Source organism: Bacillus sp. FSL R9-9530, from assembly GCF_038008145.1.
Classification (GTDB): domain Bacteria; phylum Bacillota; class Bacilli; order Bacillales; family Bacillaceae_G; genus Bacillus_A; species Bacillus_A mycoides.
Genome location: NZ_JBBOYO010000002.1, coordinates 57,672 through 115,342, shown reverse-complemented (window position 1 = coordinate 115,342; position 57,671 = coordinate 57,672). Strand labels below are relative to the sequence as shown.

The 57,671-nt window shown below is 33.3% G+C and carries 49 protein-coding genes and 13 pseudogenes (1 of these 62 only partly in view); 46 read left to right on the top strand and 16 right to left on the bottom strand.

Translation table 11 applies throughout. From position 1 onward, the window contains the following. Positions 1 to 51, top strand: a pseudogene (locus MKX66_RS30955) (hypothetical protein); its annotated part reaches 159 nt to the left of the window's first position; the annotation flags it as partial. A 196-nt stretch (positions 52 to 247) separates the two neighbouring features. Here the strand turns inward: MKX66_RS30955 and MKX66_RS28365 are convergent. After that, entirely contained in the window at positions 248 to 1,678 is a 1,431-nt protein-coding gene (locus MKX66_RS28365) for an IS4-like element ISBce2 family transposase (protein ID WP_341087807.1), read from the bottom strand. 220 nt (positions 1,679 to 1,898) lie between these two features. Further along, positions 1,899 to 3,329, bottom strand: coding sequence for an IS4 family transposase (locus tag MKX66_RS28360; RefSeq protein WP_341087805.1), 1,431 nt, complete (start codon positions 3,327 to 3,329; stop codon positions 1,899 to 1,901). 190 nt (positions 3,330 to 3,519) lie between these two features. On the opposite strand from MKX66_RS28360, the gene MKX66_RS28355 reads away from it, so the two are divergent. From MKX66_RS28355 to MKX66_RS28345, 3 genes are all read left to right on the top strand, one after another. Further along, a complete protein-coding gene (locus MKX66_RS28355; RefSeq protein ID WP_341087802.1) occupies positions 3,520 to 4,092 on the top strand; it encodes a DJ-1/PfpI family protein in 573 nt (190 codons plus the stop codon). Positions 4,093 to 4,276: 184 nt separating this feature from the next. Next, positions 4,277 to 4,465, top strand: a complete 189-nt coding sequence (gene hfq, locus MKX66_RS28350; RefSeq protein WP_002090661.1) for an RNA chaperone Hfq — start codon at positions 4,277 to 4,279, stop codon at positions 4,463 to 4,465. Between the two features lie 323 nt (positions 4,466 to 4,788). Continuing rightward, complete coding sequence (locus MKX66_RS28345) at positions 4,789 to 5,298, top strand: DUF4367 domain-containing protein (RefSeq protein WP_341087799.1); 510 nt, start codon at positions 4,789 to 4,791, stop codon at positions 5,296 to 5,298. 41 nt (positions 5,299 to 5,339) lie between these two features. Here the strand turns inward: MKX66_RS28345 and MKX66_RS28340 are convergent, their stop codons facing one another. Beyond that, entirely contained in the window at positions 5,340 to 5,744 is a 405-nt protein-coding gene (locus MKX66_RS28340; RefSeq protein WP_341088152.1) for a hypothetical protein, read from the bottom strand. Positions 5,745 to 6,823: 1,079 nt separating this feature from the next. On the opposite strand from MKX66_RS28340, the gene MKX66_RS28335 reads away from it, so the two are divergent. Together MKX66_RS28335 and MKX66_RS28330 are read left to right on the top strand one after the other, a co-directional pair. Further along, entirely contained in the window at positions 6,824 to 7,537 is a 714-nt protein-coding gene (locus MKX66_RS28335; protein WP_341087796.1) for a class I SAM-dependent methyltransferase, read from the top strand. 215 nt (positions 7,538 to 7,752) lie between these two features. Further along, a pseudogene (locus MKX66_RS28330) lies at positions 7,753 to 9,186 on the top strand (IS4 family transposase). Positions 9,187 to 9,378: 192 nt separating this feature from the next. Here MKX66_RS28330 and MKX66_RS28325 read toward each other — a convergent pair. Next, positions 9,379 to 9,543, bottom strand: coding sequence for an aspartyl-phosphate phosphatase Spo0E family protein (locus tag MKX66_RS28325; RefSeq protein WP_341087793.1), 165 nt, complete (start codon positions 9,541 to 9,543; stop codon positions 9,379 to 9,381). 880 nt (positions 9,544 to 10,423) lie between these two features. Between MKX66_RS28325 and MKX66_RS28320 the strand changes: the two genes are divergently transcribed. The 6 genes from MKX66_RS28320 to pucB all read left to right on the top strand — a co-directional run bounded on the left by MKX66_RS28320 (position 10,424) and on the right by pucB (position 16,465). Next, on the top strand, positions 10,424 to 10,951 hold the full coding sequence (locus tag MKX66_RS28320) for a GNAT family N-acetyltransferase (protein WP_341087791.1): 528 nt from the start codon (positions 10,424 to 10,426) through the stop codon (positions 10,949 to 10,951). A gap of 317 nt (positions 10,952 to 11,268) precedes the next feature. Next, positions 11,269 to 13,611, top strand: coding sequence for a xanthine dehydrogenase family protein molybdopterin-binding subunit (locus MKX66_RS28315; RefSeq protein ID WP_341087789.1), 2,343 nt, complete (start codon positions 11,269 to 11,271; stop codon positions 13,609 to 13,611). Then, a complete protein-coding gene (locus tag MKX66_RS28310; RefSeq protein ID WP_341087786.1) occupies positions 13,608 to 14,447 on the top strand; it encodes an FAD binding domain-containing protein in 840 nt (279 codons plus the stop codon). The genes MKX66_RS28315 and MKX66_RS28310 overlap by 4 nt, the downstream gene beginning before the upstream one ends. Then, on the top strand, positions 14,444 to 14,911 hold the full coding sequence (locus tag MKX66_RS28305) for a (2Fe-2S)-binding protein (RefSeq protein WP_098990534.1): 468 nt from the start codon (positions 14,444 to 14,446) through the stop codon (positions 14,909 to 14,911). The genes MKX66_RS28310 and MKX66_RS28305 overlap by 4 nt, the downstream gene beginning before the upstream one ends. Beyond that, positions 14,911 to 15,930, top strand: a complete 1,020-nt coding sequence (locus tag MKX66_RS28300) for an XdhC family protein (protein ID WP_341087784.1) — start codon at positions 14,911 to 14,913, stop codon at positions 15,928 to 15,930. The genes MKX66_RS28305 and MKX66_RS28300 overlap by 1 nt, the downstream gene beginning before the upstream one ends. Beyond that, on the top strand, positions 15,866 to 16,465 hold the full coding sequence (gene pucB / locus MKX66_RS28295) for a xanthine dehydrogenase accessory protein PucB (RefSeq protein WP_341087781.1): 600 nt from the start codon (positions 15,866 to 15,868) through the stop codon (positions 16,463 to 16,465). Before MKX66_RS28300 ends, pucB begins: the two co-directional genes overlap by 65 nt. 142 nt (positions 16,466 to 16,607) lie before the next feature. On the opposite strand, the gene MKX66_RS28290 is transcribed toward pucB, so the two are convergent. Beyond that, the gene (locus tag MKX66_RS28290) at positions 16,608 to 18,038 is read right to left on the bottom strand and encodes an IS4 family transposase (RefSeq protein WP_341087780.1); all 1,431 of its coding nucleotides are present in this window, start codon (positions 18,036 to 18,038) and stop codon (positions 16,608 to 16,610) included. A gap of 195 nt (positions 18,039 to 18,233) precedes the next feature. On the opposite strand from MKX66_RS28290, the pseudogene MKX66_RS28285 reads away from it, so the two are divergent. The 3 genes and pseudogenes from MKX66_RS28285 to MKX66_RS28275 all read left to right on the top strand — a co-directional run. Continuing rightward, a pseudogene (locus MKX66_RS28285) lies at positions 18,234 to 19,277 on the top strand (IS4-like element ISBce2 family transposase); the annotation flags it as partial. A gap of 519 nt (positions 19,278 to 19,796) precedes the next feature. Continuing rightward, the gene (gene ltrA / locus MKX66_RS28280; RefSeq protein ID WP_341085428.1) at positions 19,797 to 21,101 is read left to right on the top strand and encodes a group II intron reverse transcriptase/maturase; all 1,305 of its coding nucleotides are present in this window, start codon (positions 19,797 to 19,799) and stop codon (positions 21,099 to 21,101) included. Positions 21,102 to 21,247: 146 nt separating this feature from the next. Further along, positions 21,248 to 21,634: pseudogene (locus MKX66_RS28275) on the top strand (IS4 family transposase); the annotation flags it as partial. Positions 21,635 to 22,096: 462 nt separating this feature from the next. Here MKX66_RS28275 and MKX66_RS28270 read toward each other — a convergent pair. Next, a complete protein-coding gene (locus MKX66_RS28270; protein WP_326997608.1) occupies positions 22,097 to 22,627 on the bottom strand; it encodes a YsnF/AvaK domain-containing protein in 531 nt (176 codons plus the stop codon). 78 nt (positions 22,628 to 22,705) lie between these two features. After that, the gene (locus tag MKX66_RS28265) at positions 22,706 to 23,182 is read right to left on the bottom strand and encodes a YsnF/AvaK domain-containing protein (RefSeq protein ID WP_341087777.1); all 477 of its coding nucleotides are present in this window, start codon (positions 23,180 to 23,182) and stop codon (positions 22,706 to 22,708) included. Positions 23,183 to 23,709: 527 nt separating this feature from the next. Between MKX66_RS28265 and MKX66_RS28260 the strand changes: the two genes are divergently transcribed. Both MKX66_RS28260 and MKX66_RS28255 read left to right on the top strand, forming a co-directional pair. Then, entirely contained in the window at positions 23,710 to 24,936 is a 1,227-nt protein-coding gene (locus MKX66_RS28260; RefSeq protein ID WP_341087774.1) for a phospholipase D-like domain-containing protein, read from the top strand. A 15-nt stretch (positions 24,937 to 24,951) separates the two neighbouring features. Further along, positions 24,952 to 25,321 (top strand): annotated as a pseudogene (locus MKX66_RS28255) (DUF3967 domain-containing protein); the annotation flags it as partial. Between the two features lie 248 nt (positions 25,322 to 25,569). Here MKX66_RS28255 and MKX66_RS28250 read toward each other — a convergent pair. After that, a complete protein-coding gene (locus MKX66_RS28250; RefSeq protein ID WP_326997605.1) occupies positions 25,570 to 26,265 on the bottom strand; it encodes a CsxC family protein in 696 nt (231 codons plus the stop codon). A 289-nt stretch (positions 26,266 to 26,554) separates the two neighbouring features. Here MKX66_RS28250 and MKX66_RS28245 point away from each other — a divergent pair, with 289 nt between their 5' ends. The 6 genes from MKX66_RS28245 (at position 26,555) to MKX66_RS28220 (ending at position 30,538) form a co-directional block, all read left to right on the top strand. Then, positions 26,555 to 26,866 carry an ArsR/SmtB family transcription factor gene (locus tag MKX66_RS28245; RefSeq protein WP_028402147.1) on the top strand — a complete coding sequence of 104 codons (312 nt, stop codon included), beginning with the start codon at positions 26,555 to 26,557 and terminating at the stop codon, positions 26,864 to 26,866. 120 nt (positions 26,867 to 26,986) lie between these two features. Next, complete coding sequence (locus tag MKX66_RS28240; RefSeq protein ID WP_326997604.1) at positions 26,987 to 28,075, top strand: saccharopine dehydrogenase; 1,089 nt, start codon at positions 26,987 to 26,989, stop codon at positions 28,073 to 28,075. A gap of 462 nt (positions 28,076 to 28,537) precedes the next feature. Next, positions 28,538 to 28,789 (top strand): hypothetical protein, encoded by a 252-nt coding sequence (locus MKX66_RS28235; protein WP_326997603.1) that lies wholly within the window; start codon positions 28,538 to 28,540, stop codon positions 28,787 to 28,789. A 26-nt stretch (positions 28,790 to 28,815) separates the two neighbouring features. After that, positions 28,816 to 29,952: a homing endonuclease associated repeat-containing protein gene (locus tag MKX66_RS28230; protein ID WP_326997602.1), complete on the top strand. Its 1,137-nt coding sequence runs from the start codon at positions 28,816 to 28,818 to the stop codon at positions 29,950 to 29,952. Continuing rightward, positions 29,927 to 30,160 carry a hypothetical protein gene (locus MKX66_RS28225; RefSeq protein WP_002139648.1) on the top strand — a complete coding sequence of 78 codons (234 nt, stop codon included), beginning with the start codon at positions 29,927 to 29,929 and terminating at the stop codon, positions 30,158 to 30,160. Before MKX66_RS28230 ends, MKX66_RS28225 begins: the two co-directional genes overlap by 26 nt. 210 nt (positions 30,161 to 30,370) lie before the next feature. Further along, positions 30,371 to 30,538, top strand: coding sequence for a hypothetical protein (locus MKX66_RS28220; protein ID WP_002139645.1), 168 nt, complete (start codon positions 30,371 to 30,373; stop codon positions 30,536 to 30,538). Positions 30,539 to 30,597: 59 nt separating this feature from the next. On the opposite strand, the gene MKX66_RS28215 is transcribed toward MKX66_RS28220, so the two are convergent. Continuing rightward, positions 30,598 to 30,870 carry an HU family DNA-binding protein gene (locus MKX66_RS28215; protein WP_002139643.1) on the bottom strand — a complete coding sequence of 91 codons (273 nt, stop codon included), beginning with the start codon at positions 30,868 to 30,870 and terminating at the stop codon, positions 30,598 to 30,600. A gap of 563 nt (positions 30,871 to 31,433) precedes the next feature. Here MKX66_RS28215 and MKX66_RS28210 point away from each other — a divergent pair. Both MKX66_RS28210 and MKX66_RS28205 read left to right on the top strand, forming a co-directional pair. Further along, a complete protein-coding gene (locus MKX66_RS28210) occupies positions 31,434 to 32,153 on the top strand; it encodes a tRNA-dependent cyclodipeptide synthase (protein ID WP_326997600.1) in 720 nt (239 codons plus the stop codon). Positions 32,154 to 32,188: 35 nt separating this feature from the next. After that, on the top strand, positions 32,189 to 33,409 hold the full coding sequence (locus MKX66_RS28205) for a cytochrome P450, cyclodipeptide synthase-associated (protein ID WP_341087768.1): 1,221 nt from the start codon (positions 32,189 to 32,191) through the stop codon (positions 33,407 to 33,409). Between the two features lie 123 nt (positions 33,410 to 33,532). On the opposite strand, the gene MKX66_RS28200 is transcribed toward MKX66_RS28205, so the two are convergent. Next, a complete protein-coding gene (locus tag MKX66_RS28200) occupies positions 33,533 to 34,003 on the bottom strand; it encodes a MarR family transcriptional regulator (RefSeq protein ID WP_341087766.1) in 471 nt (156 codons plus the stop codon). Positions 34,004 to 34,300: 297 nt separating this feature from the next. Between MKX66_RS28200 and MKX66_RS28195 the strand changes: the two genes are divergently transcribed. From MKX66_RS28195 to MKX66_RS28175, 5 genes and pseudogenes are all read left to right on the top strand, one after another. Next, a complete protein-coding gene (locus tag MKX66_RS28195) occupies positions 34,301 to 34,777 on the top strand; it encodes a MarR family transcriptional regulator (RefSeq protein WP_326997597.1) in 477 nt (158 codons plus the stop codon). A gap of 57 nt (positions 34,778 to 34,834) precedes the next feature. Further along, positions 34,835 to 36,049, top strand: a complete 1,215-nt coding sequence (locus MKX66_RS28190; RefSeq protein WP_326997596.1) for an MFS transporter — start codon at positions 34,835 to 34,837, stop codon at positions 36,047 to 36,049. A gap of 408 nt (positions 36,050 to 36,457) precedes the next feature. Then, positions 36,458 to 37,165, top strand: coding sequence for an IS6 family transposase (locus MKX66_RS28185; RefSeq protein ID WP_326997595.1), 708 nt, complete (start codon positions 36,458 to 36,460; stop codon positions 37,163 to 37,165). A 63-nt stretch (positions 37,166 to 37,228) separates the two neighbouring features. Continuing rightward, a pseudogene (locus MKX66_RS28180) lies at positions 37,229 to 37,468 on the top strand (DNA repair protein); the annotation flags it as partial. Positions 37,469 to 37,554: 86 nt separating this feature from the next. After that, a pseudogene (locus tag MKX66_RS28175) lies at positions 37,555 to 37,815 on the top strand (YolD-like family protein); the annotation flags it as partial. Positions 37,816 to 37,939: 124 nt separating this feature from the next. Here MKX66_RS28175 and MKX66_RS28170 read toward each other — a convergent pair. Together MKX66_RS28170 and MKX66_RS28165 are read right to left on the bottom strand one after the other, a co-directional pair. Next, complete coding sequence (locus MKX66_RS28170) at positions 37,940 to 38,236, bottom strand: helix-turn-helix transcriptional regulator (protein WP_326997594.1); 297 nt, start codon at positions 38,234 to 38,236, stop codon at positions 37,940 to 37,942. Positions 38,237 to 38,448: 212 nt separating this feature from the next. Beyond that, positions 38,449 to 39,492, bottom strand: a complete 1,044-nt coding sequence (locus tag MKX66_RS28165; protein ID WP_341087762.1) for a tyrosine-type recombinase/integrase — start codon at positions 39,490 to 39,492, stop codon at positions 38,449 to 38,451. 230 nt (positions 39,493 to 39,722) lie between these two features. Here MKX66_RS28165 and MKX66_RS28160 point away from each other — a divergent pair, with 230 nt between their 5' ends. The 7 genes from MKX66_RS28160 (at position 39,723) to MKX66_RS28130 (ending at position 45,009) form a co-directional block, all read left to right on the top strand. Further along, positions 39,723 to 40,073 carry a transposase gene (locus MKX66_RS28160; RefSeq protein ID WP_341087760.1) on the top strand — a complete coding sequence of 117 codons (351 nt, stop codon included), beginning with the start codon at positions 39,723 to 39,725 and terminating at the stop codon, positions 40,071 to 40,073. A gap of 21 nt (positions 40,074 to 40,094) precedes the next feature. Beyond that, positions 40,095 to 40,607, top strand: coding sequence for a helix-turn-helix domain-containing protein (locus MKX66_RS28155; RefSeq protein ID WP_341087759.1), 513 nt, complete (start codon positions 40,095 to 40,097; stop codon positions 40,605 to 40,607). A gap of 671 nt (positions 40,608 to 41,278) precedes the next feature. Then, on the top strand, positions 41,279 to 41,434 hold the full coding sequence (locus MKX66_RS28150; RefSeq protein WP_000394776.1) for a hypothetical protein: 156 nt from the start codon (positions 41,279 to 41,281) through the stop codon (positions 41,432 to 41,434). Between the two features lie 670 nt (positions 41,435 to 42,104). After that, positions 42,105 to 42,536, top strand: a complete 432-nt coding sequence (locus tag MKX66_RS28145; protein WP_341087757.1) for a hypothetical protein — start codon at positions 42,105 to 42,107, stop codon at positions 42,534 to 42,536. Between the two features lie 221 nt (positions 42,537 to 42,757). Beyond that, positions 42,758 to 43,990: a WXG100 family type VII secretion target gene (locus MKX66_RS28140; protein ID WP_341087756.1), complete on the top strand. Its 1,233-nt coding sequence runs from the start codon at positions 42,758 to 42,760 to the stop codon at positions 43,988 to 43,990. A 14-nt stretch (positions 43,991 to 44,004) separates the two neighbouring features. Next, complete coding sequence (locus MKX66_RS28135) at positions 44,005 to 44,457, top strand: SMI1/KNR4 family protein (RefSeq protein WP_341087754.1); 453 nt, start codon at positions 44,005 to 44,007, stop codon at positions 44,455 to 44,457. Positions 44,458 to 44,709: 252 nt separating this feature from the next. After that, positions 44,710 to 45,009: an ArsR/SmtB family transcription factor gene (locus MKX66_RS28130; protein WP_002167233.1), complete on the top strand. Its 300-nt coding sequence runs from the start codon at positions 44,710 to 44,712 to the stop codon at positions 45,007 to 45,009. Positions 45,010 to 45,861: 852 nt separating this feature from the next. Here MKX66_RS28130 and MKX66_RS28125 read toward each other — a convergent pair. Then, positions 45,862 to 46,416, bottom strand: a complete 555-nt coding sequence (locus MKX66_RS28125) for a helix-turn-helix domain-containing protein (RefSeq protein WP_341087751.1) — start codon at positions 46,414 to 46,416, stop codon at positions 45,862 to 45,864. A gap of 197 nt (positions 46,417 to 46,613) precedes the next feature. Between MKX66_RS28125 and MKX66_RS28120 the strand changes: the two are divergent. The 6 genes and pseudogenes from MKX66_RS28120 to MKX66_RS28095 form a co-directional block, all read left to right on the top strand. Beyond that, a pseudogene (locus MKX66_RS28120) lies at positions 46,614 to 47,289 on the top strand (D-serine ammonia-lyase); the annotation flags it as partial. Between the two features lie 54 nt (positions 47,290 to 47,343). Continuing rightward, complete coding sequence (locus MKX66_RS28115; RefSeq protein WP_326997573.1) at positions 47,344 to 47,850, top strand: DUF3902 family protein; 507 nt, start codon at positions 47,344 to 47,346, stop codon at positions 47,848 to 47,850. Positions 47,851 to 47,923: 73 nt separating this feature from the next. Next, on the top strand, positions 47,924 to 48,745 hold the full coding sequence (locus MKX66_RS28110) for a peptidoglycan-N-acetylglucosamine deacetylase (protein ID WP_326997572.1): 822 nt from the start codon (positions 47,924 to 47,926) through the stop codon (positions 48,743 to 48,745). Positions 48,746 to 49,164: 419 nt separating this feature from the next. Continuing rightward, positions 49,165 to 50,874, top strand: a complete 1,710-nt coding sequence (locus MKX66_RS28105; protein WP_341087748.1) for a methyl-accepting chemotaxis protein — start codon at positions 49,165 to 49,167, stop codon at positions 50,872 to 50,874. Positions 50,875 to 51,301: 427 nt separating this feature from the next. Next, entirely contained in the window at positions 51,302 to 51,556 is a 255-nt protein-coding gene (locus MKX66_RS28100) for a SunI/YnzG family protein (protein WP_326997570.1), read from the top strand. Positions 51,557 to 52,250: 694 nt separating this feature from the next. Beyond that, positions 52,251 to 52,910, top strand: coding sequence for a CatB-related O-acetyltransferase (locus MKX66_RS28095; RefSeq protein ID WP_326997569.1), 660 nt, complete (start codon positions 52,251 to 52,253; stop codon positions 52,908 to 52,910). Positions 52,911 to 53,311: 401 nt separating this feature from the next. On the opposite strand, the pseudogene MKX66_RS28090 reads toward MKX66_RS28095, so the two are convergent. Next, positions 53,312 to 54,061: pseudogene (locus MKX66_RS28090) on the bottom strand (FtsW/RodA/SpoVE family cell cycle protein); the annotation flags it as partial. On the opposite strand from MKX66_RS28090, the pseudogene MKX66_RS28085 reads away from it, so the two are divergent. The 3 pseudogenes from MKX66_RS28085 to MKX66_RS28075 form a co-directional block, all read left to right on the top strand. Next, a pseudogene (locus MKX66_RS28085) lies at positions 54,055 to 54,666 on the top strand (magnesium transporter); the annotation flags it as partial. The pseudogenes MKX66_RS28090 and MKX66_RS28085 sit on opposite strands and share 7 nt — an antisense overlap. A 160-nt stretch (positions 54,667 to 54,826) precedes the next feature. Beyond that, positions 54,827 to 55,859: pseudogene (locus tag MKX66_RS28080) on the top strand (phosphodiester glycosidase family protein). Continuing rightward, a pseudogene (locus MKX66_RS28075) lies at positions 55,849 to 56,027 on the top strand (YxeA family protein); the annotation flags it as partial. The pseudogenes MKX66_RS28080 and MKX66_RS28075, both read left to right, overlap by 11 nt. A 193-nt stretch (positions 56,028 to 56,220) precedes the next feature. On the opposite strand, the pseudogene MKX66_RS28070 reads toward MKX66_RS28075, so the two are convergent. Further along, a pseudogene (locus MKX66_RS28070) lies at positions 56,221 to 56,425 on the bottom strand (tyrosine recombinase XerS); the annotation flags it as partial. 187 nt (positions 56,426 to 56,612) lie between these two features. After that, entirely contained in the window at positions 56,613 to 57,170 is a 558-nt protein-coding gene (locus tag MKX66_RS28065; RefSeq protein WP_341087746.1) for a histidine phosphatase family protein, read from the bottom strand. Positions 57,171 to 57,671: the final 501 nt, after the last annotated feature.

Sequence of the window (57,671 nt, the reverse complement as noted above, 5' to 3'; positions counted from 1 at the left end):
AAGCTAAGAAAAGTAAATACCCCCAGAACGAAATTTTGTGCTAATTTGTAGCAAAAAAGCTCATTTTTTTGTTTTGGGGTAATTCTGAATTCTTAACTTGATGGGCATGGGGTAGCACCACACATCCATCAACTTAACGTATATTTTTATACAAAATGCGGTCTTTCCACGTAGTTTTTTATTATCTTTTATAGATGTTATAAAAGTAGGCACATCAAATAAACCCTGAGGGGTTTCAAATTTTTCGCTATGCTACCTGATGGGCAGAAGTGGTATACTCATACACAACACCTAAAATATCAAAGACTGTTTTTTTCTCATATCTGTGAGATTTTCGTCCGTTTCGCTGTAGGAGGTTAAACAGACGAAGGAGAATCTTTGATAATTCTTGGGTGTTTTTATGTAGTGCTTGATGAAAAAGTAAGAAATAATCTTTAATTATGTACATCGCTTTATATTCACTTAGTTCTTTCTGTTTCTTACGTAACAGGAGTTCTCTCATTTTAAACATAGTAGAAGAACATAATAGGATACTAATGAGTTGTCCATAAAGGTGGCATTCTAATCGCTCTTGTTTAATAGATTTACAACGATGAATTCGAAACCAAGATTTCCATATTTTAAATAACAGCTCAATTTGCCAACGCAGTGAATATAAATCATAGATTTTCTCTTTCGGTACCCATTCCGTAGGAATGTTTGTCATATATACCGTAATTCCTTGTAAAAGTTTCGTACGCTCTGTATATGTAATCCCTTTTTTCTTTTCACGAATAGCTCGATCATGTAGACGTTTCTGTTTTTGCTCCTCTGTACATCTATAAACCACAATGCGAGTGGGTAGTTTGTCTTTGCTCCCTACATATACATCATGTAATTCATACACTTGGCCAGGTTGTAATTGGTTCATGATGTCTTCCAAATGAATTTGTATATATACCGGTCTCAATTGAGCAGGTTTTGTTTTAAATACCACTGTTTCGAATTCTTTTCTATATATTTTAGTTGGTAATTTAAGACGCGATAAATAATACCCTTCCTTATCTTGGATCGATTTAAAGTCTTGTAAACGAAAATACCCTAAGTCACGAATATATAGTTCATTCTTTTGTGTCATGTCCATTCGAGTCGCCCCATATGCCTGATCACTTCGTTTTCCTGGTTCAATTTTCACATCAGAAAACTCTCCATTCAACAAGTCATACTCTAATTGAATTTTCACACCAGCTGTATGACTACAGCCTCCGGCACCAGGATAAGTAGCTGCGAATCGATCTGGAACTTGAAAGGTTGTAGAATCAAGGATGCGAATCCGCTCAAAGTAAGCAGAAAGAGAATGAGAAATTGTAGATGATCCTCCAATTTTAGCTTGTAGAAGTGTAGTAAATACATTTCGAAAGAAGGCTACAGAAGCCGAGTTAAATCGTCGATTCAGTCCCTCAGGACTTAATAAAATTCCTGTTGAAGTTTCTAATTGACTACAAAGTTGAGTAAGAGAGGTTGTAGCGATTTGTTGATTTAACCATACACACAAAGATAAAAAATGGTGCCCATGGCACTTACGTTTTCGTTTCATTCCACCTGCTTCTATAGCTAATTGATTAAGTGTAGCGGGAGACATATATCGATATAACTCTTCGGCAAATAAAGACAGCTCTTGTTTTTGATGCATATTCATAAAAAGCACGTCACCCTTTCTCATTAACATAAGAAAATAGTAACGTGCTTTTAAGTTTAAGAATAGTCTAAATCCTTAAGTTGATGGATGTGGGGTAGCACCACATGCCCATCAAGTTAACCAAGTAATTTACTAGGTAAGAAATAATCCTTGTTTCAAAACTAGCAAGTGATAAAAAAGTAGGCATGCTAAATAAGTCTATTAAAACGCGATCTTTTCGCTAGGCAGCTTGTCTATGCTTCACCGTCGTTTTATACACAATCCCTAGAATATCAAAGACGGTCATCTTCTTATGTCTATGACATTTACGACCGTTCTTTTTGAGCAGTTGATAAAGGCGATGCAGAATTTTTAAAAGTTCTTCTGTGCCAACAGCTATTGCTTGAAACAGTGACGGAAAGTAATCTTTAATCATATAAATCGCTTTGTATTCACTCAGTTCCTGCTTTTTCTTCTCAAGCAGAAACTGGCGCATTTGAAACATCGTAGAAGAACAGAGGAGAATGCCTATGGGCTGTCCATATAAATGGCACTCTAGGCGTTCTCTTTTTATATTTTGACACTCATCAATTTCAAAGAATGACTTCCACGTTTTAAACAAAATTTCAATCTGCCAACGAAGTGAATATAATGAATGCACGTAGTTCGTCGGTACTTCTTCTAGTGATGTATTCGTGATATATACATTCATGCCCATTAAACGTTTACTTTTATCCTTCATGACAATGCCTTTCTTCTTTTCACGTATCGCTTGGTTTTTCAGACGTGTTTGCGTTTGATCATCGGTTAAACGATGGATAATGACACGTGCTGGAAGTTTTTGATTTTGACCAATGTATGCCTCGGGGATTTCCATCGTTTCACCGGGGATTAGATCAGACATCATTTGTGTCATATCAAGCTGGATGTATTCTGTTTGCTTTTTTAACGTACCATTATTGAAGTATTCTGGTTCAGGGTTCTTGATATAAATGCGTGTATTCAACTTCAACCGTGAGATATAGTAAGCCTCTTTATCATGAATGGTTTGTAAGTCTCCTAAATCGAAGTAACCAAGATCACGTAAACACAAATCGCCTGCTTCTACGGTTTCAAGACAGATGGTACCATATGTTTTATCATTATTCTTTCCTGGTCCAAGCTGCACGTTAAGGAATTGACCACTAAGTAAATCATATTCCAATTGAATTTTCACGCCTGCCTTATTACTACTCCCACCTGAACCTTGATAGTCAGTGGCGAATTGATCAGGTAGTTGAAACACTGTTGCATCTAAAATACGGATACGATTAAAAGTAGAGATAACGTGTGCAGAAAGTGAGTGATTTGAGCAGAGTTTTTGTGTGAGAAGAGAAGTAAAGACTTCTCGAAGAAATGCGACAGCTGCTGGATTAAAGCGTTGATTCAGTCCTTCTGGACTCATGAGTGTAGCTGTATTTGCATAAAGCTGACTACATAATCGAGTGAGAGAATCACTTGCTATATGTTGACTGATCCAAATACATAAAGCAGCTAAATCTCGTGCGCCATACTTGCTTTTACGTTTTACAAATCCTGTCTCCTGTGCGAGTTGTTGAAGAACATGTGGAGATAGGTGTTGCTGTAGTTCTTCGGCGAATAAATAAAACTCATTTTGAATCGATAGATTCATAAAAAACGCCATCCTTTTTGTATATTTCTACAAAAAGAATAGCGTTTTTTTCGTTTTATGGATACAATTTTTTAGCTTGATGGCGCTGTTGGGATACCCGGTTATTAAAAATAATTTAAACCTCGCTACCGCCACTTGAAATTGTTATAATTTAAATGTTTTTAACATTTAAATAATGGAGGGCTAGAGAATGAAAATTGCAATAGTCTGTTTCGATAACTTTACTGATATAGATGTTTTTTTACCATGGGATTTATTAAATCGTGTACGTTTAGTTGGCGGTATTTCTGATTGGAATGTCCAACTATTAGGAACGGAAAAAACTCATATATCCATGTCTGGCTTACGTATTCCCATGACAGGAAGCATATTTGATATTCCTTCTGCTGACGCTGTAATATTTGGAAGTGGTAAGGGTGTACAAGATTTATATAAAAATCAAGAATATCTTAATAGCATTCATGTAGATCCTCAAAGACAATTAATAGGCTCTATGTGTTCTGGTTCACTACTACTAGGAGCTAAAAAATTGTTAACTGGCAAAAAAGCAACTACATATCCATCCGTAGTAGAACAGCTAAAAGAATTTGATGTAGACGTTATTGAACAAAGTTTCGTAAACGAAGGAAATATCTCGACTGCTGCAGGTTGTTTTGCTGCTCAAGATCTCTCAGCTTGGATTATAAGAACCCTAATTAATGAAGACATGGTTGACACTGTGTTAGAAACTGTTCAGCCAGTGGGCAAAGGTTTATATTTTTAATTTCAAATCAAGTCAAGAAATTGGTTGTTCCCCAATACGAAAAAAATGAGTTGAATTCTCATGAAAAACTGTAAAATAATAAAATTTTCGTTTTGGGGATACTTCAAAATCTTAGCTTGATGGGCATGTATGGTGACCCCTATTAGAAGAAAAGTAAATACACACAAACCAGGGGGCGCATTTCATGTTTAATTTACAAGAAGATATGTATGAGCAATTGAAAGAGAAAAAAGGAGAAGTTACTGTATTTTTAAAGAATGGCGTTCCAGTACGTGGGCAGATCCTTGCAACAGATAAATTTACCGTCCTAATGATGGTTCATGGTAAACAACAACTAATCTACAAACAAGCAATCTCTACAATTGCTATGTAATACATACTGGACTTATGTAAATATTCCTAAATATTATTACTATATAAACTATAATATAAATAATTCTTTTTATTGTTTATATTTTGTTATTTCCTGTTGCAGAATCCTTAAGATATTAAGGATTCCTTTTTATGTATTAAATGAAGAATTTTCCTTTTTTAAGAAAAATTCAAATAAAAAACAAGATCCAACTTGGGTTTTGTTTATCAGATTTCAGCAACGTGAATTGTATAAATTTAAACAAAAAGTGACATGAAATTAGTATAAAGTTTCTAATGGAATCTAATACTATTAGTAAAATCCGTTGTAGTAGGAGATAACATATGAAAAATATTGTTTTCAAGTTAATGATTGCATTGTTTCTGTTCATGACAGGTAGTCAGTTTAATATCAATGCTTATGCTGAAAATGTGAATGTAGTTAATAAAGGATTTTCCTTGAATGAATTAAAAGGAAAGACTTCTTTTAATTGTTTTATTCCTAAAGAAATAGCTAAGAATTGGAATATAGAATTAAAATATCCAGAACAAGTACATAAAAATATGGAAAAAGTACAAATACATTTTTTGAATAAAACAGGAACGCAATTAAAAGTTGCAGTTATTGAAAGTGCGGCAACAGGCAATAATATTCAACCTGGGGAACATGGCGAGAGAGTGAAAATAAACAATATGAATGGTGTGTTTCATCCGTTAACACCAACAAAAAGAATTAAAGATGTACAAGGTGGGCAATTAATGTGGGTACAAGATGGAACAATGATTGAGTTATTTAGTTCAAGAATCTCTAAACAAGAATTAATTACAATAGCTCAATCAATGCAGAAATTATAAAAAGAGGGTATGTATGTCAAACAACATACACACCCTCTTTTTTATTTATAAACCGATCCACCTGGCATTGCAACATAAAACCATCCCTCTGTCTTTGCACCTGTTAAAGATGTCCATGTTAGTGAATAAGAACCATAAGGAACGTTTTTAAAAGTGAATGCGCCATCATAATCATATTTCAAATATTGAGTATATATTTTTCCAGTTTCCCAACTTGTTAATACCCATTGTGTTTCCGCTTGCTGTCCACTGTGAATACCCTGTTGCCAAACTCTTACTGCAATGTCTCCACCAACGTGTTTACTAATAGTTACTCCATCCCACTCACCATATCTTTCTGGTCTTACAGGGAATTTCTGGCTTGTATAAGCACTTGCAGAACTAACTCCGATTGTAGTGAAACCAATGATAAAAGCAAAGAGCACAAAGATATTTCTCTTTAGCATTTTCACAAAATCATCCCCATTTCTATGTTTTTTATAACTTACTAGTATACGTTAAACGTACGGTAAATATTACCAATATTCAACAATATTTTCCAAAAATAAAGTTTATTCAGAAAACTATATCGCAAATGAAATTTGACCGTTTTTAGTGTAATTAATTAAGTTAAAAATTTAGTACGAGATGTAATCTTAAAATAGGAGGGTAATGAAATATTTCGATTTCATATAGAAGCAAGAAGGAATCAATGCTCATTAAACAAACTATTCCTAATTATAAAAAGTAAAATTATACAATAATGTTTTACATTAATAAAAAATAATCAACATATGTTACCTATATGGCCTCACCATATCAAAAAAAGAAAATTGTACGTTTAGACATAATTTGGAAACAATTAAGATGTTTGGTGTACGTTAAGACTATTTTTCAGCTAAATAGGGACTATTTGGAACTGGAATAACTTTAATCCTTATAAAATCAAGGTTTGTAAGGTTTATAAACATGTTACAAAACATTTATAAATTCCTTAGCGTACAATTTTCTTAAAATGATATGGTGACCCCATGCCCATCAAGCTAAGAAAACAAGTTACCCCCAAAACTAAAAAATGAGCTAAATGTAATAAGCTAAATTTTATTTTTGAAGACTTCAAAGTATTAGCTTGGTACAAATTGGTGATATTTCAATAAGGGATGTGCTCATTTTCTTGCTACTGATAATGAAATTTATGTAAATTACCAAAGAAACATCTTTATTTAATGAGAATGCATAGCTACTCCATTTGTAATATTATTGCAACAATTGTAAAGATAATTCTGGAAAATCGAAATAGAATTCTAATTCTAAGGGTATTTCCAATTGTTTGGTTGGATTTTCACAAAGAGTAAGGTAAATACTTTTAAAGTAATATAAAAGGAAAATTAGGTATCTTTATGTGCGTTAAATTAACATAAATAGGCATATGTAGAGGATTCGAACTTATTTGAATTTAAAGTGTTGTTAACCCCTATGAAACACGAATCATTCTAATTGTTAGTACAATTAGAATGTAAGATTTAATTGGAAAGAAGGGGTTATTGTGAAAGAAACAATTAGTAGTTATGAAGATTTATTGGATATGTTAGATTCATTATTGCTTGAACCAACTCAATTTTGGGATAATTTTTATTCAAATCGTGAAAAAGGAGTTCCCTTTTTTACTAATAAACCAGATGAGAACCTAGTTAATTATTTCGATAAAGAATTACTTAATCCAGGGAAAGTTCTTGAACTTGGATGCGGTCCAGGCAGAAATGCAATTTACTTTGCTGAAAAAGGATGCTTAGTTGATGCGGTAGACTTATCACAGGAATCAATTCAATGGGCAACCGAACGGGCAAAAGAAAAAAATGTACATGTGAATTTTATTTATAACAATATCTTTGACTTACAAATTGAAGAAGGTACATACGATATTGTGTATGATTCAGGATGCTTTCATCATATTGCTCCACACAGAAGAATGAATTATATAAATTTGGTGAAAAAGGCTTTAAAACCAGGTGGTTATTTTGCAATCACTTGTTTTGTTCAAGGTGGAGAATTGGGTGGGGCAGATATAACGGATTGGGAAGTATACAAACTACAAAGTCTTAAAGGTGGATTAGGTTTTACAGATGCAAAACTTAGAGTCATCTTTAGAGATTTTTCTGAAGTAGAAATACGTAGAATGAAAGAGATAAAACAATCGAATAAAGTATTTGGTGTTTCTGGACTGTGGACAGCTTTATTCATGAAAAATATTACTGAATAGTAAAAATATGTTTTCTTAGTGAATTATACTTATATCTGTTAGCAAAGACTATGTGAACGAAGAAACCCTTCAGAAAATCTGAAGGGTTTTTAGATACATTAAATACTAATAAGGATATCATCTCATCGCTATCAAATTGAGATAAATTTGTATCTAAATAATAAGAAAAACGCTATTCTTTTTGTAGAAATATACAGAAAGGATGGCGTTTTTGTATGAATCTATCGATTCAAGATGAGTTTCATTTATTCGCTGAAGAACTACAGCGATATCTATCTCCACATATTCTCCAACAACTCGCACAGGAGACAGGTTTTGTAAAACGTAAAAGTAAGTATGGCGCACGAGATATGGCTGCTTTATGTATTTGGATCAGTCGACATGTAGCAAGCGATTCTCTCACTCGATTATGTAGTCAGCTTTATGCAAATACAGCTACACTAATGAGTCCGGAAGGACTTAATCAACGTTTTAACTGATGCGCTGTTTTATTTCTACAGCGTGTATTCTCTCTTTTAGTCAAAAGCCAACTAAACGATTCGTCTCAAATCCGAAACCAATATACTTCTTATTTTCAACGTATACGTATTTTAGATGCTACTATTTTTCAAGTACCCAATCATTTAGCTCCTATTTATCCTGGTTCAGGAGGATGTGCACAAACAGCCGGTATTAAGATTCAACTAGAGTATGATTTACAGAGTGGGAAATTCCTCAATTTTCAAATGGAACCAGGTAAAAATAATGATAAAACCTTTGGTACAGAGTGTTTAGATACCTTATGCCCAGGAGATTTATGTATTCGAGATTTAGGATACTTTTCTCTAAAAGATTTAGACCAGATGGATCAACGAGGGGTATTCTATGTTTCACGGTTGAAATTAAATAATAGAGTATATGTAAAAAATGAATCGCCAGAATTCTTTCGGGATGGGACAGTTAAAAAGCAATCTTTATATGTTTTACTTGACCTTGAAGATATCATGCATCAGATAAAACCAGGAGATACTTATGAAATTCAGAATGCCTATGTTGGACAACAAAAATTACCCTCACGAGTTGTAATATACAGACTTACATCAACTCAAATTCATAAACGTAGGAAACAGCAATCTTATGTTGAAAAGAAAAAAGGAGTTACATACTCTGAAAAAAGTAAACGATTAACAGAAATCAACGTTTATATTACCAACATACCATGGGAAATTGTTCCGATGGAACAGGTCCATGATATCTACTCACTACGTTGGCAAATAGAAATTGTATTTAAAACATGAAAGTCTCTTTTTGGTATCAATCATTGTCACAATATTAAGCGAGAGCGTCTAGAATGTCATCTTTATGGACAGTTAATCGCTATTTTTCTTTGTTCTTCTACTATGTTCAAAATGCGACAGTTGTTACTACAAAAAAAACAAAAAGAATTAAGTGAATATAAAGCAATTTATATGATTTAAGATCATCTGTACTTAGTATATGAAGCCATCCAACAAGACACCCAAGAAGTATCAAAAGTTTTCCTTCGTTTGTTTGACCTCTTACAGAAAAACGGGCGGAAATCCCATCGATATGAGAAAAAGACAGTCTTTGATATTTTAGGCATTGTTTATCAGTGCACTGTATCCAATCTAAAGCGGAAAACTGCATAATCTTTAAAAATACACCTAATCAAGGTTTATTTGGAATGCGTATTTTTAAAAACAAATAAACAAAATATCAAGCATGTGGGCATCAAGAACGGAAGTTCATGGAATACTCAACCTTAGCTTGATGGGCATGTATGGTGACCCCAAATAAGAAAAAAAAGAATCCTTATAAAAAGGGTTCCTTTTCGTCGTACATTAATACGATTCTATTTTAGATTTCCTCATTAGCTGATAAATTAAATGATCTAGCTCCTGGCTAACGTTAATTACTTTCTGGTGACTAAACCCATATTTTATAACCAATTGAATCAATTCTTCTTTTCGCGTTTCTATTGTATCGTTTAAAATCTTTATATCCACTTTCAGTTACAAACTCCCTTATCGCTTTACTCTTATTTGGAAACATGCTTAAACAAACAAAAAACAAGGCTAACTTGCAGCCTTGTCCTAAAGGAAAAACAAAATAGAATAGCTCTTATACTAAGAATACACTATTTATTCTGTCTTTTGAACATTTATTTCCAATAAAAAAGAAGATTGAATGAACTCAATCTTCTTTAAAATAAAGGAACAGATGACAGATTACTACTCCAACTCCTAATCCTAATCAATTAAACATGTAATAATATTCAATTCATTTAAAATTTTATCAATGTAATTGTTGCATTTTTAAATTATAATATAAGTAATTCTTTTTATTGTTATATATCTGTTAGTTCCTGTTGCAGAATCCTTATTATAAGGATTCTTTTTTTGTTACAAATCTACAAATAAAAAAGATAAGATCGGAGAGTATGATCTTATCTTTAGCATAAGGAGAAAAGGCAAAACCATCTTACTATTTATCATATTATATTTTTTGTTAATTTTCGATATAAAACCCATATTTAGTATCTATATCTATATTGAGAAATTTATTACAAATTCATCTATAAAGAATTTTAAAAAACGAAAGTAAACTTTTACCCATTGGTTTACTTTCATTTTGTTGATTTTATTAGGTTTATCCTACCTTATCTATTTTTAGTTCTGGTTTGCCCTTCATAAATTCCCTCCACACTTACTATTTCATAATGATAATTCTTTCTTCAACAAATCTGTCCCTATATTTGAACAAAGAATCCTGTATATCCTATACATGTAAGGTTAACATAACGTCCTATTATAAGTAGTAAATTTAGATAGCAAAGTGCCAATCTTTTTGTTATTTTATGGATATAAATTCTTAGGAGTGATAGCAATGGATGAAATTGAATTACTTTTACCTAGCTTAGAATTTGAACAAGAAATTATGAGTTACAAGAACGAGTATCCATATAGTCTAAATGGAATTGAAGGAACTTCTACGCTAGCTTTTAAAAACAGCGTAACAGACTGGTTAGATCATTTAAAAATAAATGAAAATCGAAAAACTGTTCCTGACAATCGAGTACCAGCAATTCAGTATATTGCTGTTAAAAAGAGCGATAGTTCAATTGTTGGTATGTTGAATTTAAGATTAGAATTAAATGACTATTTATTGAACTATGCAGGGCATATTGGATATTCTGTAAAACCAAGTGAAAGAAAAAAAGGATATGGTTCAAAAATGCTAGGATTAGCCTTAGCTAAATCAAAAATATTAGGGCTTAATAAAATCCTTGTAACGTGTGCTGATGATAACTTGGGTTCAATAGGGGTAATAGAAAACAATAACGGTGTATTAGAAGATGAAAGATTAGATCCTAATGATGGGAAATTGACTAGAAGATACTGGATATCATTATAATTAAAACTACTTATTTTCATGTTAAAAACTCTTAAAATGAAAGTAAACTAATAATAAAAAGTTTACTTTCGAGAAAAGTAAAAAAGAGTCCTATTAATTTAGGACTCTTTTTCGTTTTAGGGTGATTTTGAATTTTTAAGTTGATGGGGATGTGGTGCTACTTCTAATATACAATTCTATTTCATTTTTAATTAAGCCTAATTCTCAAACAATGTGCAGAAGGATTAAGAGCAACAAATTATGGCCTTGTTACCCCTATGTACTAAAGGAACTATAAAGCTCATATACTATGAATAACGCTAAAAAGGAGGGGGTTTATGGATAAGTATCATGTCATTGGAAAAAGTATTCCCAGAAAAGAGGCAATGGATAAGATAACCGGAAAAGCAAAGTATATTGACGATGAAAATGCAACAGGAACCTTGCATGTAAAGCTTTTAACAAGCAAGTATGCACATGCATATATAGAAAGAGTTGATACGAGTATAGCTTGGAAAGTACAAGGTGTACGGAATATTATCACTGGTAAGGATTATCCTAATCTAGTAGGAAGTAGTATAGTGGATCGACCACCGCTGGCTTTTGAGAAAGTCCGATATTTTGGTGAACCCATCGCAATGGTGATTGCGGATAGTGAAGAAGCAGCTCAAAGAGGCATTCTTTCTATACATGTAACGTATAAAGAAATTCCTGTCGTTAACTCTCCTTTACAAGCATATCAAAACAATACTTCCCTTGTTCATGAACGTTTAGGGGAATATAGAATTATAGAGGAAGCACAGCCAGAACCCAATACAAATGTTGCCACGCGGACAAAAGTTCGGAAAGGTGATATTGAAAAGGGATTTAGCGAGAGCAATATAATTGTGGAAGAATTTTTTTCATTTCCACAGTCTGATCATGCTGCAATGGAAACGAGATGTGCAAAAGCTGAGATTAAGCCGAATGGATCCGTTCTTGTTACTTCTACATCCCAAGCACCATTTGAGATTAGGAAACAGCTGAGTGAAGCATTTCATATAGATGAAGGCAAGATACATGTTCAAGTACCTTTAGTAGGCGGAGCATATGGCGGGAAAACCATGGTGCAACTTGAAATCTTAGCCTATCTTGCTTCCAAAGCTGTAGGAGGAAGAAGGGTAAAGCTTCGTAATAGCAGAGAAGAGGATTTTATTACTTCGCCTGTGCATATTGGTTTGCAAGCAAAAGTCAAACTAGGGTGTACGAACGAGGGGAGATTAAAGGCCGTGGAATTCCTTTTCTTATTTGATGGTGGAGCTTATGCGGACCGGGCAGTTGTTGTCAGTAAAGCTGCGGGCCTAGATTGTACAGGTCCTTACTCAATTGAACATGTATGGTGTGATTCTCTTTGCATGTATACAAACCATCCTTATGCAACAGCATTCCGTGGATTTGGACATTCTGAATATACTTTTGTTGTAGAGCGGACAGTAGATATTATGGCAAACAAAATAGGAATGTGTCCACTTGAATTTCGATTAAAAAATGCAATCCAACCAGGAGATACGACACCAACACAAGTTCCGGTGACGAGAAGTAATATGGGAGATCCAGCAGAGTGCTTAAAAAGATTAAAAAATTTAATCCGTTGGAATGAAGGGCAGTACATCCCAATTTCAGATAGAAAGGTACGTGCAAAAGGAATCGCCTTCGCATGGAAGAACTCCACTACACCACCAAACGCAGGTGCTGGCGCTGTAGTAACGTTTAATGAAAATGGGAGTGTAAATATAAATTGTGGTGCAGTGGAGATTGGAACAGGTACAAAAACTGTGCTTGCACAAATGGTAGCAGAAAAGATGAAAATGGGGATGGAAGACGTTCATATCAAAATGGAAGTAGATACGCAGATTGCACCAAAACATTGGAAAACAGCTGCAAGTCGAACTACGTATTTGGTAGGAAATGCAGCTCTTGCCGCAACAGAAGATGCCATCAGACAATTGAAAGAAGCTGCCTCCCTTTTATTGGAGTATCCGATAGAGGATTTGGAAGTTGCCAACAAACAAGTATATGTAAAAATAGATCCTCATCTCTCTATAGATATATCTGAGATTGCGTTAGGATATGTTGACTCAAATGGACAAATAGTCAACCCACAGGTTGTAGGAAGAGGAGTATATGTGTTTGAGGGAATCACAAAACCTGATAAAGAGACCGGGAAGGGAAAATCAGGTCCAGAATGGGGAATCACAGCGCAGGCAGTAGAAGTTGAATTTGATACGCGAGATTATACATATAAACTAATTCGTGCTGTCAGCGTAATAGATGCTGGAAAGGTATTAAACCTGAAAGGAGCTGAAACTCAAGTAATGGGTGCAATGAGCATGGGCCTTAGTTTTGCGACAAGAGAAGCATTCATCTATGATAAGAAAGGAAAAATATTAAACAATCAATTTCGCTCGTATAAAGTGATCCATTACGGACAACAGCCAGAATATGAGGTAAATTTTGTAGAAACACCTCATATCGGTTCGCCGTTTGGTTCTCGAGCTCTTGGTGAACATGGCATCCTTGGTATGCCAGCTGCTCTGGCCAATAGCTTATCAATTGCAGCACAGGTTTCTCTTCATCAGCTACCGATTACTCCAGAATTGATTTGGAGAACGAAACTAAAAAAGGAGATTCCCTTTTTATGATTCCATATGATTTTGAATATTATCGCCCTCGTTCTATAACAGAAGCGTTACAGCTATATTCAAAGCTTTATCAGGAAGGGAAAAATCCACTATATTACGGCGGCGGAACTGAGATTATTACCCTCGGTAGATCTAAAAAAAATTATACAAATTCTGTAATTGATATAAAGGAGATTACAGAATGTAACGTGCTTGGGAGGCATCAACATTATATAGTTCTCGGTGCAGCACTTACTTTGACACGTGTTACAGAAGCGAATATATTTCCAATTCTGAGTAAAACGGCATCAAGAGCAGCTGATCATACGGCACGAAACAAAATTACATTGGGCGGAAACATTGCAGGTGAAATTCCTTACCGAGAAGCTGTGCTTCCTTTCTTATTGGCAGACAGTACCCTTGTAATTGCAGGAATGGAGGGAATACATTATGTTTCCATTCATCGGCTGTTTATAGAGAAACTAAGATTAAACAAGGGAGAATTTCTCCTGCAAATTATAACTGATATAGAGTATGCAGGACTCCCTTTTTATAGTGTGAAAAAGAGAAAGCTTGAAAAAATAGATTATCCAGTTATTACGCTTGCTGCTTTGAAAAAAGGGAATAAGATTCGCATGGCATTCAGCGGTTTATGCGCTTTTCCTTTTCGATCCTCTGTTATGGAAATAGAAATCAATAATAATCAGTTGTCAATTAAAGATAGAATAGAAAGGACTGTATTACGTATTCCAGCACCTGTACTGGACGATATCCGTGGGTCCAGAGAATACCGTTTGTTTGTATTAAGAAATCTGCTGCAGGATATGTTAGAAAAGTTTGAAGGAGGGAGATTTTGATTACAAAAGTGATTCTCCACATAAATGGAGAAAATAGAGAAGGAATAGTGAGAGCAGCCGATACACTTTTAGATACGCTACGGGATCAGTTTGATCTAACTGGAGCAAAACGTGGATGTGAAAACGGAGATTGCGGAACTTGTACAGTTTTAGTGGATGGATGGCCAATTAAATCTTGTATCATGCTTACAGTAGAAGCAGTAGGAAAAAAGATAACAACAATTGAAGGCTTATATGACTCTCCTGTACAAAAAGCATTTGTGGAAAAATGGGCGTTCCAATGCGGATATTGTACACCAGGATTTATTATAAACTGTCATGCTCTCATGACTATTTATCCTGAAGCAACCGATAAAATAATTGAAGAATGGTTAGAATCAAACATTTGCCGATGTACAAGTTATCAGGAAATTAGAGAAGCAGTAAAATCAGTTCTTCAAAATCAAAGGCAAGGTGAAGTGTAATGCCTACTATACACGATATATTAGAAGCGATAATATCGATGTCACAACCTTGTACCCTTGCGACAATCATTCGAGTAGACGGTTCATCATATCGAAAAGAAGGGTCAATGATGGTATATGGAGAAGACGGAATAAGGATCGGAATGCTTAGCGCAGGGTGTATTGAGGAAGAACTTTATTTTTACACTACAGATGTAAGTAGCAAAAAGTGGGTCATACATGAATTTGATATGAGAGATGAAGAGGATTTATCATGGGGAGTAGGTTGTAATGGAGTCATTTATATATTATTAGAACAAGTGAATTGTATATATCAGGAGTATTTGCGAAAAGTAAGATTGTATACAGAAAAAGGGGATCGTGTATGGATGATTAAAAACCTATCACAATCAAAGACTCTTTTTTTAAGCGAAGAGGGACATAAGTTTGGCGATTGGGAAGGGGAAGTTCCAGTCCTCTCTGAGTTAAAGAACGGATGGTATGAACATCTATATGTACATTGCTTCGAACCACAACCACGCTTGTTTATATTCGGTGCGGGAGAAGACGCAAAACCGCTTGTCTCTTTAGCAAAAGAAACTGGTTTTTTTGTTACTATTTGTGATTGGCGGGATGCATTATGCACACCACTGCGATTTCCTCAAGCAGATAAATGTATTGTTGGATTTCCAAAAGAGGTCATGTCAAGTATATCCATAATGAAACAGGATTTTATAGTAATCATGACGCATCATTTCAAACGGGATCAGGAACTACTTATCCTATTACAGAACTTTCCTTGTCGTTATCTAGGTATTCTGGGGTCTCGATATCGTACATCACGCTTATTCGGAGAAGAAGACAAACCTAAATGGGTTTTTTCCCCGGCTGGCTTATCTATCGGAGCTGAGGGACCAAGCGAAATTGCTCTTAGCATCATGGCAGAAATAATACAAATGGTAAGGATGAAAAATGATGAAAATAATAGGGATATATTTAGCAGCAGGAAAGAGCAGAAGAACAGGTCCGGGGATGCATAAGCTGTGTCTTCCGATCCGAAGTACATTGCTTGGAAATATGGCATTGAGTACTTCACTTGCTTCAAATCTAAGTGATGTTATCATAGTTTCAAATGAAACGCCTTGGTTGTTACAATGTAAACAGATGGAAAAGATCCATATTCTTTGTTGTAAGAATACATCTTTTGGGCAGTCTTATTCTCTTCGCTGCGGTTTAGAAAAAGCTGAAAGCATGGATGCGGATGGAGTGATAGTAATACTTGCGGATCAACCATTTGTTACAGTTGAGATTGTGAATTCACTAATAGACGATTATCAACACTCCCCACAACTTGATTATGTAGCAGCTAGCTACCAAGATATACCGCAGCCTCCTGTTTTATTTTCCAAGAGAATTTTTCCAGCTTTGAAAAAACTAAAAGGAGATCAAGGGGCTCGTTCTATTTTCTTTAACAAATCCTTTCGAGGTAAGTTTGCTCCATATAATGATGCTAAATTATTTTACGACGTGGATACACTGGAAGATTATAATGTAATTAAGGGATTTTCCCCATAAAGGGGGTATCTCCACATCGCTATCAAGCTAAGCTCATACAACGTCAATTATAGTAAAGGTTGTTTCTTTTTTACAAAGGCTACGTGTAGGGAATTTAAAGATTTGCATACGAAATAAACCCTAACGGGTTTCATTTTTTGAATTAAGCGGCTTGATTATCAGACATGGTACAATTGTAAACGACACCTAATATATCAAAGACTGTTTTCTTCTCATATCGATGAGATTTTCTCCCGTTTTGCTGTAGGAGGTTGAACAGGCGAATTAGAATCTTTGATAGCTCTTGGGTGTCTTTCTGTATAGCTTGGAAAAGAAGAAGAAAGTAATCTTTAATCATATATATGGCCTTATATTCACTCAGTTCCCGTTTCTTTTTCATAAGATGTAATTGCCGCATTTGAAACATGGTAGAAGAACAGAATAGAATGGCAATCAGTTGCCCATACAAATGGCATTCCAATCGTTCTCGTTTTATCTTTTTACAATGATGAATGTGAAAGAATGACTTCCACGTTTTAAATAAAATTTCGATTTGCCAACGTAAAGAATACCAATCATGTACTTGTTCCATCGGAACAATATCTGCAGGAGTGTTGGTCATATAAACATTGATACCACTAAGTCGTTTACTACGAGGAGAATATTTCATTCCTTTCTTTTTTTCTCGTACAGCTTGATCCTGTAATCGTTTTTGTTGTTGTTCTTTGGTTAGTCGATGAACAATCACACGAGTTGGGACTTTATCAGTCATTCCTACATAAGCGTTGGATATTTCACATGTTTGTCCTGGTTGAAGGGAGTTCATTAAAACCTCCATATCTATCTGGATATACTCTGTACCTTTCTTGATTCTGCCATCTTGAAAATAATCAGGGTTAGGATTTTTTTGATAAATACGTGTATTCGATTTGATACGTGAGATATAATAAGCCTTTTTATCTTGTATATGTTGAAGATCTTTCAAATGAAAATAACCTAAATCTCGGATACATAAATCATTCTCTGTTACAGTTGGGACACACAGGGAACCGTAGGTTCGATCATGTTGTTTACCTGGACCTGTATGAATATGTAGGAACTGTCCGCTTAACAGGTCATACTCAAGTTGAATTTTCATCCCAGCTGTATGACTGCACCCTCCTGCACCTGGATAAAACAATGAAAAGGGATCTGGGAGTTGAAAAGCAGTGGAATCTAAAATACGAATACGCTTGAAAACAGAAGTGTATGGAGAAGAAATCGGCATAGATGAGGCCAATTTTCGGTTTAGTAGTTCAGCTAATATGTGTTGTAAAAATTGGACGGCTGCTTGATTAAATCGTTGATTCAGTCCCTCGGGACTAATAAGTACTTCTGTTGATGCTTCTAAACAGCTAGATAACTGAGTTAAAGAAGCCGTGGCGACATTTTGGCTCATCCATACACATAAAGCGACTAAATCTTTTGCTTGGTACTTACTGGTTCGTTGCACAAAACCAACATCTCTAGCAAGATCTCGTAAGAGATTTGGGGATAAGAAGCTTTGAATTTCTTGAGCAAATAGTTGTAATTCATCAGATACAGAAACAGACATACAAAACGCCATCCTTTCCTATGCTTCTACAGAAAGAATAGCGCATTTTTTCATTTTAGGGGGTATTTTGTTTTGTTAGCTTGATAGCGATGGGGTATCTCCACACATCCATCAACTTAAGGATTTAGACTATTCTTAAACTTAAAAGCACGTTACTATTCTCTTATGTTAATGAGAAAGGGTGACGTGCTTTTTATGAATATGCATCAAAAACAAGAGCTGTCTTTATTTGCCGAAGAGTTATATCGATATATGTCTCCCGCTACACTTAATCAATTAGCTATAGAAGCAGGTGGAATGAAACGAAAACGCAAGTGCCATGGGCACCATTTTTTATCTTTGTGTGTATGGTTAAATCAACAAATCGCTACAACCTCTCTTACTCAACTTTGTAGTCAATTAGAAACTTCAACAGGAATTTTATTAAGTCCTGAGGGACTGAATCGACGATTTAACTCGGCTTCTGTAGCCTTCTTTCGAAATGTATTTACTACACTTCTACAAGCTAAAATTGGAGGATCATCTACAATTTCTCATTCTCTTTCTGCTTACTTTGAGCGGATTCGCATCCTTGATTCTACAACCTTTCAAGTTTCAGATCGATTCGCAGCTACTTATCCTGGTGCTGGAGGCTGTAGTCATACAGCTGGTGTGAAAATTCAATTAGAGTATGACTTGTTGAGTGGAGAGTTTTCTGATGTGAAAATTGAACCAGGAAAACGAAGTGATCAGGCATATGGGGCGACTCGAATGGACGTGACGCAAAAGAATGAACTATATATTCGTGACTTAGGGTATTTTCGTTTACAAGACTTTAAATCGATCCAAGATAAGGAAGGGTATTATTTATCGCGTCTTAAATTACCAACTAAAATATATAGAAAAGAATTCGAAACAGTGGTATTTAAAACAAAACCTGCTCAATTGAGACCGGTATATATACAAATTCATTTGGAAGACATCATGAACCAATTACAACCTGGCCAAGTGTATGAATTACATGATGTATATGTAGGGAGCAAAGACAAACTACCCACTCGCATTGTGGTTTATAGATGTACAGAGGAGCAAAAATAGAAACGTCTACATGATCGAGCTATTCGTGAAAAGAAAAAAGGGATTACATATACAGAGCGTACGAAACTTTTACAAGGAATTACGGTATATATGACAAACATTCCTACGGAATGGGTACCGAAAGAGAAAATCTATGATTTATATTCACTGCGTTGGCAAATTGGCGTGTCCAGATAAGGACACATTATCTAGTTGGTGAAAGTCCAATCGGGAGAATAGACTCCACTCCCGTAGCCTGAGAGGCGCCATGAAGTGAAAGCGACACGGCGAAGCCCTCTGACATCACATGCAAAAGGCATGTGGGCAAATCTCCAGGTTGTAACGTACAGTGAACGTAGACGTAGCCTCGTTACACGCAATTCCGGTGGCTGAGACGGTCGATAACGTGCGAAAGCAGCAAGAACTGACCGAAACGAGTCTGGAACGGCAGTTCTCACCGGCGGGGTATCAGCGGCGACATGGAGAGAAAGATAATGTGGAAACTGGAGAAGCCCTCGACACCCGATGAAGAAACCTCATCGAGGAGACCGTCTCTATAACCGCGATCGGGAAGTGAGAACGGTAGGTGTCAGGGTGGCGGAACGGATCGTAGTACCAGAGATCTGCGTGCAGCAAAACGCGCGGGGAGGGAAGGGTCCGAACCTGTAAATATTTCGTACGACCAAAGGAGGCAAGGGTGCCATGATAAAAACACCTATTACTTTGCAGGAACTAAGGCGACGAATCTATCAAAAGGCGAAGTCTGAACCTACGCATCGGTTTTGGGGACTATTTTCCCACATTACCAAACTAACAACCCTTCATGAAGCATATCAGCAAGCGAGAAAAAACAACGGTGCCCCAGGCATCGACGGGAAAAGTTTCGCTGATATAGAGCTAGAGGGAGTTATGCCGTTTTTAAAGAATATCCAAGCAGAACTACAGGCTGGAACATATCAACCACAAGCTAATCGTAAAGTAGAAATCCCAAAAGAAAACGGAAAAATGCGGACACTACAAATCCCGTGTATACGGGACCGCGTGGTCCAAGGAGCGCTAAAACTCATATTGGAAGCCATCTTTGAAGCTGATTTCTGCCCAAATTCCTACGGATTCCGACCAAAACGCTCCCCACATCAAGCACTGGCAGAAGTGCGACGTAGCATATTGCGCCGGATGACTGTAGTAATCGATGTTGACTTGTCACGCTACTTTGATACAATTCGACACCACATACTTTTGGAGAAAATTGCAAAGCGTGTCCAAGATTCGCAAGTTATGCATCTTGTAAAACAGGTAATCAAGGTGACAGGAAAGATTGGTGTCCCGCAAGGGGGACCATTTTCTCCCCTAGCCGCAAACATCTACCTCAATGAAGTAGATTGGACATTTGATGCCATTCGACGTAAGACAACAGAAAACCATTACGAGGCTGTAAACTATCACCGTTTTGCTGATGATATAGTTATCACTGTAAGCGGACACTCTAGTAAACGTGGATGGGCTGAATTGGCATTGCGACGACTGTGGGAACAATTAAAGCCTTTGGGAGTTGAACTGAATCTGGAGAAAACCCGAGTGGTTAATGTTTTAAAAGGAGAATCCTTCGGATTCCTAGGATTTGATTTGAGGCGAGTACTTAATCGAAATAAGAGTAGATACTTTGTTCTTATTACCCCGAAGAAGAAAGCCTGTACGAAAGTGAAAGCAAAAATCCGAGAATTAATCAGAAACGCAGGCGCCAGGCCTGCACAAGATTTAGTAAAACAAATCAATACTGTACTGATTGGATGGGTGAATTACTTCCGGGTTGGGAATTCTAGTCGAGCTTTTAGTAAAGTACGGGACTATACAGAGATGAAAGTCCGTACGTTATTGACGAGAAGGAAACGGCGACAAAAGCGTAGCATTGGATGGCAGAGATGGAGTAGTGAATATCTCTATGGTGTACTAGGACTCTATTGGGACTGGAAAGTTCGTCCTCTCGAAAGCTCAGGAAGACATTGATGAAAGTGTCTGCCATCTGATAGGTCTCATAACCCTTTTGATGAAGTTTATGGGGTGAGCTGCTTGAGGGAAAACTTCACGAGCAGTTCTTATGGGGAGGGGCTGGAGACGGGTCATAACTGATACCGCGCCAGTTCTTTACCCGACAGCTGTTATTTAAAATATGGAAATCTTGGTTTCGAATTCATCGTTGTAAATCTATTAAACAAGAGCGATTAGAATGCCACCTTTATGGACAACTCATTAGTATCCTATTATGTTCTTCTACTATGTTTAAAATGAGAGAACTCCTGTTACGTAAGAAACAGAAAGAACTAAGTGAATATAAAGCGATGTACATAATTAAAGATTATTTCTTACTTTTTCATCAAGCACTACATAAAAACACCCAAGAATTATCAAAGATTCTCCTTCGTCTGTTTAACCTCCTACAGCGAAACGGACGAAAATCTCACAGATATGAGAAAAAAACAGTCTTTGATATTTTAGGTGTTGTGTATGAGTATACCACTTCTGCCCATCAGGTAGCATAGCGAAAAATTTGAAACCCGTCAGGGTTTATTTGATGTGCCTACTTTTATAACATCTATAACAGATAATAAAAAACTACGTGGAAAGACCGCATTTTGTATAAAAATATACGTTAAGTTGATGGATGTGTGGCGAGACCCCATATCAAGCAATATTTAGCGAATTTTCATCACAAATTATCTTTGTCTTCCTATTGGGGAGACGGTACCACTTCTTTGAAAGAGAAAAAACAGAAGATCTTGAGGTCTTATGTAGGCTGATGAGGCTCTAGAACATGAAAAAGTTCATTCGATTGTGTTTGATGAGTTACCTCCTCATTCGATTGTGATGCAGTTGACTGCAATAGTGTTATCAATGCAGCGCTGTTGATTGTTGGAGGCGAAGGTGGTCTCGAAGGTTACGTAAAAGGAGTAGGGGTTGGTTAGCGCCTTCACCTATCCTACCCGAATAAGGCGGGAAATGGTTTAGTCCTTTGTTACAGAAGGCGGCTTTTTTATGACATCCGCATCATCACCTGTAACGTAAACTTGTGCTGTTTCTTTTTTTAGCTTTTCCTTTATTTGTTTTATTTCTTCTATTTGACGTTTTGTAACCAATACTTTATTTACTTGCACGGGGTGTTTGTTTATTTCAATTTCTTCTTCTTTCAGAGGAATTCGAAGTTCCTCCTTATTTCCTGCTTCTATTACTAATACTTCACGCTTAATAGGAACAGTGAACGTTTTCTGTTCTTCGACGACTTCTTTATGAACCTTTACCTCCCCTATTTGTACTCGTTTTTTTTTTATTTCCAGCTGCTCTTCTCGTAATTGAAGCGTTTTTTCTTTAATTTCATTTGTTTTTTTAGTCGGTTTGTCGATGTTCCTTCTCGAATTCATTGTATAACTAATGCCGCCTACGAGTGCTCCTATAACGAGTCCTGTTACGATTGTAAAACCTGTTACCCAACCGATTATGCTACCGATTATCACACCAATAGTAATATACTTTCCCATAGGACCTCCTGAAGTTCTTTTTTATATATGAGGATGGAAAGAAACCTACTTAACTAGAAGTTAAGTAGGTAGGCACAATTAGTCCTCTTTGATAATATCTGTATTACCATGCGATTCAACATCTGCAACTTCTTTACGAAGTACGTCGCGTACTTGTTCTATTTCTTGAACCGAACGTTTATGAGCAGAGACTTCACCAGTGACGACCGTATGCTTTTCTACATCAATTTTTTCAGCAGTTACTGGAATGTGAATCGTTTCTTCTTCTGTAATTGGTTCATCTGTTGGTTCGTGATCAACGGCTCTTTGTTCAATAACGACTTGATCATGTAAAACAGGGACATTCACTGATTGTTCTTCCTCAACAATGTCCTTATGAAGCGTCACATCACCAGTCTCCACACGGTGTTTGTCGATCTCCAATTCTTCAGCACGAAGATCAAGATGTACGTCTTCTGCTGCAAATTCTGTATCGGCAGAGCGATCTACTTCACTTACCTTTTTTCGAGTTTCCTTTTGAGTTCCTTCTTCGTTAAATAAATCAAAAAAGCCCATGATGAAAACCTCCTAAGGGATGTGTTTGGATCTTACAAGTACTAATGTTACCTGTGTGAGTGAAAATATGCGCTTGATTTGGTGCTTGTTTCTAAAAAGGCTTTACTTAGCCATTTGGTATTTACATCCAATTTTTTTATTAGGGATATTTAAAAAAAATCAGAGTCGTTAGCCTTCATGCCTTCATCCTCGATTAACGTGCCCTATCGTACTATAAGGGGTCACCATACATGCCCATCAACTTAAGAAAAATAAACGCCCTAAAACGAAAAAAATGAGCTGACTTCTCAAAGTAACTACCTATAGGGGTACCGTCACATCGCTGTCAAGCTAAGGCTTTATTACACCCTCAGAACGAAATTTTCAGGCTTTCCTGTAATGAAAAAGCTTATTTATCGTTTTGGGGGTGACTTGTTTTCTTAAGTTGATGGCAATGTATGGTGACCCCTAATAGATGCATGGAATAGTTTTGTCCCAATAACAAAAACTAACAGAAATAAAACGATAATATATAAAGGAGATTAAATATGCTGAAAAAGATAGGAAGAATTTTCCGAGTATTCCTCTTTTTATTTATCGGTGGATGTTTAGTTCTGTTTGTTTGGGGTGAAATTGACAGAACAATAGCCGAAAAAAATGGGGTATTTAGCCAGAATTCTAGTCAATACCCTATGCGTCAAAGTGATATTACTATGTATACAGATGGGAAACAGTTAAACAATCAATTATTCTCGGATATAGAGAAAGCAAAGCATTACGTGCATATTAACTTTTTTTCTATTGCTGATGATAAAGTAAGTCATCAGTTTCTAGAGCTATTGCGGAAAAAAAGTCAAGAAGGTGTAGAAGTATACTATGCATTGGACAGGTTAGGTGGAATTTTATTAAAGAAAAAGGAAAGAGAATTATTAGTTAAAAAAGGAGTTCATTTTACATATTACAATAAACCTGCTTTCCCTTATCTTTTTTCTTCTTTGGATCATCGGAATCATCGTCGTATTTCAGTTATTGATGGAAAGGTTGGTTACATTGGCGGATTCAACATCGGAAAGAAGTATTTGGGAGAAAAAGAAAAACTTGGTTATTGGAGAGATTATCATCTTCAAATACGAGGAGAAGGAGTTCAAGATTTAGAACACCAATTTGTATTAGACTGGAAGAAAAACTCAGAGAAACCGATTCCGATACACAATGCGGTAAAGGAAAAGGGAGCAACCTCGCAACGATTTACTGCATATTATAGTGGAGAAAAACTTGGGCAAGATTATGCAATGCTGTTTCAACAAGCAAAAGAATCCATCATTATATTAACACCTTATTTTATACCAAAAGACAGAACTATTTGGAACGCATTAGTAGATGCAAGAAAGAGGGGAGTCCGTGTCAAAATTCTATTCTCACCTCATTCGGATGCACTATTAGTTAAAGAAGCAGCATATCCATATATCCGAAAAGCATTAAAACAGGGTATGGAAGTATATGGTTATAAAAAGGGGGTGTTACACGGTAAAGTATTTTTGATTGATGAAAAAGTATTGATGGTTGGGACCGTGAATTTTGATTCACGCTCGTTTCATTTAAATGAAGAAATGAACTGTTATATTCATGACCCTATCTATATTTCGAAAATAAAACCAGTGATTAATGCAGACTTACAAAATTCAAAGCAAGTAACATCCTCTGACGTTAATCAATTGTCTATAAAAGAAAAAATGAAAGAAAAGGTTGCAAAAATATTTGAGTATTATTTGTAAAGACAAAGTATTTTTATATTAAGGTTAGTAACAGTTATGAACAAGAATAACGTAACGCTAGAACAGGCTATAAACCTAGCAATAACAAGTGTTACAGAAAATGAGATAGCAACTGTTGCTACGGATGGCGTAGCAAGCAGATACAGAACACATAAAAGCATTATCAGAACGTATAGAACGATTGGAACAACTTAATTTAGAGTTGATTCAAAGATTGGATCAACAAAGTAAACTTTTACAGGAAACAAATGCTCAAAGAATAATAAGAGAAGAACAAAGAGATGTTCTCTTAATGCAGGCATTAAGAGAAACACAAGATAGCAAGCGTCTTATAGCAGATTCAGAACAGAAAAAGTCGTTTTGGATTGGCCTGTTTGGTAAATAAATTAAAATCTAATGGTAAAGAGATTTTAATTTATTTGAAAAAAGATAAGAGTTAGGCTTTTTATTTATTATTAATGATGATATTCAGCACTATAAATTTTAGTTAAGCATATATTGTATGATTGGAATAGGTTTCACTCACTTATTCCATTTTATTTTTATTTTATAATTTTCCTTTTAAGGACACCAACGGGCATTGGTGTTCTTTTTAAGTAGGCTGGTTTTGAAAAATAAGAAATTTTCTTTGTTTTATACTTGTACTTGTTGTACTTGTAAAACCTTTATAGTCAGATCTAGTACAATTTTTTCACGAAGAGTATCAAATGGTTCGTTTAATTCTGTTGGACAAGGAGAAAAGTCTAACTCGAAAAATTGAACGCTGACTAATTCGCAATATGGTTGTTCGTTGTAAAAAACTGTATTTTCAAAGAAGTATTTGTCTAAGCGTGGTACATCACCGTTTTTAGGATTAATAAAGTGAGATGTAGTGTCTGAAGAGGAAGCTACTAAAGCTAGTGATAGAAAATCAGCTTCTGTTAAATCTGCAAAACCAGAGAATGGAACATTGGCAATGCGATCAAATAGTACTGAATTACATGCACTACCTGCATATTCAATGTTTTTACGAATATATCCTTGTACAAATAATTTTGCTCTTGTGACTCGGCGGTAATTTGTATCTGGTACTGGGGTAAATGCTACAGGAACTAACTTACATTGTGTTAAAAATACGTTTTTTAAGACGCGTTTAATTTCGACTGCTGCAGGTGCTAATGAAATATCGGATTCTACAACAATTTGAATTGTTCTTTCAGCTAATACAACTGGTATTTTTACAATTGGTGCTCCTGGAGTAAGAATTGGTGTTGCAGCTGCATCACTTAATGGTGTTTGAGTTTTTCCTTCTACCTGACATGGTACATTAATTGGACATTGTTCGCTCATATTATCTAATCTCCTTTTTGAAATTACTTTAGATTTTTAAAACAGTTCAATGCCAATATATTCGTTTTTTTGATTTATGTATGAGCATGTATACTAGTTTTTGAAATTTAGTTATCGAAATTTATTAATGAACTACAGACAATAATCTATGATTATCAGTATTTTATTAAATGGAACTATCTATATTTATTCTCAAAATTGGTGCTACTTCTTTATTGCGTTAGATAGTAATGTAATTTATAATGTGTTTAAATGATTAAATTCTTCAACGGAAGGTAATGTGAGTGAAATGAACTGTAATGATAGAGTAATGCATATTTTAGAAAATTTAAGACCATGTTTTCAAGGACTGGGAGATCCAACTCGTCAGCAAATTGTATCACTTTTAATTGATAAAGATAGCTTGAATGTGACGCAAATTGCGGAGCATATTCCTATGTCAAGACCTACTGTATCTCATCATCTGAAAATATTGAAACAATCAGGGTTGCTTCAAGTTCAGAAAAAAGGAACTGAAATGTATTATTGTCTTGAATTTAATGAAACAATAAATCTTTTAAAAGAGCTTGTTTCTTTAGTCGAAGATGAATGTAAGAATTAGGTACTCATTTATAGTTTAGGGACACGTTTTGTCCTTTTTTTTAAAAATATTATGTTTAAACGTTTAAGTTTTTAATCATTTTAACTTATAAGTACATACTAATTAAAATGGAGGTTTCCGATGAATAAGAAAACCGTATTAATTGTTGGTGGGTATGGAGTTGTTGGTAGTCAAATTGCTCAAATTTTACATGATCGACATCCTGATTTGGAAATTAGTTTAGGAGGAAGAACCTTAGGGAAAGCACTACCTTTTGAATCAGAGAGAATAAAAATAGTCAAGGTAGACAACACAACAGATGATCCTTTAAGAAGTTTGGATGATAATCTCACATTAGTCGTTAATGCGGTTAATGACCCTCAAGATAGACTACTTCTATCCGCAGTCCAAAAAAGAATTCCATTGGTTGACATTACTCGTTGGACTGAACGCTTTCAGAGTTCTATTGCTCTATTGAAAAATGTCGAAGTTCAATCCCCTGTTGTATTAGCTTCTGGGTGGATGGGTGGTACAGCAGCCCTTTTTTCTAAAATTTATTCAAAAAATCTTCAAAAGGTTACAGTTGATATCAACGCACTATATTCTCTTCAAGACAAAGCAGGACCAAATTCAACAGCATATATGGATCGGTTATCTATTCCATTTGAACTCAAAGCTCGGGAGGGAATGCGGCAAGCTTATCCAATGACTGATCCAATTAAAGTCTGCTTTCCCAATGGTTATATAACAAAATGTTATCGTTTGGATACTCCTGATCATGTAACTCTGCCAGAATCAATTCATGCTGTTTCGGCTAACTTTCGTATTGCTTTTGATAGTAAAATATCTACATATGGGCTGGTTTCTCTGGTGAATACAGGAATTTGGAAAATGATTAGCGGAGAAAAATTTACCGGTTTACGGAAAAATATTCTCTATAAACCCGGAAAGGGAAGTGCACATAACATAGTTATTCACCTTGAAGGTTATGATACTACAGGTGTATTTCATAGACGCTGTGTGAACATATCGGATCCGTTAGGACAAACACATCTTACTGCTTTAGGAGCAGCTATCCAAGCAGAGCATATTTTACAAACATCTGATATTGTGGTTCCGGATTCTGAAATTTACTTTCCAGAAAATCTATTAGATTTGGGTGTGAATGCATCTGCAATTTTAGATTTTTATAGAGAATATGGAGTTAATATTACGACAGAAAATATATAAAAGGTGCCGTTCTATATATGGTAGTACACATATCATTATCAAGATAAAGTTAAGAAATGAAAAGGGAAACAATGGGCCAGCTCACAGGAGACATCCGTAAAAACTCGCCAAATATGAGTATGTAGTCATCTCGAAACATAAAAAAAGACACTATAGAAAGTGTCTTTTTTTACGTTGACATACTATGAAAGAAAATGTAGTGATTAATCCTAATTTGTTGGATACTTCTTGGTTAATACTAGTATAACATAAATGCATAGAATTTTTTATGAATTCATGCATATATTAGAATTAATATATATTGGGGTGTACTTAAACTATTTTTCCCTATAATTTCTAGTTCTCCTATTATTCTTGAGATGCAGTAAAATACAATTTGTCTTATGAAAGTAAATATGAATACTAGCTGGATAGCAATGTGATGCTACCTCAATAAAAAATATTATTATAGAGTGAGTAGGAATGAGAAATTTAGAAGAAATCGCAAAGGAATATGTTGCAATTGAAATGTGTGAAGGAAGTCATTACAAAAACAAAGATGAATATGATAATGAATTAGATTTTTATCTTGAAAATGTAACTAATTTAGAGGGTTCCTATGAAACCTACTTAACTAATAGTCTTTCAAAAGAAGAGTTAGATCACTACGATGTAATTGAAGTATGGAATGCTATCGAAAAAGGAATAAAAGAAGCTGTTGAGAAAAGAAGATAATATTCTTTCATGTAGGTGAGTGACGAATGCAATATACAAAAGAAGAGTTAATCTTGATTATTCAGTATAAAGCGAAAGAATTAGGGAAGATTCCAACCAAAAGAGATATTAAACAACAGACGCCAATTAAAAAAATATTTGGGAGTTGGAATCATGCCCTTGCTGCGGCTGGTTTTGAACATCTAAATCAGAGAACTTTTACAGCAGAAGCAATCATCGAGATATTTCATATGTGGATTCGTAAAAATAATAGAATACCGACAACAAATGATTTGAATACAGACAAAACATTGCCAGATTCCAAAGTAATTAAGCGGTATCTTCATATGGGGTATAGAGATTTCATTACTTCATTAGGCTATGAGCCTTTTGACGGGACTGTCTACATACAAAGTGATAAAGAGCTACTACAGCTACTTAAGGATGAGATAATGCGTCTTGGAACGACTAAAAAGAATGTATTTATGAACGAAAGAAATAAAGAAGTAGTGCCATCCGTAACGTATTATGAGACTCGTTTTAACATGCGCTGGAATCGCATACTTTTGTTATCTGGTATTTCTAAAGACGATTTATACGGATTTCACTATACAAGAGAAGAACTCATTCAAATACTACAAGAATTGTATAAAAAATTTGGGGAAGTGCCTTCCCAAAAGGAGCTTGAACAGTTAGGATATAGTCGTCATATCTTTATAAACATGTTTCAGAATTATAATAATGCGTTAATTGCAGCTGGTATTACACCAATGAATAAGACACCCGAGATTGTGAAAGAAACCGATGAAGAATTACTTCAAATGTATGTTGATTTTTCTAATTGTTTAGGACAAGCAGCAACATCAAGGCAATTAAATGAATCTCATAATATATATAATGCAGATGTCTTTACTCTAAGATTTGGTGGTATGCTTGAATTGCATAAAAGAGCAGGGCTTGTTTCAACGTACGGCACTCGAAAAGTTTATACCAAACAAGGACTAGCAGATAAATTGAAACGTGTATATAGAGTAAATGAGGGACGTATTCCAATACGTCGTTTCAAAGAATTTGGATTATGCGCTAGCACCCTCATGCGGTATTTCAAAACAACTAAGATAAATGAAACATGGGAAGAAATAGAGAAGGAGATTAAGCATGACAATCAAAGCTTACGGGAATAGGGAAATTAGCAAAGTAGTTTTCTCAGGAAATCCTACAGCATTATCAGTATGGCTTAAGAAACGAAATGATCGTACGAAAATACTCGCAGCACTTCCAAAAGCGTATGTGGAGCTAGGAACAAGAAAAGGATGGACACAAGAACAGATAGAGAACTGGGCTAAAGAAAATGGCCTAAAATGTGATTGGTCACAAGTAGAGGAATTATAGCGGAGACTAGATTCCACTGAAAAAAATACAAAGCATCGCAACTTTATTTCAAATATACAGTGCACTAACAATTATTATTTTCAGAATTTAACAAATATGATATAATTTATGTTAAGCGATGTTTCTTAAAAGTAAATGGTGGTTCAAGTTAGGGGAAGGGCACTCATACGGGTGCCTTTTTCTTTAGAAATCATTAAAGGAGAGTGCAATATGACTATTATCAACTTGGATGATTTTCGAAAACAAAAAGAAAAACAAGTGGTGACGATACCAATCATTGAACGGATATACAAAGAAGATGGCGAGGTTAAGATTGAAGTATCTGGAGAACGAAAAGTTTCTAAAGCCTGGTTAAACAGACACGATAAGCAAGTATAATATGTCACTAAAGAAAAAGGACCTGATATGAATATCAGATCCTTTTTCACTATGTATAATTATTTCACTGCTTCTTTTAATTCTTTTCCGGCTTTAAATGCAGGTGCTTTAGATGCAGCGATTTGCATTTCTTCACCTGTTTGTGGATTACGTCCTGTACGTGCAGATCTTTCACGCACTTCAAATGTACCAAAACCAATAATCTGTACTTTCTCTTCATTTGCAAGAGCATTTGTTATAGCATCTAATACAGCTTGTGTTGCTGCAGCTGCATCTTTTTGTGTAAGTTCTGCTTTTTCTGCTACCATTTTTGTTAATTCGGTTTTATTCATTTTTTGCACCTCTTTGAATGTAATAAGAGATTATTATAACGTACCTACGTTTCTCATGTAAATAAAGATATATAGAAAAAGCCCTAGCAAGAGCTAGGGGAAATTCTGTATGATAGTAGTAACAAGGAAAAGGATTTCATCGCATATTTGGTATTTTAATATATCTATTAAATAATATAAAGTGATGTTTTGAATATAATTTTGTTGATGTTTTCTCATTTTGTTTATGGGGGCATTTAAGAATCTTAGCTTGATGACGATGTGGTGATATCCCTGTATGCATTATAAATTTCTAATTTTCACATAATTATGTACGAAAATTTAATTTTTTCGTTTTGTCTATTTTTTCTGAATAACATATATTGACAAAATAACAGTGGCGATATAGAATTGGTTTTGTTCACCGGTGAACATTATGCGAGATTTTTGTTTAGTATCATTTTTATTAATCTAATATAACATCAAGATATTCTATCTCTTTTGTATGTAGTTTGATATATTATTAGTTATTTAAAATCAATAAAACGTTTTATATTGATAAAATTATTTAAAGGGATGATTGTATGACACATACTATAGCGGTAAGAAATGTTCAAAAGTTTAGTTCTCACCCCTTATCTACTAATTGTGCTGAAATATTTAAACGTAGTAACCATGCATTAATAGGTATTAGTCCGTTTAATAGTAGATTTTCAGATGAATATATTAATAGACTTATTGAATGGGCATTACATACTTTTGATGATGTTAGTGTTTTATTAGCTGGAAAAGAAGCTGCAAATTTACTTGAGGCTTTAGGAACACCAAAAGGTAAGGCGGAAAGAAAAGTTAGAAAAGAAGTATCTCGAAATAAAAGATCAGCTGAAAAGGCACTTAAAGAGCATGGTGGTAATGCAAATGCTATCCATACTTTTTCTGAGTTTAATGACAATTATGCATATAACAGCATGAGAGCAGAAGCGGAACATATCTTTGTAAACGAAACTCATTTTCGAAATGCTTGCTTAGAAATGTCACACGCTGCCATTCTAGGTAGGGCAAGGGGTACCAATATAGATATTGATCAAATTTCAAATGACATGCTAAATATTGCAGTAGAATATGTCATTGCAGAACTTCCATTTTTCATTGGTGGAGCTGAAATTTTGGGAACTCAAGAAACTGTACTTATTTATCATAAACCATGGGAACTTGGTGAACAGATAGTTAGAAATGATTTTTCTATCAAGATGAAACCAAATCAAGGATATTTAATGGTTCAAGAAACGGAAGATATATCTTAACAAATATTAAGTAACTAATACAAGGGGGAAGTAATATGCCAAATACATTACAAACGGTAAATATATTATCAGAAGAATTTCAAGAAAATCCATATAAGTATTTTTCATACCTACGTCAGAATGACCCAGTGCATTATGAACCTGAGATTGATAGTTATTTTATTAGTAGATATCAAGATGTCCGTAATATATTAAATGATACTGATACATTTACAACAAAATCATTAGCTGAACGTGCCGAACCAGTAATGCGTGGGCCAGTGTTAGCACAAATGCGTGGAAAAGAGCATGTAGCTAAAAGAAAAATTGTTTTAAGAAGTTTTATGGGAGATGCTTTACAAAAATTAATGCCCTTAATTAAAAAGAATGCAGAAGATTTACTATCCCCACATCTTTCAAATGGAAAGATAGATTTAATTAATGATTTTGGCCGAACCTTTGCTGTTTATGTAACAATGGATATGATTGGATTAGATAAGAAAGATCATAAGAAGATAGGTGAATGGCATAGCGGAGTAGCTGAATTTATTACCAGTATAAATCAACCACCAGAGGCAAGGGAACATTCTCTCTGGTGCAGTAAACAGTTAGCTAATTATTTAGAACCGATTATTAAAGAACGGCGGTTAAACCCGCAGGATGATTTAATTTCTAAATTATGCAGTGCTAAATATGAAGGCATTACTATGACTGATACTGATATTCTAGCATTAATTTTAAATATATTATTAGCTGCAACAGAACCTGGTGATAAGACCCTTGCTTTATTAATCTATAACTTAATTAACCAACCAAAACAATTGCAAGATGTATTGAATGATCGTTCATTAGTACCATTGGCTATTGCTGAAACTTTACGCTATAATCCACCAGTACAATTGATTCCCCGTCAATTAGCAAAAGACACGGAAATAAGTGGTATCCAACTATCAAAAGGAACTACTGTATTTTGTATGATTGGTGCGGCGAACAGAGACCCTAACGCATTTGAAAGACCTGATGAATTCAACATTTATCGTCCGGATCTTGACATTAAAAAGGCATTTAGTGGTACTGCAAGACATCTTGCATTTGGATCAGGTATTCATAATTGCGTAGGGGCAGCATTTGCAAAATCAGAAATTGAAATAGTTGTAAATGTAGTCTTAGATAATATGAAAAACATTAAATTGGAAGAAGATTTTCAATATGTTGAAAAAGGACTCTATACGCGTGGACCTATTTCTATGCCTATTCTTTTTGATAAGTTAGTTTAAAAATCATTGCTATTTTGATTGTTAATAAAATCCGATTTTTGCTAAGGGGCTAAAAGCCCCTTAGTTTTTCTGTTTTTATAGAAAGGTTAAACATATATACTTTTAAGCTGAAATAACAAAACATTAAATACATTTTTTCCAGGCTTCTAAAAAATTAGTTACAACTTGTAACTCGGAATCATTAAATTGTTGGAATAATTCATTGTAACGTTCATATGCAATTTTGTGTAACCTTGTATGAATGATAGCTAACTGAATTCCTTTATCAGTTAAAGTATAAAAGATTTCCTTCTTATTATCTGCATTTTGATGCGTCAATAAAATTTTATCATCTATAAGAACGCGAATAGCTTTAGAAATAGTTGCTTTAGAAATATTTAATTCCATAGATAATAGAGTGTTATTCATTTGTTGATTACTCTCATGAATTACCGAAACTATATGTAGTTGCGTCAGAGTCCAATTTTTATTTATATTATCAGATTCACTAACTAATTCTTTTATCATTTCTTGAGATGCATATTTTTTCTTTTCTCTTGTTATGACAAAATCTTCAATAGCTTTTAAGGTTTGTTCATGGACAATATTTGTCATAATAAATTCCCCCTATCTATAATTATTGTTTACCGGTTAACTATATGGAAAGTTTACCAGTAAACAATAATTCGGTCAAGAATTTTAAAAAGTGACTTGTATGCATTAAAACTAACATTTATAAAATAATAGAGCTTTATTAAGTTTGTTTATGAAAAGAGTATACAGTTAAAATGCTTTTGTAATAAGATAAATTCTAATTTTGCAATTGACAATTGTTAGGTGAAGATATAAAATCAAAATAGTTTACCGGTAAACAAAAAACACAAAAAGATAAAGAAGGGTAGAAGTATTTAAATGAATAAGGGCATAAAACAGAAAATCTACGATAATTATTTACATTTATTACATCTCAATGAACAAAAGGCAGATAAGGACGTTGAGACTTTTTTTAAGCAGGCTAAAATGGAACAAATAGAACATGTACCGACAAATATGACAAGTATACACGTAATAGCCTGCATTGGTGAAAACCAACCAATAAATAATAGTACAATTGCAAGGAAAATGAATTTATCTAAAGCGAATATCACAAAAATTAATACCAAATTAATAAAAGAAAATTTAATCACTCGTTTCCAGTCGATTGATAATAAGAAGGAGGTATATTATGAACTAACTCCAGCAGGACAATCACTTTGTGAATTGCATCAGAAAATCCATGATCAGAAAGAGAATGAATTTTATCAGTTTGTCGATTCATTTTCCGAAATAGAACAAAATGCAATATTAAAATTTTTACAGAATACAAACGATAGAATGTTGGGGAATTAAAGTTATTTCACCTTAAATTAGTTAGCTAATTATTAATAATCTTTTAGGAGGGATAGCATGAATCGCGTTAAATCAAGTACTTCTTTTCTTTTATATTTGTTGTGTATTAGTGCTTTTTTCGCTTCTTTAAACCAAAATATTTACTCTCCAATAATCCCAATAATACGAGATTCATTTCATGTGTCTATAACAATGGTTAATCTTTCAGTTTCAATATTTATTTTTATTACGGCAATTATGCAAATTGTTTTTGGTTCTATAATTGATTTTAAAGGGGCTAGGACTATTCTTATTCCAAGTATTATTTTAACAATTATAGCGAGTATTGGTTGTTCGATTACTAGTAACTTTACAGTGTTTTTATTTTGTAGAATTTTACAGGCTATAGGAACAGCTGCAATACCACTTATTGCGGCAACTACAATTGGCTCTATATTTCAAGGAGAACAACGAGGAAGTGCAATGGGTACATATCAAACAATGCTATCTATTGCGCCTGCTGTTGCACCTGTACTAGGAGGTTTTATTGGCGAAAAATATAACTATCCAGGTGTTTTTTGGCTACTTGTAGCAGTATCTTTAGTTCTGTTTATTATTAATTGGTTATATTTTCCGAAAGATCAGGTGGAGAGCAATAAAGCTTTGAATGTTAGAACTTTACTATCTCACTATGCTGCTATATTTAAAAGTAAAGTGGGAAGTTCTATATTAATATTAAGTTTCTTTGCATTTTTTCTCTATTTTTCTTTCATCGTTTACTTACCAATTTTATTAACAGATTATTACCAATTAAGTTTACAGATAGTAGGTTTACTTTACTTACCGATGGCTATAAGTTTAATAATTGGCAGCATGACTTTTAAAACTATTCAATCTAAAATTCCACTAAATAAACTTTTTATAACTGGAAATGTAGTCTTATCTTTGAGCGCTATATTATTTGCTGTGACACACTCGAATACTTTAATTGGCGTAACAATTGCTTTAATTCTCCACGGAATATCAATTGGTATCCTCACTCCTTTATTTGCTACTATGATTGCAAATGAATTTGAACATAATAGAGGAAGTGCAATGGGAATGTTTAACTTTATTAGATATATGGGAATGGCTGTAGGACCAATTATTTCGGGATTATTATTAGCACATTTCCAACCTACATTTGTATTTGCTATATTTGGAGGATTTTTTATCTTTCTTTCTTTTGGCATACTTATTCGGATTAGGAAGAAATCTATTAAAATCGTGCCAAAACAAGAAAATCTAAAATAAGAAAAAGATTTATGATTCCAGCATATAAAATTCATAGTGTAAAAACTATACAGATAAATTATTTTTCATTATAAGATTATAATCAACTAAATGTTGAGTCCTGTTCATAATTAAGGGCTTAATATATTGTGTCCTTTATTATCTTGGATAAGGTAATTAGAAATTTTAATAAGAGAAAAAAATTAGATTAAGTAATAAAAAAGCGTAGAAAGATTTAATTTCTACGCTCTTTTTTAATTGATAAATAGGGCGAAAAAAGAAAATACACTATTGCGCTAATGAAGTTTTATAAAAAAACTAACTGCATAAACAAATTGGTTCTGGTGCAAAAACTTAAGGACAATTGCAATGAATCTATAAATCTTGGATATACTGTTACTATTACTTTAGAAAGGGTACGTGATTGGTATGGAAAAGGAAAATGTATTCAAATGGAAGCATTATCAGCCTGATATTATTTTGTTAACGGTAAGATGGTACCTACGGTACAACCTCAGTTTTCGTGATTTGGTGGAAATGCTAGAAGAACGGGGTTTATCCATTTCTCATACAACGATTATGCGTTGGGTTCATCAGTATGGTCCGGAATTGGACAAACGAATCCGTCGTCACCTTAAACAAACAAATGACTCTTGGAGAGTCGATGAAACATATATCAAAGTAAAAGGTCAATGGATGTATTTGTATCGTGCTGTTGATTCGAAAGGAAACACAATTGATTTTTTCCTAAACAAAACAAGAGACCCGAAGGCTGCAAAGCGCTTTTTCAAGAAAGCTTTGCGGTCTTTTCATGTTTCAAAGCCACGTGTTATAACAGTCGATAAGAACCCGGCTTATCCGATAGCAATTGAACAGTTGAAAAAAGAAAAAAGCATACCTGATGGTATGCAACTTAGACAACAAAAGTACTTGAATAACATAGTAGAACAAGATCATCGCTTTATAAAGAAGCGAATCCGTTCTATGCTAGGGTTCAAATATTTTGACACAGCTACATCCATTCTTTCTGGAGTAGAAGCCATGCATATGATTAAAAAAGAACAGCTTGATTTACGGGACCAGTCTGTCCAAAATCAGAAAGAATTCATCCATCAATTGTTTGGACTTGCAGCATAAGATATGATTCCGTTAGGAATATATGCGCTTTATTCTCTTTTATTTTATTTTTGCACCAGAACCCATACAGGCGAACCAATTAGAAGTATCAGTATTTCTCTGACTAACTTAGTAAGCGAAGGTGAGGAACAGATTTCAATATTTGATGATGTAAAGAAGAGAGAGCAACAAATAAAGTTAACAAGAGCTTTAGATGAAATACGAACTCGATTCGGTAAAAATAGCATTTTACGGGCGATATCTTATACGCCACATTCAACGATTAAATACAGAAATACACTCGTAGGAGGCCACAAGGCATGAAAGAAACACGTATTCCACGAGGGCGGGGCATTGAGAAATCGGCACCCTTCGCTAGTATGCCAGCATAGTTTGCAGGTCTACATAAATTAATTCAAGATCAATCAAAAGTTTCCAAACCAATGTTAGATTTACAAAAATCTGACCAAATAAATCAAGTGTTAAAACGAGCCATACAGATAAAAGAAGAAATTGATCTCTGGCATTATAAAGATGGAATTATACTATATAAGATTGTTAACATTCATAAGTTTGATGCAATAAATAAGACATTAGTTGTTACTGATGCATTTGGTTTTAATAATTCATTGTACTTAGATGATATTGTAGAGTGTAGCATTCACAAATAATGAAAAAAGGTATGGTTGGACTATCCAAACACATACCTTTTCATGGATTTCAAACTCAATTTTACCACTATAAAATGGTAAGTTTTTTGCAATGTTAGTAAATTAGAAAATGTCCCTGTTTGAATCAATCATTAAAACAAACTGCTCTAACTTCCTGTTGTTTTTGAGGGGATAGATCAGACACTGCTACATTAATTGATTCTAATTTACTTTCTAGAGGTGCGTTTCGTCCAAACAATTCATCAATGGATACATTGTATAAGTCTGCAATACTCATGATTGAATCTGCGTCTGGGTCAGCTTTTCCATATTCCCAATTGGCATATGTGGTACGAGCGATATTCAGGCGATATGCTACATCGAATTGAGTATATCCCTGTTTTTTTCGCAACTCAGCAAGTCGCTTACTTAGTTGAGACATATCATCACATTTCCTTTCTGATTTATAACGTTAGTGTAAAACAGAAAAGTTAAATTGCATCCTTATGACTTATAATGAGTCATAAATTATTTTTATTTGTAATAGTTAGTCTTGATGTTGTGATAATAGAAAGCCATTTATAATTCTATACGCGAAAAAAATAGGAATAAATCGATACATCAAATCGAGAATCTTCCTATTATATATGTTTACTAAAACAATGAATTTCCTATATCTATTGTGGCCAAGTTTTGACGTCTTGTACGTTCCCTTAAATAGCGTTCCGTCGTCATAATAGATTCGTGTCCTAAATAGTCACGTATTTTCTTAAGTTCGACACCTTTTCCCATCAAATGATTCGCAAAGAAGTGTCTGCAGGTATGGGGGGTAATTCTATCCTTTCGGTAACGTAAAAATGGTAAGTTTGTTTCTTCAATCTTTTCTGCTACATATTTTGATAAGTAGTCGGCCCTATAGTAAGAGCCATCGGCTTTAGGTAGAAAAGCAGATGTACTAGAGGCGTCCAATTCACTTGTTTGTTTACGCAATTGACGAAGGCGACAGATATCGTCGAGTACATCTTCAAAAATACGAACTTCCCTGGCTTTATTTCCTTTCCCAACTACACGCAAGAGATAAGCATTTAATGAGGAATGGAATACAAGATCTGCCCATTTTGCGTTTGCAACTTCCTCAATCCGGAGTCCAGTAGTCGTAAGAAGGAAAAACAATGTATACATAAAGAAATTTGTTTTCTTCAGTGTATCTAGTATTTCATTTACTTCTTCAGGAAAGAGGTCACGATTGACCAGCTCTTCTTTTTTTACAGATACTTTTTTGAGACGACTACTATAGTCATCTGAGAGACCATTGTTATCATAAACGTATTTTAGAAACTGCTGGACTACCGTTTTCTTTCGACGTAATGTAGTGGCAGCATACTTCTTACTTAGTTCATAGAAATATATTTCCATCTCATTATGGGATAAGTCATGAATGGTTCCTATTTTTTCTTTTATGTACCGAAGAAAATGAGAAAGATCGTGCAAATATATCTTTTTTGTTCGTTCACTTCTTTTTTTCGTTAGAGAAGGTTCATCATGTAAAAATAAGTAAACCAAAGATTCTTCACTTAATTTGGAGTAATCAATATTTCGGATACCCATACCCATAATTTTTTCAAACTGACTGCTATCAAAAAAATCCGATCTGGATTTTACAAGTTGAATATTATGTTCATAATTTATAATATTCAAATATACACACACCCTTTAATAGAATGAAAAGACACACATATATTTTATATAAACTTTTATCATTCTAATTATACCACAATAAATACATAATTTATTGTGGTATAAAATGAAATGATTAAAAATATATTTCGGGCTTATTATTTAACATTTGCGTTTAACTAATATATAATTGAAATATTTAATTGATATTTTTGTACATTTCAATCCAAATATGGTAGGAGGAGATTTTTTTGACTCATCTTCGTCGGAAAATTTTACATGAAATCTATAATTTAGAATATACCCATTGTTCAACTTGCCCTCTGAACAACCTATCAGTGAATTGTACAGATGAGCAGGAGCAGGCAAAACAAAGAAACTACAAACATTGTAAAGGTTGTCCCATTTTCGATTCCATCCGTGAGAAAGGAGAGCAATTGAATTCTTTATCAAAAAAGAGTACATTTAATAAGGTACAAGAACGTTATATGGAAAATCCATTTAAGTATCTTCAGTATAAGGAGTACTCAATCACAGATGTAGTAAAAGAAACAGGTTTAACAAAGTATCAACTAAGAAAATTTAAACAACAGCTAGAATGAAAGTTTCGGATGAGGTGAGAAATGGACTATTTATCTTTAGAAGAGGTATGCGATAGGGTAGGTTTAACAAAAAATCAATTAGGCTATTTAATTAAGTATAAACACATCGAACCTATCAATCTGGCTACCTGGAAAGCAGATGGCGGATATCGTTTTGAGCAAGAAGATGTAAAAAAGTTAGAGGAATTATACAAAGACTCTTTAACATTAAAAGAAGCAGCTAAATTTCTAAATAAATCTAAGACTTACGTTCATAATGCAGCTAAAGATGGGATATTGCCCTTTAAAGAGATTGCTAAAGGGAAATCTACTGAACGATTGTACTTAAAAAGCGATTTGGAAAATTTCAAAGAACAAATTGAAAATAGGCCAAAAGAGGAGTCAAGAGAAAAAAAGCAGCATTTAAGTCTATATCTTGATCTAAAAGTAGTAGAAGCAATAAAGAAAAAGGCTGCAAAGAAAGGATATAATGGCTACAAGAAGTTTGCTGAAGACATTTTATCCGCAGAAGTAAAAGAAGACATAGAAGAATAGAAATTTCAGAGAGAATAGACCCCTAAAAAACAAAAAACGTTCTAATGGGTCTAATTTTCTTTTTAAGAAGCTTATAAAACATCAGGTCTAATTGCATTACTTAAAAAACCAATGTCGTTTACAAGTGAATCTGAGAGGTTGATTTTCGGGTCTGTTCCGGAAGAATTAACTGTAATTTCAAAAAACAGGTTTGATATATAAAATTTAGAAAATAGAAGAAAAGATGACGGATAATTTTAAGGGCTTTTTATTTAAGAGGGGAAAAATGTAAAAAGTAATGAGAGGTAATGATACAAGGATTATAAATACAAAGACTTCATTTGGAACTTGGTAGACCTATGAGTATGCTAGAGAGTTTGGGCAGACATACATCGCGGAATACATTAAAAAGCATACAAGCTTTATTTGAAATTTATATTCTCAAAAAATAGCGTATGAAACTAAGGTTAATTATGAAGAATTCAAGAAATATAGTATACATATTTTGATTATAGTAAACTATAATCTTATAAAACTCCTAAACTAAAAAATTATGAACAGACTGACATTGGACAAATTTTCTATTTTAGAGAGTAGAAGTATGGTAAAATAGAAGTATAACTGTATATCGTGTGAAGGTGGGCTTGTTATTATCCCTTCTTTCCATTTGGAAGGAAAGGGGGTGATATAACATGGAATTTTTGTTTGAACTTTTAAAAGAAATTGCAAGAGCAGTTGTGCGTGAGGTTTCAGCATACGCACTGAAAAAGCAATTCGAAAAAAAAGACAACAAAAAACCCTCGCTTCACCGACCAAAGTACAAGCGTGGGTCTAAAAGAAAAAGATAATGCATAATAACAGCCACCTTGACAGTAGCAGTTATGAGACGGGATGTTGACAGCATCTCGTCTTTTTTAGTTTATGCAATTCAGTTAAGTACTATACTTTAAATATATATTGGATATGCATTCAATATATATTTAATCTACAGTAAACATACCATATTTTTATTTTTCGGTCAACGTTTGGCAATATGAGGGGCTAAATAAAGATGTTTATACTGTGATTCATAATGCAAGTGATATATATAAATAACATTAATTTTTATAGTGAAGGGTTCACTTGTCCTAAAAACAAGCAAACCCACTTTCCTTTATACATTTTACAACGATGAATTTATTTATATCTTTGTGCAAATTGCTCCGTATTAGAATCAACTAATTTTGTACGCCCAGAATCAGAATAAACTTTAATTTTGTATTTAATATAAACATTGTATGCATCTTGATCCTGCCATTTTTAGGTTTTTTACTACTTTAACTAACATATAGCGTCTAGTTTCTGATTTAAATGCGATTAGGAATAGTTTTTTCTATTTAGTAAATAATAATATTAAAAATTATTTTTAAAGAAAGGGGTTCCACATGAGCTTATATGAAATAGGACGTGATATAGAGCGTCTTAATCATCGAATTAATAAGTTAGAGAGAGAAGGTCAAAATGATTGTGGATGTAGTGATGAGGAAGAAGAAGTTTTTTAATTTCTTTCAAAATAAAGACGGAATTCTATTTAAATCTACACCACTTACAGAATCACATTTCTTAATAACAGTCATAACTAGATCTGGTACAGAAGTTGGCAATGGGTTTGTTCCCAAGAAAACCAGCTCACTTGTTGAAAAAGATGGATTGAAGGTATTGACAATCATACATCCTACTGACGGACCGTTTGTTCCTTCTGATCACTATACCCTTGCTTATGCAGGACTGGGCTTTGGAAGAGGCTCGTGTAGAAATAGAAATGGATTGAAGTGTGGAGGGAAAATAGATTTAGATAGGGATTGTGTTGATTTTGAATCCTATGATAATTGGTGCTCTAACAAATGTCCATTTTTACATTTTTGTCCTGGTGAATGGGCTTGGTTTAGAGACACTGAAGGAAAATGTTGAATAGAGTTGAGCTAGCCTTTATTTTAGCCCTCCAGAGAGTCATATAAAACAAGAAGTTACTGTACAAGCTAGGTGTAGAAAGACATAAAAGCCCTTCAATTTTTAGAAGGGCTTTTATTTTGTCGCTTTCACTTTTAGGAACGGATATTTTCAAATGATAACCATTCATGAAATAATGATATGTTATAATTTTCATAATATAAATGCAAAGAAGGGATGGAATGAGCACACAAATAAAGGTAACACCGGAACAATTAGAACAAGCTGCTAAAACCGTAAGAAATACGAGATCATCATTAAAATATATACATAGAGATTTATACAATCAAACCGAGTATATAGCCTCTCAGTGGAACGGAGCAAGCAGTGATCGTTTCTATCAGATGTTTAATGAAGCAAAGCCAATGATGTTTAACATTCTGCAAGAATTAGATAAAATCGCAGTAGAATTAGAACGTGCAGCTGTTAAATTCCGAGAAGCGGATGAATTGTATGGCGGAAATTTAGTTGACTCTGATATTCAAGAAGGAGCCATGTGTGGAAAACTCCCTCCAAAATCAGAAGATTCATTTTTGAATAAAAAGGATTTAAATGCTGCGTGGACTGGTATTTCTACTGGTTTTATAGATGGTGTTGTAGATGCATGGGAAGGATTCGTAGCTTTAGGAGATAAAGAAACCTGGTTAAATATGCGAGATGCGATTGTAAACTATAGGGAGACTATTCCTGCTGCATGGAATACTGTATCAGATACATTTATGAATAATTTTTGGAATGGAGATCTAGAAAGCAGAGAACATTATGCAGCTTACGCAGTCACTACGCTACTCACAGGCTTTGTTGGTAGCAAAGGTCTAGATAAAGTAGGACAAGCAAGTAAGGTAGCTGCTATTACAGGGTTTACTAAAGGGAAATCACTTATAATTAATTCTCCGGCATACAGAAATGCATTACACATATTAAATAACTATGAATTTAAAGCTGGTAATCATCTTTCATATGCAGGTGTCGGTAGTACACAACAATATTTACAGAAAGCAGCTACGTATACTTATGAGGGTGCGAATGGACCAAAAACGATTCGTTTGCGGAAAGGAGACTTAGCAGGAGATAAGCACCCTGTTACAGGTATTCCGTATGATGCTGAAGGATTTCCTATTTTTGAATCAAAAGGCGAGGTAATATTAAAAGAGGCAGATTTCAAAAAGTCTAGAACAACACAGTCTAGAAAGTGTAGTAAGGTATTATATGAACAAATAATGAAAAATCCTGAATTAGCTTTAAAATTTACGGATGAAGAAATTCAATTATTTAAAATAGGAAAAACTCCCGAGCATTATACATGGCATCATCATCAAGACACTGGAAGGATGCAACTTGTAGATTATCAGACTCATCATGATACTGGTCATACAGGTGGATATAAAATTTGGGGAAAAGATAGCGATAAATAGGGAGGTACTTAGCCATGAGTCACATTACATGGATTAATGTAAATGAAAAAAGAGTAACAGATGACCAAATTAAAAAATTAGAACAATACTTAAATATTAAACTTCCTAATGATTTTATTGAGTGTGTACAAAAATATGATGGTGGATATCCAACGCCAGATACATTTAATATTCCAGATCAAGATGAAAATTCATTTAATAATCTTTTAACCTTAGATTCTGATAGAAAATATTCAATTCTAGAAACATATAATAATACGAAAGATAGATTACCTGACAAAATATATCCTTTTGCTAGAGATCCATTCGGCAATCTTCTATGCTTTGATTATCGAAACAACACTGATTCACCAAGAATTGTATTCTGGGATCATGAGGAAGAAAACATAGAGGAAGCGATATATCCTGTTTGCTCAACATTTACAGAATTGCTTGCTAGTCTACGTGATTTCGAAGAAGAAGATTGATGGCACTAGTATTTTTATACTGCATAATTCATTAATTCAAAGCTACAAAGAGATAAAATTTCTTTGTAGCTTTTTTAATTACTAAATACATCTAAAAAACTTCACGACAAATACATATTAACTTCGCACATAGCACAAGTTGAAATTATATAATTAACTTATATTTTAACGCACAAAGAATTTTAATATAATAATATTAGGAATATACATAAAAAATTCGAATAAAATATAAATTGAATGCGAGGTTGTATTATGAACAAATTTAATAATGATAATGTACAAGGTTTAGTTTCTGAAGAAAACGTTGAACTATTAAAAGTTATGGCTCATCCAATACGTCTACAAATTGTTAGTGAATTGGTTAAGAGCAAGAAATTAAATGTAACACAATTAACTAATATTTTGGATATTCCACAATCAACAGTATCGCAACATTTATCCAAAATGAAAGGGAAAGCACTGAAAGCTGAAAGAAAAGGGTTAGAGATATACTATCATATTCAAAACTCCAAAGCTGATAAAATCATACAAATACTAGGTCATGCTAATTAAATTGAAAAAATAGGTGGATGTATACCCAAACACGGATTACAATTCACCTGTTTTTTATTTTATAAAAACATAAAAACGTTATAGTATAACTTCTATAATTATAGTCCTTGTTCTACGTATTAAAGGTTTTAAAGCGTATGTTATAGAATTTAAGTCTTTTAAAAATGAAAGAATGAGCTTACTTTATAGTGTGAAATGCTGAATTATCAACGGAGACAGTTTATTTAGTATTCATTTTCTTGTCTGAAAAGTATCCAGTTTCATATCTTTTTACATCTGATGTACAAGGACATGAAAGTAGGAACTTATTTTATAGTGTAAAATGCTGAATTATCTACAGATACATTTCATTTAGTACCCATTTTCTTGTCCATATATCGAGACAAGAAAATGGGTATTTTTTCAAACGGAGACACCAAAGTGGATACTTTCTAATTTTATATATTTGTGATGATGGACACGTTATATAGACATCTATTCGATTCGGTGTAACAATTATAATTACTTATATACATAAGTGTCAATGAATAACATTAACTAAAATGTATAATATTTACATAAAAAATAAATATAAATTAATTTTGTTTACTAAAATTTAATAATGTATTGATGTATACTTAATTATAATAAATATATATTAATCTTCAAGTGGAACTAATGGAGAAAAATACTGGTCATTAAAAAATAATTTAAGTATGTAATTAGAATGGTCGCTCTCACTACTCTTAATCGTTTAGATTTTAATCTCATATAATTATGAGACTAGTTTTTTACTTTTTTAAAAATATAGTTATGTATACAAAAAAAGTTAGAGAATTATTTTCTCTAACTTTTTTGTGCTATTATTTAAAATTAAAAAGATGGTGGGGTTACTCCAAATATAACAGTGACTTTGTGTAAAGAAGTGTTTTCCCATTTATGTTTTGCATATGGTGGTATTTTAACACTATCACCTGGATTGAGAAGTAAAACCTCATCATTTAGATATAGTTTTACTTGTCCTTCCATAATAAATGCTATTTCTTCCCCTTTATGTGCCACAGGCTCCATAGATGAAGCGGTTTGAGGTAGCAGATTCATTAAAGCCAATTCCAGTGATCCATCTAAATTAGGAGATAATAACTCATACGAAACATTACCGCTTTCAGGGAAAGTCATTTTTTTTCTTTGATCCGCTCTTACAACTAATTCTTCTGTATTGGTATCTTCCAAGAAAAAATTAAATAAAGGAATATTTAATGCCACAGAAATTAATTTTAGTGTTTGTAATGATGGATTCGTGATCCCTTTCTCAATCTGACTTAACATGGAAGGTGTTATATCAGCTAATTCAGCTAAACGTTTACTAGTTAATCCTGCACCTTTTCTAAATCCCATAATTTTTTGACCAACATTAATATTGTTCATATACATAATCCCCTTTAAATGAGTGAAATTTATTAAATTAAAATTAATTTTATTTACTTATACTTAATACCTTGTTAATATATACTTAATTATAATAAATTATGATTAATTTTCAAACATTTATATCGTTGTAAGAATATTAAATAAGACGTGAAGTGATTGAAATGGATTGATTATATTTACAAGGGGGTTTATGACTGAGTGAGATTGCAAATGAAACAAAAGAGAATTTGAGAAAGAAGTATCCATTGTTTCAAAAATTAATTGAAACCGAGGAAGTTTTTTTGCTTAACCCAAGTAAGAAGAATTTTGAATATTTCATTCAAAATAGTACTTTAACTAAAGCTGATGTTATAGATGCAGAAGATCGATTAAAACGATTTGCTCCATAATAATGCAAAAATTTTTCCTGAAACACAAGAAGCCAGTGGCTTTATTGAATCGCCACTAGTAAATATTAATTCCATGAAACAATATCTGCAAAGATAATATAAAGAAGAAATACCAGGACAATTATTACTAAAATGTGATAGTCATCTTCCCATTTCAAGATCTATTAAAGCAAGAGGCGGAGTACATGAGGTATTAAAATAGGCCAAAGATTTAGCTTTGAAACATCATTTATTAACTAAACAAGATGATTATTCCATATTAGATAGTGACAGGTTTAGAACATTCTTTTCAAATTATTCAATTGCAGTAGGTTCGACCAGAAATTTAGGGTTAAGCATTGGAATTATGAGTGTAAAGTTAGGATTCAATGTAACTGTCCATATGTCAACTGATGCGAAAACGTGGAAAAAGAATCTACTTAGAAGTAAAGGGATTACTGTTATTGAATATACAACAGACTATAGTAAAGCGGTAAAAAAAGAAGAATCCAAGCTAATAATGTATTCTTAAGTTTTTAAAGGATGTGAAATGAACATGAAACCAGTTTTAAAAAATATAATTATTTCCCTTGTTTTTTCAATAGTAGGGGTGTGTTGGGCGCTGTTTGACATCTTTATGTTAGATGCAGACTGGCTATTGATTTGGATAGGTGTATTAATGGCATATCTATCGTTGTATATTGTGATAGGTCTATATAGCAGAAAAACGTACGACTCAAAATTGACTAAAGTGCTTCTAAAAACAATAATTACAACCTTTAGTTTTGGAGCATTAGGAATATCATTCGGAGTTGTACACGAGATATTAGGACCATTGAGTCTTACTTTAATGACATGGTATTGGTTTATAATGCTATTTTTATATTTAATACCCATAATATTATTAGTGATTTTAGTATTGGTAAATAGTAAAAATCATAATTTCCCTGGGGTATATAGTATACTTATACTTCTAAATATACTTCTTACGTTATGGCCGTTATTATGGCCGTTATTTATTAATTTTATGGGATCTGCTATGAATGCAAGTGCAGGATGGTAGTAGCATTTAAATAGTATAAAAGTAGATAATCCAACATGAAATCAGTTAATAAATTAGAAAGAAGAATTATAGAATGAGAATTAAGCTTAAGAAAAAGCGAATTATAAGTGTATTATTTGCCATTATATTAGTATCAATAGGTTATTACATGTTTCAATCTATTACGAACCCTAAGCTGGTAAATGCGAAAGAGGTAAACAGTGTTCTACAAGTGAGCAGTCTACCTAATAATGAATTAAAAAAATCGATACCTAGTCGTTTTGATGGTAAAGAAAGAAAAGTTGTATATTTAACTTTTGATGATGGACCAGGAAAATATACAGCTAACCTATTAGATGTATTAAATAAAAATAATGTAAAAGCAACATTCTTTTTAATTGGTGATAATGTGAAAAGGTTCCCAGATTTAGTGAAACGAGAGCATGTAGAGAACCATTATGTTGGCATGCATAGCATGACACATGATTTTAAAAAGTTATACACCAATAAGGAATATGTTAAGGAAATGAAAGAGGATCAATCTTTAATTAGAAATGTTATTGGAAACTCACCGAAATTAACACGCCCACCATATGGATCAATGCCTGGCTTAAATGAATTACTTCGAAATGAAGTGGTCGTGAATAATTTAAAAGTTTGGGATTGGACAATTGATTCTTTAGATTGGAAATACAATAAATTACCCGTTGATGTAGCAGCCGCAAAAACTGTTCAAAATGTATTAGCAGGTGCGACGTCTTCAAAAGAAATTGTTTTAATGCATGATATTCATCCACAATCTGTCGCGGCAGTTCCAGCAATTATAAAAGGATTAAAAGAAAAAGGTTATGAATTTGAAGCTTATGATGAGAATAATCATTTTCCAATAAACTTCTGGCATGATAACCGGATATAAAAAAGAATATGTATTAATTATAGAATGGAATAAATGATATAGGGTTTAAATATATGTAAGAGCGTGTTTAGTTAATAAATGAAAACACGCTCTTTTAACTGGCTATTTTTTTATTAATTTAATTTAAGTATAGGCTTTTTTATTTAAATACTTTGAGGTTTATGTCACTGCACAGTGATAGGAGGGGAGATTAACTTACACCATGCAAATAGTAGTTAAATTCAGATTTAACTACTACATTATCACTACAGAAATTGATTAAACCTAAAACATGTATCAATTCTAAAATAAATAGTTACGTTATTTTAGAAAAGCTTTTACGGATTTTCCAATGGATATAAATAATTAAATGTCGCATTTTGTCGTTTATTTTTATATAATTATCATTTAATCAATATATAACAATGAGGGGGATTTAATTGTCGTTTTTAAAAAACAGTAAAATTGGCACAACATTAAACGTATTGGTAGTTATAGCAAGTGTCGCTTGTATAATATTATCTATACTAGGATTTTGGGGTCTTAAAAAAGGTGAGTATGCTTCTACTACTATGTATGAAGATAGTTTATTACCAATTCAGTGGATAGGAGCAATAGAGTCTAATTATTATCTTATCAATATGAATGTAAAGGAAACTATTCTATCAAAAGATGAAAAAAGAATAAAAGAGCTTTTGACAGAAATAGATGTAGCTCGTACAGAAACTGATCAGTTATTAAAGAAGTTTGAGACTAGAGTTAGTTCTAATAAAGAAAAAGAATTGTATACAACATTTTATACAACATTTAAAGAATTAAGAACACAACTGAAGAAAGTACAAGATTTGGGACAATCTAATAATGAAGAAGCATATGCTTATTACCTAAAAGAGGTTGATCCTAATATGAAAAAGTCAATTCAGGCAATTCGTGAACTTATCCAATTTAATAATAATAATGCAGATCAATTACAAAAAAATAATACTGACAGTGCAACAAATACCATGATGCTGTTTATTAGTATCTCCATTATAGCAATTGCAATCGTTATTTTTATTGGCTATATCATTAAAAGTGCTATTAAACAACCAATTGTATTATTACAAAGAGATATGGAGCGGGTATCAGCAGGCGATTTAACGATACGTACTTCTTATAAATCAAATAATGAATTGGGAAGTATTGTACAGTCTTTTAATAGTATGTTGGATAACTTACAACAATTAATTGGAGAAGTGAAAATCACAACACAAGAGGTTATTTCTTCTACCGATGGTATGTTGCAAGATACAAAACGAGCATCTAATATATCAAGTGAGGTTGTTCAAACTATTTCCGAGGTAGATAAAAAAATAGAAGGACAAGTTACTAGTATTCAAGAAAGTTCATCATCAATGGAAGAAATTGCGACTGGAGTTCAAACAGTAGCTGAATCTTCAGCAACGGTTACAGAAGTGGCTGTCACAACAACAGAACAAGTCAATTTTGGTAGTGAAGTGATAAAACAATCTATACTTCAAATGATTAGTATTCATGAGGTTGTTGAAGAAACATCCAAAGTAATAGATAGGCTTGTTACACGTACGCAGGAAATTGATAAAGCTCTGTATGCTATCACTAATATTGCTGAACAAACAAACCTTCTTGCCTTAAATGCCTCAATTGAAGCTGCACGTGCTGGAGAAAATGGGAAAGGATTTGCAGTGGTGGCGGCAGAAGTGGGCGATTTAGCTGAGAAGTCTAAAAAATCCGCGAGTGAAATCAATAATTTAATACAATTAATTCAAAGAGATACAAAAGATACAGTTGATGCAATGCAAAAAGGCCAACAAAAAGCTTCGGAAGGAAAAGAAACTGCTAATAAAGCAGATCAAGTATTCTCGTCTATTATGGTGGCTATTAATAAAATCACTAGCCAAATTCAAGAAGTATCTGCAGCGACAGAAGAAATGTCTGCCGGTACAGAAGAAGTCAATGCCTCTATGTCGAGTGTTTCTGAAACTGCAACGCAAGTAGCTAAGGAAACAACTCAAACTGTACAGTCAATCCAATCACAAGCAGCATCAATTGAAGAGATATCGAATCAATCTAACAAAATAAAAGAAAAAGTAGAAGCATTGTCAGCATTAGTTTCTAAATTTATTATTTAGGAAAAAGGAAAAGAGAAATAATAAATATCGAATATTATGATATAAGATTTTAAAAAAAGACTATTGTAACTTTTATAAAATACAATGGTCTTTTTTATTTTCATTGAGCAGATGTGTCAAAAAATCCCACACTATTGTCTACAAAGATTTTGTTTTCATCAATTTATGCCTTATTTGATTCGCTAATAGAATAGCAGCTTTTTTTCAATTAATTACTGTTAAATTGAAAAGAAACGAAATTGATTAATAGTAGTCAAATCGTTTTTAATATAGTGTATTTTTATGAAAATAAGGAGTTTGTACATGTAATTTTGCATACATAAGCACAAATTCTTAAAATCCTTATATAATGATAGATGGTTTTATTTAAAATAATTTAGGTAATTGGTTAATTATTTATCTGAAATTAATAAAGGATTGATATAAAATGTCAAGAATTAGCATAACAAAGTCCCAAGATAGTATAATGATTGCATGGCAATCAGCAGAGATTACCATCCCTTTAAAAGATATAATTACTATATCTACGAATGACGTTCCTCATAATAAGCTCGATCATGTTGTTTATATTGGAACTCCATATTCCTCGAAGAATAGAATACTAGTACATACTACAAACTTAAACTTCATTATATTTGTTGTTAATCCATCTATAATCTTAGAAGAAATTAATATTGAGTAATACAGTTCTAATAAGAAGTGTAGAACGGCATATAAGTCTAAAATAAAATCTCATTAACAAACGTTGATAAATAGACAGTAAATAAATTTTGTACTTTCTTCTCGAAATAGTTTAGAGATTCATGTCGTTTGTAAAAAGTCATGAAAGTAGGAACTGATTTTAAAGTGTAAAATGCTGAATTATCTACAGATACATTTCATTTAGTACCCATTTTCTTGTCCATATATCGAGACAAGAAAATGGGTACTTTGTAAAAATAGCAAATACTAATTAAATGTGAAGTTAAAATTCAATTCTACATAAATAACAAAAGATATTCATAAATGCTCTATTTTCCTGTCTAAAAATTATCGATTTTCGAGCTTGCGACAAGAGACCCTAAACTACTTAACCAATAATAATGTAATGTTCATGAAATATATAGATTTCAAAAGAAATTTATGTTCTAGATATGAATAATTTTCAGATCACAAACAAACATTATATACATTGTATAAACCATTTGATCCTATAAAAAGAAAGAAGATACAAAAAATTGACTAATGTAATTTGTTTTGTTATCCTCTTATTATTATACACGAAAGGCTTGAGAATGATGATTCGTCGTTTGAAAAAATTAAAAAATGTGGCTGTCGTATTAAGCTTCTAAGTAAATTGCAAAAATCTACAATACTTAGAAGCGAGGAATATAGTTATGAGGCATCCATTATTTAATCATTGGTCTGAAACAAAGTATTTAAAAGATATAGTAACAAATCCACTTATTGAAGTAGGAGAGTACTCCTATTATTCAGGATATTATGGACATCAAAATTTTGAAGATGGTTGTGTAAGATATTTGTGGGGAGATGTTAAGTCTCGAGCGCTTTTCAATCCAATTGAACAAATGGGTTGGCATCTTGATAAACTCATAATCGGAAATTATGTTTGTATTGCAACTGGAGTTGTCATATTAATGGGGGGTAATCATAACCACCACTCAGAATGGGTTACAGTTTATCCATTCGTTGAGCAAATAGAACAATCATTTGAACCGAAGGGTGATACAGTCATAAAAAGTGATGCTTGGATTGGTATGAATGCTATAATCATGCCTGGTGTTACAATTGGCGAAGGTGCAATTATTGCAGCTGGATCTGTAGTTTCTAAAGATGTTCCACCATATACAATAGTTGGGGGTAATCCCGCTAAAGAAATAAAAAAACGGTTCACTGATACAGAAATTAATATGTTAATGGAAATGCGTTGGTTTGATTGGAATAGAGAATTAGTTGAGAGGGCAATTCCTCTTTTATCTAGTCCATCTATAGAGCAGTTATACAATTTCTATAAAAGTGAAGTGAAAAATAAATAAATTAGTAAAAAAACTACATTCTATATAGAATGTAGTTTTTTATAGGTATTTAAATCATCATATAACATCTAATGGTTTAATCATTTGAACACTTCTGTATAGTTAGTCCAGTAACAAAATTGAAAAATTAATTTTGTTACACCTTTTAAAGAGCCTCCCTTTATAAAAAATTACCCATTTTCTTGTCTAAAAAGAATCCATTTTCATGTCTTTGTACATGTACAACAAGATAGGAGGGGAGTTTAACTTTCACAATCCAAGTGTTCGTTAAATTCTCATTTAACGAACAGATAGATAGAAGGGGGATATAATACTAATATGATATACGTACACATGTTTACAAATTGGCAAGTGATTTGGATAGAGACTCCAAGACTTATGAAATCGCATTTATGCAATGATTATATATTATAATTATCAAACTTAATTTTATTGAAAATTGATATATTAAGCAATATTCCTATTGCTATTAAATTGACCATTAAAGAACTTCCACCAAAACTAACAAATGGAAATGGGGTACCAGTAAGAGGAAATAGTCCCGTAATACCACCTAAATTTACAATGGATTGCATACCAATCATACATCCTATACCAATTGCTATAAAACTTCCGAATGGATCTACACATAGTTGTGCAATTTTTAAGGAACGAAGAACGATAGTCAAAACCCCTGCCAATATAATAAATACACCAATAAACCCTAGTTCTTCAGAAACTATTGCCATTATAAAATCAGTATGTGGTTCTGGAAGATAACCGGTTTTTTGAATGCTATTTCCGAGTCCACGTCCAGTAATTCCTCCAGAGCCAATGGCAATAAAAGAATTTACAAGCTGATATCCTTTTCCTTGCGCATCAACAAAGGGATTGAGAATTGTAGTAATACGTGTCTTTTGAACTTCTGACAAACTAAATTGAATTAAAAAGTATAAAAAAGGTAACCAAAAAATAGAACCGATTATAATTCTTTTAATTAATAGATTTACATTTATTCCAGAGCAAAGAAATATGCTAAAACCTAAACCTAATATTAAAAGTGCAGATCCTAAGTTTGGCTGTTTATAGATTAGGAAAAAAATTGCAGCTAAAAAAAATAAAAGTTTTCCGCTACCACTCCAAATATTTTTAGCTTGTTCTAGTCGTAATGAATGTTATGGAAGCAGAAGCTACAGAAGATATCCAAAAGTTAGGCGGAAGTGAACCGTTAAATCAATCTTACTTTGAATCTAGTATTTGGAGCATTTTCTTAAAACGTCTACCATGGTTATTGCTTCTTTTTGTTGCTGAAGCATATACAGGTACAGTACTAAAGTATTTTGAAGACGAAATTGAAACAGTAGTTGCCTTAGCTTTCTTTGTACCGTTATTAGTAGGTACTGGAGGAAATACAGGAACACAGGTTGTAGCAACAATTACTCGTGCAATCGGTATTGGAGAGGTGAAATTTAAAGACATTTTCCGTGTAATGAAAAAGGAATTTGCAATTGGCATGCTTCTCGGACTTGCACTTGGGGTGGCTGGGCTCACTCGTGCTTATATGTTAGGAGTTGGAACAGAAGTTGCACAAGTTGTAGCAATCACTTTATTATTTATTGTTATTTGGGCCTCTCTTGTTGCAGCTGTTTTACCTTTGATTCTGAGAAAATTAAAATTAGATCCTGCAGTCGTTTCTGGTCCATTTATTACAACATTTGTTGACGGAACAGGATTAGTAATTTATTTCATGGTTGCAAAAACGTTATTAAATTTGTAAATATACACTGAAATAAATACGAAATGTAGAATAAGTATTTTGCTTTGCTTGCCAAGACATAGTGGGGAACTCGGGAATGAGGGAAACAAACACTTTTGTCTTTAGGAAAATAATATCTTAAAGGATTCATTGAATGTAATTAATGCCGGAGGAGAAACCTATGAAACATCTAAGAAAAATCTTCAAACGAATTTTGCTTCTTTTTTCTATTTTCATGCTTATTGGCATAGGAATATTATTTGGTACTAACTATGGCCGAGATCTTCGTGTAACAATTGCTGGAAGTATACTAACTTCTCAGCATCCACAATATGCGAAATATACATTCCTATCCCAAAAGGAACTAGATAAACTGCAAGATAGAATTAATCATCCAAAATGGTCAAATAGTGATGAGGCTATTTATAAAAAAATAGTAGGAAAAAGATTAGAAGAATTAAAAAATCAGCCATTAGAAATTGATGTAGAAACAATTAAAAGTAATAAAGATAGTCGTTTTCTTTTTGAAGGAAAGTTAATTACCATTAGCAATCCCTTCAATGTTAAACTTGTTAGCCATCAAGGAACACAAGGAGCTAACAGGGGAGAAAAAATTAGTGTAATGGCAAAACGTAATCATGCACTTGTTGCTGTGAATGCAAGTGGATTTGCTGATGAAACAGGAAGGGGAGGAGGAAATGTTGCAACTGGAATAGTAATAGAAAATGGGGAAGCTATTGATACGAATATGGATAGAAATACCCCTACAATTATTACAGGTTTAACAAAGTTTGGACAAATGATAACTGGAAATTATTCTACCCAACAACTCTTAGATAATTATGCCACAGTTAATTGTAAATGAAGAAAAAATGATCACAGAAGGAGACGGTGGTTGGGGTTCTGCTCCGCGAAGTATTATGGCCCAAAAAGAGGACGGCACAATAATGTTTCTAGTGATAGACGGTAGGCAGACACATAGCATAGGAGCTACGTTAAAAGAGTGTCAAGATATTCTATATGAAAAAGGAGCAATAAATGCAATGGCAATGGATGGAGGATCTTCGGCTACTCTATATTTAGGAGGAAGGGTTATAAATTCACCTTCTACATTATCTCATGAAGACCGCTATTTACCGAATGCTTGGGTGGTAACAGCAAATCCGAAACAAAAAATAAGAATGACAATTGATGGGGAAAAACTACACATATAAATTAGTAGGCTATGATAAGGAAGGTAAAGAAAAGGAATTAGAATTTTTCGCCCCAAAGAACCTTCGTAAAGACGCTTTTCTTCTCGTATATTATTCTGAAGGAAAAGGAGTAAAATCTTGGGAAGAAGTAAAAAAGATGAATTACCTGTGAAAGTGAAAGAAAAATAGACTGCTGATCATCCAAGTGCTTTATAAATTCCTATTAGTGTAGGAATCTATAAATTTTAACTATGTCTCTAATCAAGATCGTGTTTTATATATCGAATAATGTAGAATTCAAATTGTTAATTTCTTTATAATAAAATATATATTTAACTAGGGTAAAAAGAATAAGAGTCCGCAATGTGTAATTGCTAAACTCTTATTCTTTATTTTTTCCTATTCTTCTTAAACTATCTTTAATAGTTGTTTCCCAAAGTTGATTGTATAATAACGCTGTATCTTGACTGGTATGTCTAAGTTACTGCATCACTTGTAATGAGTCTCTTTCTTCCAGATATAATTTATTTACAAATGTATGTCTTAATTTATAAGGATGCATTATTTTCATATACCTTAGTATATTTTGTGCTATATATCATAAAAACTTACTACCTTTAATGTGTTTTTTAATATTATCTCGAATCTTGGTTTTTACGTTATTTAATTTATTTGTAAGATAATTCGATTTACTAAAAAATGTATGCGAAAAAGCACTTATACTACTAGCTTTCAAAATTTAAAAGGTATAGCATGAGATTATTTGAAATTTAATCATTTCTCATTCCACAATCGTTTAATTGAGATCTCTCCATTAATAGAATTTATTTCATAAACATCTGGATTTGTAATTAAACTTCCTTTGTCAAAATCAAAATTTTTATCGAGTTCATTAAACAAGAGCATCATTGTAAAACGATGTGTAATTAAAAATATATTTTGATGATTACTATTCTTCAGCTCTTCCATTAGGCTGTTCACACGAGATAACACTTCACCATTAGATTCACCATTTGGAAATTTATGTTCCATATCTTTAAAATGGTTCTTAAGAACTCCCCATAAATCATTACCTTGATAATCGCCTATATTACGCTCTTCCAAACGCTTATCTGTGCAAAACGTTTGGTCTGTTCGTGCAGTTAAAATTGCTGTAGTTTCGCTAGCACGTAAGAACGGACTGCTAATTATAATATCATCTTCAAATTTCGTGAAATCCGATAAAAATTCAGCCAATCTTTCAGCTTGCACTTTTCCTCTTTCGTTTAATGGAGAAACATGGTCATTAGAATCTGACTCTCCGTGTCTAATAATATAAAATTTTGGTGTCATATTTTTGCTCCTTTACAGACTCACTATGGTAATTTGGATTTGAACCTGATGATTGCCCAGAAAGTATAAGAGAACTTCAAAGAAAACCCAGGAAATAATAAAAGATAGAACCCTTTGTTAATGAAAAAAGCACGATTACTACGATTTTTTGCTCCATTATTGCTAATGGGGATTGGGCCCAAATATGTTCGCGATTCAACTAAAGGCATGATCACAAAATCTATTCTTCCCAATAGATCCATTTTTATAGAATAAAAAAATATTATCTGGATTATTTTGGTTTTTAATCAATTTCTTCTAAAGGGCTTTGGGTGTTATCAAATGTTAACAGATGTTGTTTTTTATTATTTCATGTAAAGTACCTTACATCGGGTTCACTTATAAGAAATATTAGTAAGTATTAATGAAAGTATGAAATGTACTTATATATCAAGTTTATTTTGGTAGGTAATTCGACGGAGGGTTACTTGGCTGCAATGGCGGCTCTCATAATCATTACTC

Coding starts and splice junctions, on each gene's coding strand:
- MKX66_RS28230 (WP_326997602.1), top strand. CDS start 28,816: ATGCAATATACAAAAGAAGAGTTAATCTTGATTATTCAGTATAAAGCG.
- MKX66_RS28170 (WP_326997594.1), bottom strand. CDS start 38,236: ATGTCTCAACTAAGTAAGCGACTTGCTGAGTTGCGAAAAAAACAGGGA.
- MKX66_RS28095 (WP_326997569.1), top strand. CDS start 52,251: ATGAGGCATCCATTATTTAATCATTGGTCTGAAACAAAGTATTTAAAA.
- MKX66_RS28100 (WP_326997570.1), top strand. CDS start 51,302: ATGTCAAGAATTAGCATAACAAAGTCCCAAGATAGTATAATGATTGCA.
- MKX66_RS28320 (WP_341087791.1), top strand. CDS start 10,424: ATGGATGAAATTGAATTACTTTTACCTAGCTTAGAATTTGAACAAGAA.
- MKX66_RS28155 (WP_341087759.1), top strand. CDS start 40,095: ATGGACTATTTATCTTTAGAAGAGGTATGCGATAGGGTAGGTTTAACA.
- MKX66_RS28345 (WP_341087799.1), top strand. CDS start 4,789: ATGAAAAATATTGTTTTCAAGTTAATGATTGCATTGTTTCTGTTCATG.
- MKX66_RS28240 (WP_326997604.1), top strand. CDS start 26,987: ATGAATAAGAAAACCGTATTAATTGTTGGTGGGTATGGAGTTGTTGGT.
- MKX66_RS28110 (WP_326997572.1), top strand. CDS start 47,924: ATGAGAATTAAGCTTAAGAAAAAGCGAATTATAAGTGTATTATTTGCC.
- hfq (WP_002090661.1), top strand. CDS start 4,277: ATGTTTAATTTACAAGAAGATATGTATGAGCAATTGAAAGAGAAAAAA.
- MKX66_RS28200 (WP_341087766.1), bottom strand. CDS start 34,003: ATGACAAATATTGTCCATGAACAAACCTTAAAAGCTATTGAAGATTTT.
- MKX66_RS28365 (WP_341087807.1), bottom strand. CDS start 1,678: ATGAATATGCATCAAAAACAAGAGCTGTCTTTATTTGCCGAAGAGTTA.
- MKX66_RS28260 (WP_341087774.1), top strand. CDS start 23,710: ATGCTGAAAAAGATAGGAAGAATTTTCCGAGTATTCCTCTTTTTATTT.
- MKX66_RS28315 (WP_341087789.1), top strand. CDS start 11,269: ATGGATAAGTATCATGTCATTGGAAAAAGTATTCCCAGAAAAGAGGCA.
- MKX66_RS28195 (WP_326997597.1), top strand. CDS start 34,301: ATGAATAAGGGCATAAAACAGAAAATCTACGATAATTATTTACATTTA.
- MKX66_RS28065 (WP_341087746.1), bottom strand. CDS start 57,170: ATGACACCAAAATTTTATATTATTAGACACGGAGAGTCAGATTCTAAT.
- MKX66_RS28140 (WP_341087756.1), top strand. CDS start 42,758: ATGAGCACACAAATAAAGGTAACACCGGAACAATTAGAACAAGCTGCT.
- MKX66_RS28270 (WP_326997608.1), bottom strand. CDS start 22,627: ATGGGAAAGTATATTACTATTGGTGTGATAATCGGTAGCATAATCGGT.
- MKX66_RS28310 (WP_341087786.1), top strand. CDS start 13,608: ATGATTCCATATGATTTTGAATATTATCGCCCTCGTTCTATAACAGAA.
- MKX66_RS28360 (WP_341087805.1), bottom strand. CDS start 3,329: ATGAATCTATCGATTCAAAATGAGTTTTATTTATTCGCCGAAGAACTA.
- MKX66_RS28250 (WP_326997605.1), bottom strand. CDS start 26,265: ATGAGCGAACAATGTCCAATTAATGTACCATGTCAGGTAGAAGGAAAA.
- MKX66_RS28245 (WP_028402147.1), top strand. CDS start 26,555: ATGAACTGTAATGATAGAGTAATGCATATTTTAGAAAATTTAAGACCA.
- MKX66_RS28340 (WP_341088152.1), bottom strand. CDS start 5,744: ATGCTAAAGAGAAATATCTTTGTGCTCTTTGCTTTTATCATTGGTTTC.
- MKX66_RS28115 (WP_326997573.1), top strand. CDS start 47,344: ATGAAACCAGTTTTAAAAAATATAATTATTTCCCTTGTTTTTTCAATA.
- MKX66_RS28125 (WP_341087751.1), bottom strand. CDS start 46,416: ATGAACAATATTAATGTTGGTCAAAAAATTATGGGATTTAGAAAAGGT.
- MKX66_RS28265 (WP_341087777.1), bottom strand. CDS start 23,182: ATGGGCTTTTTTGATTTATTTAACGAAGAAGGAACTCAAAAGGAAACT.
- MKX66_RS28220 (WP_002139645.1), top strand. CDS start 30,371: ATGACTATTATCAACTTGGATGATTTTCGAAAACAAAAAGAAAAACAA.
- MKX66_RS28135 (WP_341087754.1), top strand. CDS start 44,005: ATGAGTCACATTACATGGATTAATGTAAATGAAAAAAGAGTAACAGAT.
- MKX66_RS28290 (WP_341087780.1), bottom strand. CDS start 18,038: ATGTCTGTTTCTGTATCTGATGAATTACAACTATTTGCTCAAGAAATT.
- MKX66_RS28235 (WP_326997603.1), top strand. CDS start 28,538: ATGAGAAATTTAGAAGAAATCGCAAAGGAATATGTTGCAATTGAAATG.
- pucB (WP_341087781.1), top strand. CDS start 15,866: ATGAAAATAATAGGGATATATTTAGCAGCAGGAAAGAGCAGAAGAACA.
- MKX66_RS28215 (WP_002139643.1), bottom strand. CDS start 30,870: ATGAATAAAACCGAATTAACAAAAATGGTAGCAGAAAAAGCAGAACTT.
- MKX66_RS28225 (WP_002139648.1), top strand. CDS start 29,927: ATGACAATCAAAGCTTACGGGAATAGGGAAATTAGCAAAGTAGTTTTC.
- MKX66_RS28185 (WP_326997595.1), top strand. CDS start 36,458: ATGGAAAAGGAAAATGTATTCAAATGGAAGCATTATCAGCCTGATATT.
- MKX66_RS28190 (WP_326997596.1), top strand. CDS start 34,835: ATGAATCGCGTTAAATCAAGTACTTCTTTTCTTTTATATTTGTTGTGT.
- ltrA (WP_341085428.1), top strand. CDS start 19,797: ATGATAAAAACACCTATTACTTTGCAGGAACTAAGGCGACGAATCTAT.
- MKX66_RS28210 (WP_326997600.1), top strand. CDS start 31,434: ATGACACATACTATAGCGGTAAGAAATGTTCAAAAGTTTAGTTCTCAC.
- MKX66_RS28300 (WP_341087784.1), top strand. CDS start 14,911: ATGCCTACTATACACGATATATTAGAAGCGATAATATCGATGTCACAA.
- MKX66_RS28355 (WP_341087802.1), top strand. CDS start 3,520: ATGAAAATTGCAATAGTCTGTTTCGATAACTTTACTGATATAGATGTT.
- MKX66_RS28205 (WP_341087768.1), top strand. CDS start 32,189: ATGCCAAATACATTACAAACGGTAAATATATTATCAGAAGAATTTCAA.
- MKX66_RS28145 (WP_341087757.1), top strand. CDS start 42,105: ATGAGGAAGAAGAAGTTTTTTAATTTCTTTCAAAATAAAGACGGAATT.
- MKX66_RS28130 (WP_002167233.1), top strand. CDS start 44,710: ATGAACAAATTTAATAATGATAATGTACAAGGTTTAGTTTCTGAAGAA.
- MKX66_RS28150 (WP_000394776.1), top strand. CDS start 41,279: ATGGAATTTTTGTTTGAACTTTTAAAAGAAATTGCAAGAGCAGTTGTG.